The sequence below is a fragment of the Brevibacillus dissolubilis genome (assembly GCF_006170445.1).
In the GTDB taxonomy this organism is placed as follows: domain Bacteria; phylum Bacillota; class Bacilli; order Brevibacillales; family Brevibacillaceae; genus Brevibacillus_B; species Brevibacillus_B dissolubilis.
In genome coordinates, this window is the sequence record NZ_VCNA01000011.1 from 1 (window position 1) to 57,193 (window position 57,193).

The 57,193-nt window shown below is 51.3% G+C and carries 59 protein-coding genes (1 of these 59 cut by a window edge); 10 read left to right on the forward strand and 49 right to left on the reverse strand.

Annotated elements, in window-relative coordinates:
• Positions 1-363 precede the first annotated feature (363 nt).
• Complete coding sequence (groL, locus tag FGI41_RS18940) at positions 364-1,983, reverse strand: chaperonin GroEL (RefSeq protein ID WP_139491898.1); 1,620 nt, start codon at positions 1,981-1,983, stop codon at positions 364-366.
• Positions 1,984-2,045: 62 nt separating this feature from the next.
• On the reverse strand, positions 2,046-2,330 hold the full coding sequence (gene groES / locus FGI41_RS18945; protein WP_139491899.1) for a co-chaperone GroES: 285 nt from the start codon (positions 2,328-2,330) through the stop codon (positions 2,046-2,048).
• 283 nt (positions 2,331-2,613) lie between these two features.
• Here groES and FGI41_RS18950 point away from each other — a divergent pair, with 283 nt between their 5' ends.
• Entirely contained in the window at positions 2,614-3,999 is a 1,386-nt protein-coding gene (locus tag FGI41_RS18950; RefSeq protein WP_139491900.1) for a CAP-associated domain-containing protein, read from the forward strand.
• A gap of 113 nt (positions 4,000-4,112) precedes the next feature.
• Here the strand turns inward: FGI41_RS18950 and FGI41_RS18955 are convergent, their stop codons facing one another.
• The 6 genes from FGI41_RS18955 to FGI41_RS18980 form a co-directional block, all read right to left on the reverse strand.
• Entirely contained in the window at positions 4,113-4,556 is a 444-nt protein-coding gene (locus FGI41_RS18955) for a hypothetical protein (RefSeq protein ID WP_139491901.1), read from the reverse strand.
• A gap of 124 nt (positions 4,557-4,680) precedes the next feature.
• On the reverse strand, positions 4,681-5,346 hold the full coding sequence (locus FGI41_RS18960; RefSeq protein WP_255298538.1) for a Bax inhibitor-1/YccA family protein: 666 nt from the start codon (positions 5,344-5,346) through the stop codon (positions 4,681-4,683).
• 86 nt (positions 5,347-5,432) lie between these two features.
• The gene (gene tatA / locus FGI41_RS25645; protein WP_139491902.1) at positions 5,433-5,798 is read right to left on the reverse strand and encodes a twin-arginine translocase TatA/TatE family subunit; all 366 of its coding nucleotides are present in this window, start codon (positions 5,796-5,798) and stop codon (positions 5,433-5,435) included.
• A 17-nt stretch (positions 5,799-5,815) separates the two neighbouring features.
• Entirely contained in the window at positions 5,816-6,814 is a 999-nt protein-coding gene (locus FGI41_RS18970) for a molybdopterin-binding protein (protein ID WP_139491903.1), read from the reverse strand.
• Positions 6,808-7,320, reverse strand: coding sequence for a MogA/MoaB family molybdenum cofactor biosynthesis protein (locus FGI41_RS18975; protein ID WP_139491904.1), 513 nt, complete (start codon positions 7,318-7,320; stop codon positions 6,808-6,810). The genes FGI41_RS18970 and FGI41_RS18975 overlap by 7 nt, the downstream gene beginning before the upstream one ends.
• Positions 7,321-7,386: 66 nt before the next feature.
• The gene (locus tag FGI41_RS18980; protein ID WP_139491905.1) at positions 7,387-7,983 is read right to left on the reverse strand and encodes a 5-formyltetrahydrofolate cyclo-ligase; all 597 of its coding nucleotides are present in this window, start codon (positions 7,981-7,983) and stop codon (positions 7,387-7,389) included.
• A 73-nt stretch (positions 7,984-8,056) separates the two neighbouring features.
• Between FGI41_RS18980 and FGI41_RS18985 the strand changes: the two genes are divergently transcribed.
• Positions 8,057-9,994 (forward strand): ABC-F family ATP-binding cassette domain-containing protein, encoded by a 1,938-nt coding sequence (locus FGI41_RS18985; RefSeq protein WP_139491906.1) that lies wholly within the window; start codon positions 8,057-8,059, stop codon positions 9,992-9,994.
• A 169-nt stretch (positions 9,995-10,163) separates the two neighbouring features.
• Here FGI41_RS18985 and FGI41_RS18990 read toward each other — a convergent pair whose 3' ends face one another.
• The 8 genes from FGI41_RS18990 to FGI41_RS19025 all read right to left on the reverse strand — a co-directional run bounded on the left by FGI41_RS18990 (position 10,164) and on the right by FGI41_RS19025 (position 17,851).
• The gene (locus FGI41_RS18990; RefSeq protein ID WP_139491907.1) at positions 10,164-12,554 is read right to left on the reverse strand and encodes a hypothetical protein; all 2,391 of its coding nucleotides are present in this window, start codon (positions 12,552-12,554) and stop codon (positions 10,164-10,166) included.
• Between the two features lie 337 nt (positions 12,555-12,891).
• Positions 12,892-13,977 (reverse strand): tRNA (adenosine(37)-N6)-threonylcarbamoyltransferase complex transferase subunit TsaD, encoded by a 1,086-nt coding sequence (gene tsaD / locus FGI41_RS18995; RefSeq protein WP_139491908.1) that lies wholly within the window; start codon positions 13,975-13,977, stop codon positions 12,892-12,894.
• Positions 13,974-14,432, reverse strand: coding sequence for a ribosomal protein S18-alanine N-acetyltransferase (gene rimI, locus FGI41_RS19000; protein WP_139491909.1), 459 nt, complete (start codon positions 14,430-14,432; stop codon positions 13,974-13,976). Before rimI ends, tsaD begins: the two co-directional genes overlap by 4 nt.
• A 22-nt stretch (positions 14,433-14,454) precedes the next feature.
• The gene (gene tsaB, locus FGI41_RS19005; protein ID WP_139491910.1) at positions 14,455-15,168 is read right to left on the reverse strand and encodes a tRNA (adenosine(37)-N6)-threonylcarbamoyltransferase complex dimerization subunit type 1 TsaB; all 714 of its coding nucleotides are present in this window, start codon (positions 15,166-15,168) and stop codon (positions 14,455-14,457) included.
• Positions 15,149-15,601 carry a tRNA (adenosine(37)-N6)-threonylcarbamoyltransferase complex ATPase subunit type 1 TsaE gene (gene tsaE / locus FGI41_RS19010; RefSeq protein ID WP_139492036.1) on the reverse strand — a complete coding sequence of 151 codons (453 nt, stop codon included), beginning with the start codon at positions 15,599-15,601 and terminating at the stop codon, positions 15,149-15,151. Before tsaE ends, tsaB begins: the two co-directional genes overlap by 20 nt.
• A gap of 43 nt (positions 15,602-15,644) precedes the next feature.
• Positions 15,645-16,667: a thiamine-phosphate kinase gene (gene thiL, locus FGI41_RS19015; protein ID WP_255298539.1), complete on the reverse strand. Its 1,023-nt coding sequence runs from the start codon at positions 16,665-16,667 to the stop codon at positions 15,645-15,647.
• 39 nt (positions 16,668-16,706) lie between these two features.
• The gene (locus tag FGI41_RS19020) at positions 16,707-17,342 is read right to left on the reverse strand and encodes an MOSC domain-containing protein (protein WP_139491912.1); all 636 of its coding nucleotides are present in this window, start codon (positions 17,340-17,342) and stop codon (positions 16,707-16,709) included.
• Between the two features lie 44 nt (positions 17,343-17,386).
• Positions 17,387-17,851 carry a SprT family protein gene (locus FGI41_RS19025; protein WP_139491913.1) on the reverse strand — a complete coding sequence of 155 codons (465 nt, stop codon included), beginning with the start codon at positions 17,849-17,851 and terminating at the stop codon, positions 17,387-17,389.
• Between the two features lie 107 nt (positions 17,852-17,958).
• On the opposite strand from FGI41_RS19025, the gene FGI41_RS19030 reads away from it, so the two are divergent.
• The gene (locus FGI41_RS19030; protein WP_139491914.1) at positions 17,959-18,300 is read left to right on the forward strand and encodes a hydrolase/acyltransferase; all 342 of its coding nucleotides are present in this window, start codon (positions 17,959-17,961) and stop codon (positions 18,298-18,300) included.
• 74 nt (positions 18,301-18,374) lie between these two features.
• On the forward strand, positions 18,375-18,500 hold the full coding sequence (gene cmpA / locus FGI41_RS19035) for a cortex morphogenetic protein CmpA (RefSeq protein ID WP_139491915.1): 126 nt from the start codon (positions 18,375-18,377) through the stop codon (positions 18,498-18,500).
• Between the two features lie 66 nt (positions 18,501-18,566).
• Here the strand turns inward: cmpA and FGI41_RS19040 are convergent, their stop codons facing one another.
• The 14 genes from FGI41_RS19040 to FGI41_RS19105 form a co-directional block, all read right to left on the reverse strand.
• Positions 18,567-20,729, reverse strand: a complete 2,163-nt coding sequence (locus tag FGI41_RS19040; RefSeq protein WP_139491916.1) for a Tex family protein — start codon at positions 20,727-20,729, stop codon at positions 18,567-18,569.
• 91 nt (positions 20,730-20,820) lie between these two features.
• On the reverse strand, positions 20,821-21,609 hold the full coding sequence (sigB, locus tag FGI41_RS19045) for an RNA polymerase sigma factor SigB (RefSeq protein WP_139491917.1): 789 nt from the start codon (positions 21,607-21,609) through the stop codon (positions 20,821-20,823).
• On the reverse strand, positions 21,578-22,057 hold the full coding sequence (gene rsbW / locus FGI41_RS19050; protein WP_139492037.1) for an anti-sigma B factor RsbW: 480 nt from the start codon (positions 22,055-22,057) through the stop codon (positions 21,578-21,580). Before rsbW ends, sigB begins: the two co-directional genes overlap by 32 nt.
• A 5-nt stretch (positions 22,058-22,062) precedes the next feature.
• Positions 22,063-22,395, reverse strand: a complete 333-nt coding sequence (locus FGI41_RS19055) for an anti-sigma factor antagonist (protein ID WP_139491918.1) — start codon at positions 22,393-22,395, stop codon at positions 22,063-22,065.
• Between the two features lie 42 nt (positions 22,396-22,437).
• Entirely contained in the window at positions 22,438-23,436 is a 999-nt protein-coding gene (locus FGI41_RS19060) for a PP2C family protein-serine/threonine phosphatase (RefSeq protein ID WP_139491919.1), read from the reverse strand.
• 26 nt (positions 23,437-23,462) lie between these two features.
• Positions 23,463-23,864 (reverse strand): anti-sigma regulatory factor, encoded by a 402-nt coding sequence (locus FGI41_RS19065; protein ID WP_139491920.1) that lies wholly within the window; start codon positions 23,862-23,864, stop codon positions 23,463-23,465.
• A gap of 240 nt (positions 23,865-24,104) precedes the next feature.
• Positions 24,105-24,455 (reverse strand): type II toxin-antitoxin system PemK/MazF family toxin, encoded by a 351-nt coding sequence (locus FGI41_RS19070; protein WP_139491921.1) that lies wholly within the window; start codon positions 24,453-24,455, stop codon positions 24,105-24,107.
• Between the two features lie 3 nt (positions 24,456-24,458).
• Complete coding sequence (locus tag FGI41_RS19075; protein WP_139491922.1) at positions 24,459-24,758, reverse strand: CopG family ribbon-helix-helix protein; 300 nt, start codon at positions 24,756-24,758, stop codon at positions 24,459-24,461.
• Positions 24,759-24,931: 173 nt separating this feature from the next.
• Positions 24,932-26,119, reverse strand: a complete 1,188-nt coding sequence (gene alr / locus FGI41_RS19080; protein WP_139491923.1) for an alanine racemase — start codon at positions 26,117-26,119, stop codon at positions 24,932-24,934.
• Positions 26,120-26,122: 3 nt separating this feature from the next.
• Positions 26,123-26,563, reverse strand: a complete 441-nt coding sequence (locus FGI41_RS19085) for a hypothetical protein (RefSeq protein ID WP_139491924.1) — start codon at positions 26,561-26,563, stop codon at positions 26,123-26,125.
• Between the two features lie 662 nt (positions 26,564-27,225).
• On the reverse strand, positions 27,226-28,257 hold the full coding sequence (locus FGI41_RS19090) for a DUF4367 domain-containing protein (RefSeq protein ID WP_139491925.1): 1,032 nt from the start codon (positions 28,255-28,257) through the stop codon (positions 27,226-27,228).
• Positions 28,258-28,805: 548 nt separating this feature from the next.
• Complete coding sequence (locus tag FGI41_RS19095; RefSeq protein WP_139491926.1) at positions 28,806-29,000, reverse strand: hypothetical protein; 195 nt, start codon at positions 28,998-29,000, stop codon at positions 28,806-28,808.
• 320 nt (positions 29,001-29,320) lie between these two features.
• Positions 29,321-29,515 (reverse strand): gamma-type small acid-soluble spore protein, encoded by a 195-nt coding sequence (locus tag FGI41_RS25550; protein WP_255298540.1) that lies wholly within the window; start codon positions 29,513-29,515, stop codon positions 29,321-29,323.
• Between the two features lie 81 nt (positions 29,516-29,596).
• Positions 29,597-30,529 carry a DMT family transporter gene (locus tag FGI41_RS19105; RefSeq protein WP_139491927.1) on the reverse strand — a complete coding sequence of 311 codons (933 nt, stop codon included), beginning with the start codon at positions 30,527-30,529 and terminating at the stop codon, positions 29,597-29,599.
• Between the two features lie 149 nt (positions 30,530-30,678).
• On the opposite strand from FGI41_RS19105, the gene FGI41_RS19110 reads away from it, so the two are divergent.
• Positions 30,679-30,930, forward strand: a complete 252-nt coding sequence (locus FGI41_RS19110; RefSeq protein WP_139491928.1) for a glutaredoxin family protein — start codon at positions 30,679-30,681, stop codon at positions 30,928-30,930.
• Between the two features lie 76 nt (positions 30,931-31,006).
• Here FGI41_RS19110 and FGI41_RS19115 read toward each other — a convergent pair whose 3' ends face one another.
• The 5 genes from FGI41_RS19115 to pstB all read right to left on the reverse strand — a co-directional run bounded on the left by FGI41_RS19115 (position 31,007) and on the right by pstB (position 34,944).
• Entirely contained in the window at positions 31,007-31,342 is a 336-nt protein-coding gene (locus FGI41_RS19115) for an ArsR/SmtB family transcription factor (protein ID WP_139491929.1), read from the reverse strand.
• Positions 31,343-31,450: 108 nt separating this feature from the next.
• Positions 31,451-33,088, reverse strand: a complete 1,638-nt coding sequence (locus FGI41_RS19120) for a GMC family oxidoreductase (protein WP_139491930.1) — start codon at positions 33,086-33,088, stop codon at positions 31,451-31,453.
• Positions 33,075-33,677, reverse strand: a complete 603-nt coding sequence (locus tag FGI41_RS19125) for a gluconate 2-dehydrogenase subunit 3 family protein (RefSeq protein ID WP_139491931.1) — start codon at positions 33,675-33,677, stop codon at positions 33,075-33,077. The genes FGI41_RS19120 and FGI41_RS19125 overlap by 14 nt, the downstream gene beginning before the upstream one ends.
• 7 nt (positions 33,678-33,684) lie before the next feature.
• Entirely contained in the window at positions 33,685-34,077 is a 393-nt protein-coding gene (locus FGI41_RS19130) for a hypothetical protein (protein WP_139491932.1), read from the reverse strand.
• Between the two features lie 114 nt (positions 34,078-34,191).
• Positions 34,192-34,944 carry a phosphate ABC transporter ATP-binding protein PstB gene (pstB, locus tag FGI41_RS19135; RefSeq protein WP_139491933.1) on the reverse strand — a complete coding sequence of 251 codons (753 nt, stop codon included), beginning with the start codon at positions 34,942-34,944 and terminating at the stop codon, positions 34,192-34,194.
• Between the two features lie 181 nt (positions 34,945-35,125).
• Between pstB and FGI41_RS19140 the strand changes: the two genes are divergently transcribed.
• Complete coding sequence (locus FGI41_RS19140; RefSeq protein ID WP_139491934.1) at positions 35,126-35,323, forward strand: DUF378 domain-containing protein; 198 nt, start codon at positions 35,126-35,128, stop codon at positions 35,321-35,323.
• A 75-nt stretch (positions 35,324-35,398) separates the two neighbouring features.
• Here the strand turns inward: FGI41_RS19140 and FGI41_RS19145 are convergent, their stop codons facing one another.
• From FGI41_RS19145 to FGI41_RS19205, 13 genes are all read right to left on the reverse strand, one after another.
• Complete coding sequence (locus tag FGI41_RS19145; protein WP_139491935.1) at positions 35,399-35,941, reverse strand: GerMN domain-containing protein; 543 nt, start codon at positions 35,939-35,941, stop codon at positions 35,399-35,401.
• A gap of 28 nt (positions 35,942-35,969) precedes the next feature.
• A complete protein-coding gene (locus FGI41_RS19150; RefSeq protein ID WP_139491936.1) occupies positions 35,970-37,697 on the reverse strand; it encodes an N-acetylmuramoyl-L-alanine amidase in 1,728 nt (575 codons plus the stop codon).
• 171 nt (positions 37,698-37,868) lie between these two features.
• A complete protein-coding gene (locus FGI41_RS19155) occupies positions 37,869-38,339 on the reverse strand; it encodes a hypothetical protein (RefSeq protein WP_139491937.1) in 471 nt (156 codons plus the stop codon).
• A 13-nt stretch (positions 38,340-38,352) separates the two neighbouring features.
• Positions 38,353-38,613, reverse strand: a complete 261-nt coding sequence (locus FGI41_RS19160) for a DUF1002 domain-containing protein (RefSeq protein WP_139491938.1) — start codon at positions 38,611-38,613, stop codon at positions 38,353-38,355.
• A 420-nt stretch (positions 38,614-39,033) separates the two neighbouring features.
• The gene (locus tag FGI41_RS19165; protein WP_139491939.1) at positions 39,034-40,656 is read right to left on the reverse strand and encodes a peptide ABC transporter substrate-binding protein; all 1,623 of its coding nucleotides are present in this window, start codon (positions 40,654-40,656) and stop codon (positions 39,034-39,036) included.
• Between the two features lie 180 nt (positions 40,657-40,836).
• Positions 40,837-42,471, reverse strand: a complete 1,635-nt coding sequence (locus tag FGI41_RS19170) for a peptide ABC transporter substrate-binding protein (RefSeq protein ID WP_139491940.1) — start codon at positions 42,469-42,471, stop codon at positions 40,837-40,839.
• A gap of 195 nt (positions 42,472-42,666) precedes the next feature.
• The gene (locus FGI41_RS19175; protein ID WP_139491941.1) at positions 42,667-43,533 is read right to left on the reverse strand and encodes a MetQ/NlpA family ABC transporter substrate-binding protein; all 867 of its coding nucleotides are present in this window, start codon (positions 43,531-43,533) and stop codon (positions 42,667-42,669) included.
• Positions 43,534-43,576: 43 nt separating this feature from the next.
• Complete coding sequence (locus FGI41_RS19180) at positions 43,577-44,260, reverse strand: methionine ABC transporter permease (protein ID WP_139491942.1); 684 nt, start codon at positions 44,258-44,260, stop codon at positions 43,577-43,579.
• Positions 44,257-45,291 (reverse strand): methionine ABC transporter ATP-binding protein, encoded by a 1,035-nt coding sequence (locus FGI41_RS19185; protein WP_139491943.1) that lies wholly within the window; start codon positions 45,289-45,291, stop codon positions 44,257-44,259. Before FGI41_RS19185 ends, FGI41_RS19180 begins: the two co-directional genes overlap by 4 nt.
• 222 nt (positions 45,292-45,513) lie before the next feature.
• Positions 45,514-47,400 (reverse strand): WG repeat-containing protein, encoded by a 1,887-nt coding sequence (locus tag FGI41_RS19190; protein ID WP_139491944.1) that lies wholly within the window; start codon positions 47,398-47,400, stop codon positions 45,514-45,516.
• A gap of 226 nt (positions 47,401-47,626) precedes the next feature.
• Positions 47,627-48,565 (reverse strand): LCP family protein, encoded by a 939-nt coding sequence (locus FGI41_RS19195; RefSeq protein WP_139492038.1) that lies wholly within the window; start codon positions 48,563-48,565, stop codon positions 47,627-47,629.
• Between the two features lie 149 nt (positions 48,566-48,714).
• Entirely contained in the window at positions 48,715-48,966 is a 252-nt protein-coding gene (locus tag FGI41_RS19200) for a hypothetical protein (RefSeq protein WP_139491945.1), read from the reverse strand.
• A gap of 55 nt (positions 48,967-49,021) precedes the next feature.
• On the reverse strand, positions 49,022-51,802 hold the full coding sequence (locus tag FGI41_RS19205) for a calcium-translocating P-type ATPase, SERCA-type (protein ID WP_139492039.1): 2,781 nt from the start codon (positions 51,800-51,802) through the stop codon (positions 49,022-49,024).
• Positions 51,803-51,977: 175 nt separating this feature from the next.
• On the opposite strand from FGI41_RS19205, the gene FGI41_RS19210 reads away from it, so the two are divergent.
• The 4 genes from FGI41_RS19210 to FGI41_RS19225 all read left to right on the forward strand — a co-directional run bounded on the left by FGI41_RS19210 (position 51,978) and on the right by FGI41_RS19225 (position 57,102).
• A complete protein-coding gene (locus FGI41_RS19210) occupies positions 51,978-53,234 on the forward strand; it encodes an MFS transporter (protein WP_139491946.1) in 1,257 nt (418 codons plus the stop codon).
• A gap of 150 nt (positions 53,235-53,384) precedes the next feature.
• Positions 53,385-54,695: a CitMHS family transporter gene (locus FGI41_RS19215; RefSeq protein WP_139492040.1), complete on the forward strand. Its 1,311-nt coding sequence runs from the start codon at positions 53,385-53,387 to the stop codon at positions 54,693-54,695.
• A gap of 98 nt (positions 54,696-54,793) precedes the next feature.
• The gene (locus FGI41_RS19220) at positions 54,794-56,407 is read left to right on the forward strand and encodes an ATP-binding protein (protein WP_139491947.1); all 1,614 of its coding nucleotides are present in this window, start codon (positions 54,794-54,796) and stop codon (positions 56,405-56,407) included.
• Positions 56,404-57,102, forward strand: coding sequence for a DUF977 family protein (locus FGI41_RS19225; protein ID WP_139491948.1), 699 nt, complete (start codon positions 56,404-56,406; stop codon positions 57,100-57,102). Before FGI41_RS19220 ends, FGI41_RS19225 begins: the two co-directional genes overlap by 4 nt.
• Positions 57,103-57,131: 29 nt before the next feature.
• Here the strand turns inward: FGI41_RS19225 and FGI41_RS19230 are convergent, their stop codons facing one another.
• On the reverse strand, positions 57,132-57,193 hold the 3' end of the coding sequence (locus FGI41_RS19230; protein WP_139491949.1) for a hypothetical protein. 520 nt of this gene lie beyond the right edge of the window; the window shows 62 of its 582 coding nt (coding positions 521-582); its start codon lies off the right edge, out of view; the stop codon is at positions 57,132-57,134.

The following is a 57,193-nucleotide window of genomic DNA, read 5'->3' on the forward strand; positions in this document are numbered from 1 at the left end:
CACGCCGCCAGCGTTCGTCCTGAGCCAGGATCAAACTCTCCAATAAAGTTGAAGTTGATCTAGGTCAAAAACTTGTTGCTTGGCTGAATTATCATTTGCTTTCGCTGTTCAGTTTTCAAAGAACATTTGTTATGCTGTCGACCGTGTTCCCTGTCGACTTTTATTACTCTACCACATGATCCTTGTCGAATCAAGAGGTATTTTGTTGTTTCTTATCAAAATCGATAAAAAAGTTTTTGGCGCTGTTGAAGCGACAGGGATTATCTTATCAGAAAGAGGGATGAAAAAGCAACTCTTTTTGCAGAAAAAATATAAAGAGACAGACCTAGGTCTGTCTCCCGTAACTATCAGCTTGGCTGATGATTACATCATGCCCATGCCGCCCATATCAGGCATTGCTGGAGCTTTGTTTTCTTCTGGTTTGTCAGCGATTACCGCTTCAGTAGTGAGGAACATAGCAGCTACAGAAGCAGCGTTGGAGAGAGCGGTGCGGGTTACTTTCGCAGCGTCTACGATCCCTGCTTGCAGCATGTCAACCCACTCTTCGGTAGCAGCGTTGAAGCCTACACCAGTGGCTTCTTTTTTCAGGCGCTCTACGATTACAGAACCTTCGAGACCTGCGTTCGCTGCGATTTGGCGAACTGGTTCTTCCAGGGAACGGAGAACGATTTGTACACCTACTGCTTCTTCGCCTTCTGCTACTACTTTCTCAACCGCTTTAACAGCATGCACGAGGGTAGTACCACCACCAGGAACGATACCTTCTTCTACCGCTGCACGAGTGGAGTTGAGGGCGTCTTCGATGCGGAGTTTTTTCTCTTTGAGCTCGGTTTCAGTAGCAGCACCAACTTTGATCACAGCTACGCCACCTGCGAGTTTCGCAAGACGCTCTTGGAGTTTTTCACGGTCGAAGTCAGAAGTAGTGTCTTCGATTTGTTGACGGATTTGGGAAACACGGCCTTCGATGGTAGCTTTGTCGCCAGCACCTTCAACGATCGTAGTGTTTTCTTTGGTAACAACAACTTTGCCTGCGCGGCCGAGTTGGGTGATTTTGGTGGATTTCAGGTCAAGACCGAGTTCTTCGGTGATTACTTCGCCACCGGTAAGAGCTGCGATGTCTTGGAGCATTGCTTTACGGCGGTCACCGAAGCCAGGTGCTTTAACAGCAACTGCAGTGAAGGTACCGCGGAGTTTGTTCACTACAAGGGTAGCGAGAGCTTCGCCTTCTACATCTTCAGCGATGATGAGGAGAGGCTTGCCGCTTTGGACAACTTGCTCAAGAACAGGGAGAACTTCTTGAATGTTGCCGATTTTCTTATCAGTGATGAGGATATATGGGTTGTTGAGCACTGCTTCCATTTTGTCAGTGTCAGTGATCATGTATGGGGAAGCGTAGCCACGGTCGAATTGCATACCTTCTACAACTTCGAGTTCGGTTACGAAGCCTTTGGATTCTTCAACGGTGATTACGCCGTCTTTACCCACTTTTTCCATAGCTTCCGCGATGAGTTCGCCTACTTCTGCGTTGTCAGCAGAGATCGCAGCAACTTGCGCGATAGCGGATTTGTTTTCAACTGGTTTCGCGATGGATTTGATCTCTTCAACAGCAGCACGAACTGCTTTTTCCATACCGCGGCGGATTACCATTGGGTTCGCGCCTGCAGTTACGTTTTTGAGACCTTCACGGATCATTGCGTATGCGAGCACAGTCGCAGTAGTAGTACCGTCACCAGCGATGTCGTTGGTTTTGGTTGCTACTTCTTTAACGAGTTGAGCACCCATGTTTTCATATGGATCTTCGAGCTCGATTTCTTTCGCGATGGTTACACCGTCATTGGTGATCAGCGGGGAACCGAATTTTTTCTCAAGAACCACGTTGCGGCCTTTTGGACCGATGGTAACTTTAACAGCGTTAGCAAGAGTCTCCACGCCACGGAGCATAGAACGGCGTGCGTCTTCGGAGAATTTCAATTGTTTCGCCATGAAATTTCAACCTCCATAATAGGTAAAATGTATTTGGATTCGTTCAATATGTGAGATGGTTATTAGCCAATGATCGCAAGGATGTCGGACTCGCGGAGAACGAGGTATTCTTTGTTGTCAATTTTTACTTCAGTACCAGCGTATTTGGAGAAGATTACTTTGTCGCCTTCTTTAACTTCCAAAGAAATACGCTCGCCGTTGTCGGCTGTGCGACCGGAACCAACAGCTACTACACGGCCCTCTTGCGGTTTTTCTTTCGCAGTGTCTGGAAGGACGATTCCAGATGCGGTAGTTTCTTCTTTGGTAATTGGTTCGAGTACTACACGGTCACCTAATGGCTTCAACACAAAAAACAACCTCCTCAAGAAAGTTAGAAATACTTTGGTTTTCGATTAGCACTCGTTTGAGGTGAGTGCTAACACCCAATTCCTATAATAAAGAAACACAAGTTTGTTTGCAAGTATTTTCCCTAATTTTTTTCAGACAAAAGCACATTACCTACTATCGACGGGTTCAGTTGTTCTTATACGAATTTTTGAAAGAAAAGATAGAAAAAGTAGTTCTAGTAGAACAGCCCTCTCATATAAATAGAATCAAAGACTCGATCAGAACAACACAGGGGGTTCCTGAATGCGAAAACGACTGTTGATCGGTATTGTGGGTCTATCATTTTTTGGACTGTCGCATATTTTTGCCGCTGATTGGAAGACGGATATCAAGGTGAATCTCTTTCCTGCCACTCTTTATATCGATGGAAAAGCGGTCAGCTCCAGTGACCGTCCGGGCTATTACTATAATGGGACAAGTTATGTGCCGGCTACGATTGAGTATGATGGAACGATGTATGTGCCGCTTCGGCTGATCGGGAATCAGCTGAACAAGCAGGTGGGCTGGGATGAGCAGACGTACAGTGCTTGGCTCGGACAGACGCCCGATTTGAAAAAGAATACCTCTCCTCTGCCCGATGTCCCAGGTAGTACGGGGGATCAGGCAAATGATGCCGTGGCCGCGAACAGCACTCCAACTGCCGCGTCATCAGCATCCGTCCAGTCTGCCGATTCCGCCAACCCGCTCATGAAGCCACTCATCCCCAAAAGCGAGGCTCCAGCAGTGGCGGGGCCGAATCTGTATCAGGTACGGCTGGGCGACACAGAGGCACAAGTGATCGCAAAGCTGGGGAAGCCAGCAAGACGGGAGCCAAGTGCGCTCGGTTATGACTGGCTGGTCTACAATAAAACCATCGGGACATACGTACAGGTCGGCGTCCGCGCAGGAAAAGTGGTCGACATCTACTCCAACTCCCCTGCGGCCCGGCTGGAGCAGGTGGGAATCGGCTCTACTCTGCAATCACTGGAACGCAAGTATAAGATGGATCGTAAAGTCAGCTTCCGCTACGGGAACAGCCAAATCGAGATGACCAATGAGCTGAAGGAACGTCCTCTCGTCTTCTCGGGTGATACCGCATTGATCTTTTACCTCGATACGCAAAATTTTCAGAAGGTGACGGGGATGCGGGTGGTTGACAAGTTGGTTCTGCTGCAGGGCGGCTTCTATGAGACCAAGTGGACCTACACGGGTACCACACCTAATTTCAATCCCCCTCCCCTCTCACCAGAAGAGCAGGATAAGATCACTCTTGCTCATGAAAAGCAATCGCTTGATCTGGTCAATGTCATCCGCTATCGGTACAAGCTGCCCACCCTGACTTGGAACGAACAGGCATCAGAGGTGGCACGCGGGCACAGCAATGATATGGCGGCGAACCATTTCTTTGATCATGTCTCCCAGACAACGAAGCTTGATCCATTCGGCCGTCTGAAAAAGCACGGAATCCAATATCAGATGGCAGGTGAAAATATCGCCGCCGGGTTCCCGGATTCGATCGAAGCCTTCCACGCACTGATGAACAGCCCTGGCCACCGCAAAAATATTATGGAAAAAGGGTTCACGCAGCTTGGGGTAGGTGTGGTAGCTGATTATTATACGCAGAATTTTGTTACACCACAGAAGCAATAGGCGTATGCGTGGTTCATGTCAGCTCGAACTAACCAACATAAAAAGCCCCTGATTTCACCTGACTGAATTCGTTCAGTCGCCGAAACAGGGGCTTGTCCTTTTTGACTGGAAAACTAACGCCGGTTGTGAAGCAGATTCATCAGGCTGGTGAGCGGACGGTTAAACTCCATCAGGATCGTCTCATTATTTCTGTTATGCAGTAAGAGATATGGTTTGCGCGGATTCCCTGGCTTGGGCATGACGATAAACATACGGATGATCTCGGTGTCCAGATTGGCTTGCGCAAATCTAAGCCTTTGCGGTGGTTTGACCGGGATTTTGAGGATCATCGCTTTGCGCAGGCTGGGATTCAGCTCCTGAACTCGTCCTGTGACAGAATCGAGTATTTTTCGGACTTCCTGCTGGTATTGAGGAGTGCTCTCTAGGCGTTGGACAATTCGTTCTTGGTCAGTGTCAAACAGCTCGATCTGCTCCGGTGCGCCTGGTCTTTGGTTTGGTTGATCGGTAATCGGCGATGTAAAGACCAGCATCAGGCTTACGAACAGACTCATCCACATATTGTACTTTCCTCCCCTTCCATACTGGTTGGCTATAGTATGTGGCAAAACGCAGAAAAAAACCCCGCCAGGTGCGCTGACGGGGTTTTGCTGTTTCCGTATGAAAGTTTGTTCGGCTTGTGGCTTAATCGTCGCTGCTGAGAATACCCAGCAGACGAAGCAGGGAAAGGAAGAGGTTGATGAAGTCGAGGTACAGGTTAACGACCGCGAGTGGAATATCCTCTTCTGCCAAACCGTGTTTGTAGTTGGAGATATCGTACAGGATGTAGCCACTGAAGATCAGGATACCAGCAGAAGCAATCATCAGTTCAACAGAGGTCCCGAGCGGAACGAACATGTTGATCACTTGAAGCAGGATCAGACCAATCAGACCAGCGAACAGGAAGCCACCGAGGAAGCTGAAGTCCCGCTTGGATACATAAGCGTAAGAAGCCAAGCCGGTAAAAATAGCAGCTGTCAGGATAAACGCGGTGTTAACCAGCGCCGCTCCGTTGTGCATCGCATAATATTGAAGCGTTGGCCCAAGCGTAATACCGCTGATGAAGACAAACGCAAATGTAAACCCGTATCCGACACGTGTACCACGGCGACGCACAATAAAGGCACCGACCAACATCAGAAGCTGAACAATGACCAGCGGCAAAATCAATGCCGGCGGCACAAACGCTGTCCCTACCGCGCTGCCGATTGCAGACACCAGCAGAGAGATTGCGAACATGCGTAACAGCTTCTGGAAGTTCGCACGATCATCAATCGGTCTGGAACCTTCCATATAAGTTTGAAAGTCCACAAAAACACCCCCGAAATATAAGTCAATCTTTATCCTTATTATATCGTGTCAGGCTGTTATTGTACATGATGGGAGTTGTTCCAGTTTTATGCCTTTGGAGGATTGTTGTCAGCGGCAGGGGTTGCTGCAGCGAGACGCTCCTTCTCGATCTTCTCACGGATTTCCGCTTCCAGACGCTCGCGCTCCAGACGTTCGCGGATTTCGCGCTCCAGCTTTTCGCGTTCATCGCTGTCGATTTCAGCTACTGCCGGTTTGGTGACAGTTACTTGCTTGGTGGTGTTTTTATCACGGTCATGGTCATCATCGTCATCAGTGAGACCTTTGGTTGCTTTTTTGAATTCTTTGAGTGTGGAACCTACTGCACGTCCGAGTTCAGGCAGTTTTTTAGGCCCAAACAATACGAGTGCGAGGATCAAGATCAGGATTAAACCCGGAATACCGATACCGCTCATGAATTACTCACTCCATTCTAACAGTTGTATAATCCACCGTAGCCCAATCTGGTGATGTCTTCGGCGGTAATTCGTTCTCCCACTAAAATACGGGGTAAAAATACATCAAATGAGGTAAACGGCTCATGCATCACCGCACCCGGCAGACCGAGGATCGGCGTGTCACCATGGTAGGCAACCAACAGCATGGAGCCTGGCAGCATCGGGGTCCCATAACGAACCACCTCGGCTACACCTGCGATGGCGCCGGGGGTTTTGTCATCGGGATCGACGGACATGCCACCTGTACATAGAATCAGGTCAACGCCCATGTCGAGGAAATAGCGAATCTGCTCTTCGATTACTTCTTTTTCGTCAGGCGCAAACCGCTGTTCGACTACAGTAGAGCCAAGGGCCTCCAGCTTATTTTTCAACGCGGGGCCGAATTTATCAGTGATTCGTCCTTTGAATACTTCGCTTCCGGTCGTGACAATCCCGACTTTTTTGGCTGGGATCGGCAGAACTTCAACGATCGGTCCGTCAAATGTGCGGGCCAGCTCCTCCAGCTCGACAATCCGTGATTCTTCGATAATCAGCGGGATGATGCGGCATGCTGCTACCGAATGGTTGGCCTCGACGACACGGTTGGTCAGGATCGTGGATAGGCAGATGGCTTCCAGCGCATTAAGAGCGTGGACGGCTCTAGCATTGATTTTGACCAAGCCTTTGTATTGGGTCTTGAGCGTAACCTTGCCTTCGTATGGCTCGGTGAGGGTCAGGCCTGTACCTGCTACGGCTTTGGCGATGCGCTCTCCTGCTTCATTTTCGTGGATGAAGCCTTCTGGCATGTCCATAACGTAGATGTGCTCCTTCCCGACGGAAAGAAGCGGGTCGATGTCAGCTTCTGTGATGATGTGGCCTTTTTTAAACAGTCTGCCCTTAAATTCACCCGGTAGTATCTGAGTGATATCATGCGGCAGCATCATGCCGACCGCTTCCTGCACAGGAACGACTCGAAACCCTGGTTTGTTTACCATCCTAAGCCGCCCCAATCCTCGCTGGATTCTTCTGTTCCTTGGAGGATGTGCAAAGCGTCTGGGAGCATGTCAGCAATTGCGGTAAAGCAGATCTCTACCCCGCGCGGATTGCCCGGTACGTTGACGATCAGGCTGTTGCCTCGGGTACCTGCTACGGCACGGGTCAGCATCGCACGGCGGGACTGCTGAAGACCGGCACGGCGCATTTCTTCGGCGAGGCCTGGGACTTGGCGGTCAATTACCCACTTGGTCACTTCCGGTGTGACGTCACGCGGGCTAAGACCCGTACCGCCTGTGACGACTAACAGGTCGACTTTTTCACGGTCAACCAGCTCGATCATGTGTTCTTTAAGCTCCTCCATATCGTCTGGGACAGAGCGGTAGATAATATTGTCAGTTTTGAGGTATTCAAAAATCAAACGGCGCAAGATATCGATACGGTCATCCTCGCGCTCACCCTTTGAGATTGAGTCGCTTGCAGTAATAATCCCAATTTTCCAGTTCATGTTAACTTCAACCTCCATTCCAATCCTGTTCATTATACTATATCTCATCGGCATCTATCAGTGAAACTATGACGGAAATGTTGCAGTTCGCCACACATCCTGGTCGGTGACAATCAGGTGCATCCTTCTATCATGCGGCTCTGCCGGCACATTCTCTGTGATCTGCACAGAAAACCCGTAGCCGATGCGGTGTACACGATTCTCTATCTTTTCAAAAAAGCGGTCATAATACCCGCCGCCATACCCCAGACGGCCCCCTGTCTGATCAAAAGCAACACCCGGCACGATCACAGCGTCAAGCAGGGACAGGTCAGCTGGTGCCGCCCGCTCGGGGTCAGGCTCACTAATACCATACGCGCCTGTACGCAGGGTATGCTCGCCATCGTATACGTAAGGGATGATCAGATGCTCGGACGGAATCGTGAGCGGAAGCCAGACTTGGCGGCCTTGGGCTCTCCACTTTTCCAGCAGGCTCCGTGTGTCAATCTCATCGCGGAACGGGTAAAATAGCATGATATGCTTCGCCTCTGCAAGCTCGGGGAGCATAAGCAGTTGCCGGGCGGCTTTTTCCGAGCGTTCGGCATGCTCTTGCGGGGTGAGTAAAGCACGTGCCTGAAGGACTTGCTTGCGGCACTCTTTTTTTCTTGTATCGATATGGGGCATTTCTGCTCCTTCCCTTGTCCCTCTATCGGTTCTGCGCTACACTAATGAAATGGGACGAATTTGAGGTGAAATTATGATTTTATTACAAGCCGAACAGATCAGTAAATCATATGGTGTCGAAACCATTTTACAAGATATTTCTTTGCAAATACAAACAGGGGAGCGTATCGGTCTCGTCGGGATCAACGGAGCGGGTAAATCTACGCTGATGAAGATCATCGTAGGTGAACTTGGCTACGATACCGGCGTGATCCGTACTCCCAAGGAAGTCACGATGGGCTATCTCGCCCAGAACAGCGGATTGGAGTCGGACCGGACGATCTATAATGAGATGCTGTCGGTCTTTACCCACCTGCAGGCGGAGGAGCAGGAGCTTCGCAAGCTGGAAGAAAAGATGGGCGATCCCAACATCCATGCCGACGAGAAGAAATACCAGCAGATTCTCAATGAGTACTCATCTCGCTCGGAAGCTTTTAAGGAAAAAGGCGGCTACAGCTACGAGGCGAGCATCCGCGGGGTTCTGCATGGCCTGCGTTTTGCTGATATGGATCATAATACCCCGATCTATACGCTCTCGGGCGGTCAAAAGACGCGTCTGGCGCTGGCGAAGCTTCTTCTCCAAGCTCCGGATATCCTCTTGCTGGACGAGCCGACCAACTATTTGGACATCGAGACCTTGTCGTGGCTTGAAGTCTATCTGCAAAACTACAAGGGCGCGATCCTTGTGGTCTCCCATGACCGCTATTTCCTCGACAAGCTGGTCAATATTGTCTACGAGATCGAGCGCACGCGTGCAACCCGCTATACAGGCAACTACAGCAAGTTCCTGGAGCTGAAAGCGGCGAAGCTGGAGCAGGAGATGAGACGCTTCGAGAAGCAGGAAGAAGAGATCGCCCGTCTGGAAGACTTCATCGCCCGCAATATTGCCCGTGCCTCCACGACCAAGCGTGCGCAGAGCCGACGCAAGACATTGGACAAGATCGACCGGATGGAGAAGCCGATCGGCGGGAACAAGTCGGCGCATTTTTCTTTTGAAGTGGCGAAAATGAGCGGGAATAACGTGATCAAGGCGTTCAATCTCGCAGTGGGCTACGATGATAACGTGCTGTCCCGCAATCTCAGCTTCGAGCTGGAGCGTGAGGAACGGGTCGCTCTGGTCGGGCCGAACGGGATCGGGAAGTCTACCCTGCTCAAAACGATCGTCGGTAAGCTCAAGGCACAAGCTGGAATGGTTGATTTCGGAAGCAATGTGACGATCGGCTACTACGATCAAGAGCAGCGCGACCTGAACATGACCAAGACCATCCTCAACGAGATCTGGGACGACTACCCGAACATGCAGGAAAAAGACGTCCGTACCCTGCTCGGTAACTTCCTGTTCAGCGGTGATGATGTGCTCAAACGCATCGGCGACCTGTCCGGCGGTGAGCGCGCGCGTGTCTCTCTGGCAAAGCTGATGCTCAAGGAAGCCAACTTCCTGATCTTCGACGAGCCGACCAACCATCTGGACATCATCAGCAAAGAGGTATTGGAAAATGCGTTGTACGACTATCCGGGCACGATCCTGTTCGTCTCGCATGACCGTTACTTCCTCAATAAAATCGCTACACGCGTGCTGGAGCTCTCCCCTGACGGCGTGACGAGCTATCTCGGCAACTACGATTATTACGTGGAAAAGAAGATTGAGCTGGCTGAATTGGCTGCCGAGCGTGCGGAGAAATCCGCTGCTGCTGACGCCAAGCCAACCGGTCCTGTCAAAGAAGCTGCACTCAACTATGAGCAGAACAAAGAAGTAAAACGGGCGGAGCGCCAACGCCAGCGCCGCATCGAGGAAATCGAGGCGCGGATCAGCGAGCTGGAGACGAACGTGGCGAAGTGGGAAGAAGAGCTTTGCCTGCCGGAGATCTACAGTGATCATACGCTGGTGAAGGAGCGCAATGACTTGATCGCGCAGGCTCGGACGGAGCTGGAGAATCTGTTTGAAGAGTGGACGGAGCTGTCTGAGGGATAGTTTCGTTATTGGTGAAAAAAATTCATTTTTGATGAAAAGATAAAAGCGGCTTGGATCACCTTGTGTTGGTGGTCTCACCCGCTTTTTTGTGTGGGTTATTCCTGTTTGGGTTAAGAATTACGTACCGTTTTCCCGGCCGCATTCTACATTCTTGGTCTGCGCCCCACTATCAGGTTGCTTGCGGTTCATCAGGGGTGGGTGTGTGAGCCTCCCCTTTTTCCTCATCCACATCTGACAAGGCCGCATACAGCGCCGGAACGACGAAAAACACAATCGAGGTCGCAGCTGAGACGATCCCCGAGTCATTGAGGATCAGTCCGGCGAGTGAGCCTGCGATGACACCGCTGAAGCCTTTAACCAAAAATGGATACTGTCTGGCAAGATGCCGCAGATAACGGTCCGGGCGCAGGCTGAGCAGGCTGATGATCACCAAAGAGAGGACGAACACCTTGCTCCAGGATGAGACACGGATCAGTCTGACGTTCATCTCCAGCTTGCGCTCGACGATATGGATCACCTCTGCCCAATTGCCGGTGACGATATCATTGGCGACGCGTCCCACGTGAGTGAGCGGTCCTGTGGATGAGAGATTCATCACGATGAGTACGCCGATTCCGGCACAGACTCCCCCTGCCAAGAGCAGGAAACCTTTTGTTCCGACTCGCCAGCCTTGCAGACGGAACAGGGCGATCCCGAAGCCGACAGCGCCTGCGAGGAAACCTCCGGCATTGGTTCCGAGGGTGGGTGCGCACATATAGAAGAGAACGATGACAAAGGCGGTGATGGAGAGCCAGAAGTGGAGCGAGCTGACCTGCTTCTGATTCCTCCCATTTTTCCTGCTCCACCACTCATAAAACGATGCCACAAGCAAAATACTCGCCCCAATCAACACCCCCTCATACTCATTGCCCAATCCATAGAACCTCGCCCCGATCACCGGATCATACCCCATATACGAGCGCCGCATCGCAGTTGCCCCCGTGAAGCCGTCGATGAGGATGCTTACGACCGTAAACGCCGCCACCGTAAACAACAGCTGCGGCAACGGCCAGCGCTCGACGATCAACGCTCCCCCCAGCGCAAAGAGCATCATCACCACAAATACCACAGCAGGCGGCACCGTCCACAGCAATAACGGCTCGATCAAAAACAGCGCCGGGAAAAACAGCATCGCCAACAGTGCCAGACGTACCCCTCGACGCAGCCGGTAGGCGACGGGATAACGCCCAGCCTTTTTCCACACCCAGAAAAACGCGGCGACGATCAACACGGCAATCTGGAGCATGACGTAGGAATACATGATGATGGAGCGGTTGCCATAGATGTAGTCGATCCGTTTGATTTTTGCTAAAAAAGATTCGATTGTACTTACCTTACCCACTTCCATCGCATGTCCGACAATCCCCTCCGGAACGGGAACCCCACACCATGACAAAATGGTCGGGAGTACATCGAGTCCGCTCACAATACCCGGCTGGCGGGTGGTGGCTGAGGCGAGTTCCCGCAAGGAAGCTTCCGCCGCCAGACCCGCTCCCCCACTCCAGATCACTGCGGGAGTGAGCAGCGATTTTTGTTTTTGCGCGACGGGATTCACATCTGGGGATAACAGCATCACCATCTGCTGGGATGTCCTTGTGGATAACAGATTTCCGAGGAATTGGTCAAGATCACGAAGAATCCGGTCATACTGCTTCGCGAACTGATCGGGGTGCATCTGGTTTTGCATGCGGTAGAGCCGGAGTAGGTCGGAAAGCTGGATAACGGTCAGCCCCGGTTTTTGGTTCTGCTGAAGCTGATCCAGTAGAAACGTGTAGTTCGTGCGGAGGCCATGTGGATAGTCTGGATCATGCACGGTCAACTTCCCGCTGGATACCGCTCCTTCCGCAATCGTTCCATTGGCATTGACGGCAAACAGAGCGCCGTTGCGTTCTTTTACCCCCATGCCGTCAGAATTGCCGTAGAATCTGACCTGCATGCCGTGCTGCTCCAGAACAGAACCTAAGAGGCCGATCCTGGCGGTAAAGGGCTGATCCAGATTCTCCGCTTGCAGACGGTAGATGCCGGGGAACAGCAGGGCCGGGTTGGTATCTGCGCGATCTGGATAAGTGTTTGTGGATAGATGGATTTCAGATGTGCCGACAGCGGTACCAGTCGGAGTCGGTACGTGCGCGGCAAAAGACGCTCCACCCAGCTGTCTCATCCGCTCAAGCGCCGTCTCCCCCGTCTCCAATACCTCATCCGCTTCATACACCGTCCCGCTCTGGCGGGTATACAACGCTTGTCCCCCGCTGCCCATCAGCAGGTAGGCATTTTCAGGGGTACGTGCTCCTGCTGTACGGATCGTCATCGCCCCGATGGTTCCTTTTTTGAACAGGTTATCCACATGAGGATAAGCGCTAAATCTTTCCAAATCGGCAAATGACAAACCCTCTACAAAAATGACGACAGCTTGTCGATTTTTGGAGAGAGAAGATGTGGCTTGCGTGTAGGTTCCTGCTGAAACAAACAAAGTTAACAGGATCATGAAGCATATGATTGTCGAAATGAGTCTTTTTACCATGATGCCTCCTGTGTATAAATACGTCGATTTGCGGTCTGCATCCTTTTAGTATGCCCATTTTTTCAACAGCATTATCCACGAATTCCACAACTTATTCCACAGCAAAAACGTATTGGTACAAATACTTTTAGCGAGTTATCAACATTATCCACAGAGTTATAAACAGACCCACCTGCGATGTGGATAGATGCTTGTGGACAATAGCACATTAACGAAAAAAAGAGCGGTTCTTCCTCCATGCTGGCAGGATAGAATCGCTCTTTTTGTGACGAAAAACGTAGATTGTGTATAAGTTACATACGAATTGTGTACGAATCGTGCACAAGTTATGCGCTGATTAAAACGGCTCGGTCAATGACAGCCCCGGCACACCATTGAGGTCCAGCGAGGCGAAGCGTCCCTGTTGATAAGAGATATAGCCTGCGGCAGCGATCATCGCGGCGTTGTCTGTACACAGACTGAGCGGCGGGATGATCAGGGTCAGACCCTCTTGTTCGCAGCGGGCGGTCAAGGCTTCGCGCAAGCCTTTGTTAGCAGCGACACCACCTGCGAGCAGGATTTGACGCGCTTGCTTGGCTTTGGCTGCACGAATGGTCTTCTCCACCAGTACCTCGACGACAGATGCTTGGAAGCTGGCTGCGAGGTTGGCAGGCTCGATGCGCTCTCCACGTTGCTCGGCGTTGTGCAGAGTGTTTAGTACAGCTGATTTGAGTCCACTGAAACTGAAATCATAGGAATCCGGCTCAAGCCAGACGCGCGGGAGCGGCACATTGGGCGTCCCCTCGTGTGCGAGACGGTCGATGTGCGGGCCTCCCGGATATGGCAGACTGAGGGCGCGGGCTACCTTGTCGTAAGCTTCGCCTGCTGCATCGTCACGGGTCTCTCCGAGGATTTCAAAAGAGCCGTGCTGATCCATATAGACCAGCTCGGTATGTCCACCGGAGACGACGAGGGAGATCAGCGGGAATTCCATCTCGGTCACGAGGCGGTTGGCATAGATGTGGCCGGCGATATGGTGGACACCGATCAGCGGAATGCCGCGTGCGTAGGAAATCGCCTTAGCTGCTGCTACGCCGACGAGCAGAGCGCCGACGAGTCCTGGGCCGTAGGTGACAGCGATGGCGGAGATATCATCCAGCGTAACACCTGCCTCTTGCAGAGACTCCTCGATGGTCAGCGTGATGTTTTCCACATGGCGGCGGGAAGCCACCTCTGGTACGACCCCGCCAAAGCGCTTGTGGATATCTGCTTGGGAAGCAATGATATTGGAGAGAATCACACGACCGTCTTTGATCACGGAGGCGGATGTCTCGTCACAGCTGGTCTCGATACCGAGAATCAGCGTCGGCCGGTCAGATTGTTGGTGTTGTTCATAATGTGCAAGGATTCGCTGTTGGTAGCGGGTTGCGTTTTTTTCATTCACGTCAGGTTCACCCACATGATCAGGGCATCTTCGTTGTTGTCGGAGTAGTAGCCTTTGCGGCGTCCTGCGTCCTCGAAGCCCAATTTTTTGTACATATTACGTGCGACCTCATTGGACGGGCGGACTTCCAAGGTCATGCGTTCCGCACCGAAAATGACGGCAAGTCCCATCATCTGGCGCATCAGCTTTTCCCCGATTTTCAGTCCACGGTAGTCAGGATGGATGGCGACGTTGGTGATATGCGCCTCATCGATGATCACCCACATGCCGCAATAGCCGATCACGCGCCCGTTGGCGGTGGCGACCACGTATTTGGCATTTTGGTTCACGGTGAGCTCTGTGATGAACGCCTCCATCGGCCATGGTGTCGTAAACGACAGATGCTCCAGCTCGACCACCGGCCCTACGTCTTCTACGGTCATAAAACGAAAATCAAGTTGTGATTGTTCAACCATTCGTTTCCCTCATTACTATTGCTTACTTTTGCTGATTGGCAAGCCACTTCGCTTCGGCTTCGGAGACTTGCAGGTACTCAGGATTGACGGCGTGGGTATCTGGGGCATCTGCTTGCTCCAGCTTTTGCATCCCAAGCCACGCGATCTGTGCCGCCCGCGGGTGATTCAAGCCTGACGGGGCAAAACGAGCCTGCTCCCCCACCATCTCTTCAATCACTGCGCGGTGGAGTGAGACATCATCCCCAAGGAACAGCACTGGTCGGCCTGCCGCCTGCTCCAATACTTGTGGAAGCCAATCACGAAGCAGGATGATCCGCTCATCGAGAACAGAGCGTAAGCTGGTCATCTCGACAGAATCCCAGCAGCCTGTGTAGACTTGTCCACGACGCGCATCAAATAACGGGACGATCAGACCGCCAAAGCCGATCGCATTCATCGCAATCGTCTCCAGGGTAGATACCCCGATGACCGGGATGCCAAGCGACCACGCCATGCTTTTGGCCGTAGAGACACCGATCCGTACACCTGTGTAAGAGCCTGGGCCTTGTCCGACCGCGATGGCTGTCAGCTGATCCGGGTCTGTCTTGATCTCATCGAGCAGAGCGGAGATGCCGTCCATCAGCGTGACCGAATGATTTTTGTTGAGGTTGGTTGTCCATTCCCCGAGTACGCGCGATTCGTCTGCCACCGCGACAGTCAGGACGGGGCTGGACGTATCAAATGCCAGTACGCGCATGTTGATCGAACTCCTTACATAACTCTTCGTAACGTGTCCCGCGTGGCTCAAGATGCATCTCGCGGGTCTGTTCATCTGTCACCCTAAGCGTGATGGTCAGCCTCTCTGCCGGGAGTACATCCTCGATCAGGGACGCCCACTCGACGACACATACCCCTTCACCGAAAAAGTACTCATCCAAGCCAAGGCTGTCCACATCATCAGCCACCCGGTACACGTCCATATGATAAAGCGGCAGCCTGCCGTTGTATTCTTTAATAATCGTAAAAGTGGGGCTGTTCACCGTCCCACGTACCCCGAGCCCTCTTGCCAGCCCTTGGGTAAAGGTCGTCTTGCCCGCACCCAGATTGCCTTCCAGACAAAGCATGTCACCCGCTGTGAGCAGGGTGGCTAAACGCTCGGCCAAGCTCTGGGTCTCGGCTGTGTCTTGCATCTGATAGGTAAAGTCTTGGGCCAATCAATTCGCCGCCTCTCATCTAGCTTTGGCTGAAATGGTTATAGCCTGCTTTATGCAGAACCTGTGTAGTGCCGTATGTATCCGTCATCAGCAGATTAGGGCCTTCGCCTGCCTCCACACGCCCGATCAGGGTAACAGAAAGCCCGTTCTCCTCAAAAAGCCGTTGCAGTGCCTCTGCATGCTCCTGTGCCACCGTGCCGGTCAGCTGATAATCCTCTCCCCCGAAAAACGCCCATTGATAAGGATCGCGGTCTTCCTGTCGGGCAAAGCCACGTACATCAGGGTGAATCGGAATGCGCTCCTGGTCGATGTGGATTGTCACGCCGCTTGCTTCCGCGACCTCCCACAGCTCAGATGCCAAGCCGTCGCTGACATCATTGCAGGCTCCCATACCGGGATGACTCAGCAAAAGCCGTCCCGCCTGTACCTGCGCAGCTGGCCGCTGGTGAAAGGTGATAAGCTGTTGCCATTTGGCCAAAACTGGCTCTCCCGTGTCCCGCGCTTGGAACAGCGCATGCAATCCAGCCGCTGAGCCGCCTACCGTCCCGGTGACGAACACAGCATCACCCGGTCTGGCTGATCGTCGCAGCAGAGCTTTTCCACTCTCCACTTCCCCCAGCAGGGTAACAGACAGGTGCATCGCATCGGGTGCTGAGACCGTATCTCCGCCGATAATCCGCACACCGTAGTCACGGCAGGCTTCGTACATCCCGTCATAGATCTGCTGGCACTCGTCCGGCGTCCAGTTGGGCGAGACTCCGATGGTGACCAGCGAGAAGCGCGGAATGCCGCCCATCGCCGCGATGTCGCTGATATTGCTGATCATCGCCTTGTAGCCGATATCGGCGGGGTTCATCGTGCTTTTGAGAAAATGGACCGTCTCGATCATGGCATCACAGCACGCCACCACTTCACGGCCCGCTGAGACTGCAAAAACAGCAGCATCGTCGCCAATGCCTACCACCAGACCGTCGCCTTTGTCTTGCAGAGAAGGCTTGGTCCACTGGCGGATGAGGGAAAATTCATCACGTCCCACGTTCATCCTCCCTCACTCTTGATGGATTATGACCCCATTATACTCTTAGACGAGACGCTTTTCCAACCGCTCACGCCAGTTGGGGGAGAGTGCTTTGACCGCAAGCAGCTTCTCCGTCGCTTCCCGGCTCTTCGTCTGGAAGAACATGATGTCGGTCGCTTCATGGACTGTCATGGCTGCCGGATCTTTTTCAAGCAGAATCAATTGTCCACTCGGGTCTACCATCCCTGCTTCCAATACACGCAAATAGTAGCCGGTGTAGTGCGTATCCAGTACCTGCTTGGTCAAGTCCTGCCAATTCTGACGATACGAGATTTTCTGACAAGGCTGGCGGGGCTGGGAGATCTGGACAACCGCCTCACCCAGACGGAAAATATCTCCGACATGCACCTGCTCCTCATTCCAGCCCTCGATGGTGATATTTTCGCCAAAGGCAGGCATAGAAAGCTTGCGGCCGGACAGCTGCTCCCAGTGTGGATAACGGTCATAGGAGTAGACACAGACGGCTTTATGCGGGCCGCCATGGTATTCCAGATTAGCTTGTTCGTCACCGATGAAGCCCAGTTCTTCTAAGCGGAGTGGCTCGGTGACGGCTTGCTTCATAATCGCACTGCGGTAGGTTTCACCGTTTTCCGTGGTCAGGTCTTGGGCTTTGCCGATATTTAATGAAAGGATGTTCATGGGGGAATCGCTCCTTTTCTATGTAGGTTTCAGACTTATAGGCTTTAGGCTTGCTGCAGGGTCTCCAGCCGCAGCTTGCCCCGGCATTTGCCGCAGACATAACGGGTGGGGTCTACTTTGCGTTTGCGCTTGTAGGTCATCCGGCAGTCTGTGCAGACGAGCTGGTATTTGTATGGAAGGCGCTGGCGTCCTCCGCCGACCGATTGACAGTAGCGGGAGCCGCCGACTTGGGCGAGCAGGCTCTTGAAGTCGTTGTCAGCGTGCTGGTAGCCCCTTCCTTCTATATGCAGATGGTAGTGGCAGAGTTCGTGCTTGATGATCCCCATGAGCTCAGCCTCACCGTGCTCTGTGAGATGAAGCGGGTTGAACTCCAGATTGTGGCTTTTGAGCAAGTAACGTCCCCCGGTGGTGCGTAATCTGCTGTTGAAGGTGGCTTTGTGGCGGAACGGCTTGCCGAACGATTGCAGGGATACCTGCTCGACCAGCGCTTGCAGTTGTTGGTCGGTCACTGGTCTTACCTCCTTTGTGGGAAACAGGGAATTGTGCTTGAATTCTTCTTGAAGAATACGTTACACTTGTCCATGAAAGCAAGACAAATCAACTGTTGGAGGAACTTATGCGTTATCTTCTCTTACAAGAAACGAACGGGCTTGCGTTTGTCTCTATGCCTGCGTCTTATATGTACCAACTGGTCGCTCTGATCAAGCGCCTTCATAAAGAAGTGGACAAATTGACCGCAGCTGAGCGTCCGGCATTGCCTGCGGTCATCGCTGAATTCGGTCAGCTCGAAGTCCTCGCAGAAGGTTATGGCATTGAATCTGGTCTTTCTTATGTAAGCAGATTGGAGCAGCAATTCGCCCAGCTTATCGAGACAGAATACCCGCTCATCTCTCTGCTCACCGAAATCCGTGCCCTGCAGGCACAACTGGAATATCTGGCTGAGGAAGAAGCGGAATAAACCCATGGCAGACAGGTACCTCGGCTGTGACTTTGGCATACATTGCCTATAGAACAGCGGCAGGAGGTGCCTTCATGCCACAGTGGATGCGCAGGCAACTGCAACGTGCGTTTAGTGGAAAAGACGTACGTCAAATTCGCTTGTTGAACAGTTGTTGGTTCCTATATCTTGAAAAACACGGCGGCCGACCCTTGGACTAGGGTGGCCGCTTTTTTGTTGGACTGGACTGGCGAAGTACAAAAGTGAACCGTTGAAACCGCTGATGATTAGACGTCAGCGGGAGCGATCATGGTCAGACCGACACGCTGGCGCTGCTCATCGATCTCCGCGACCCAGACATCGACGATCTGGCCGACCGAGACGACATCGAGCGGATGCTTGACGAAGCCTTTTTTCAGGCGGGAGATATGAATCAGCCCGTCGTTTTTGAGTCCGATATCGACGAAGGCACCGAAGTCTACGACATTGCGGATGGTGCCCTGCAGCTTCATCCCTTTGGACAGGTCTGAGAGCTTCAGCACGTCTTGGGAAAGCAGTGGTTTTGGCAGCTCGTCGCGCGGGTCACGGCCAGGACGCAGCAAGCTGTCGATGATGTCTTTGAGCGTCGGCTCGCCGATATCGAGCTGTGCGGCGGTGGCTGTGATATCGAGCTTTTGCAGGCTGGCACGGCATTCCTCACTGCCGATCTGCTCTGGCTTGATGTTGATCAGCTTGAGCAGCTTGTCTGTGGCTTTGTAGGATTCTGGATGGATCGGGGTCTTGTCCAATGGATTGCTTCCATCGATCACACGCAAAAAGCCGATGCACTGCTCATAGGTTTTGGCGCCGAGACGCGGGACTTTTTTCAGTTGGTCACGGCTTATGAACTTGCCGTTTTCCTCACGCATTTTGACGATGTTGTTGGCTACCTGCTTGTTGACACCGGAGACGTACTGGAGCAGGGAGGCAGATGCGGTGTTGACATCGACACCGACATGGTTGACCGCTGAGGAGACGACGAATTCGAGGCTTTCGGCCAGACGGTTCTGGGAGACATCGTGCTGATATTGACCGACACCGACGGATTTGGGGTCGATCTTGACCAGCTCAGCCAGCGGGTCTTGCAGACGGCGTGCGATGGAGATGGCACTGCGCTCGGCGACATCGAGGTCAGGGAATTCTTCCTTGGCAATCTGGGACGCGGAGTAGACAGAGGCCCCTGCCTCATTGACGATGAGATAGGAGAGGTCGCGGTTCATCTCTTTGATCACATCGACGATGAACTGCTCCGTCTCGCGGGAGGCGGTACCGTTGCCGATGGCGATGATCTCGACGCTGTATTTGGTGATGCGCTCTTTTACCTTGGCGGAGGCTTCGGCTACCTTGTTGTGCGGCGCGGTCGGATAGATGACGGTGATATCGAGCACCTTGCCTGTCTCATCGACGACGGCCAGCTTGCAGCCTGTCCGGAACGCCGGGTCGACGCCCAGTACCACTTTGCCTTTGAGCGGTGGCTGCAGGAGCAGATTGCGCAGGTTCTCGGAGAAAATGTGAATGGCCCGCTCCTCCGCTACTTCAGTGAGGCTTGTACGCACTTCCCGCTCGACAGACGGCGCGATCAGTCGCTTGTAGCTGTCCTCGATAGTTGCTTCAAGGATATCTTTGGCCACGGTTGGACGCGTGATGATTTTGCGCTGCAGGAAGCTGTAGATCTCCTCTACCGGCACGTCGATGTTGACCTTGAGGATTTCTTCTTTTTCTCCACGGTTGATTGCAAGCACGCGGTGCGGCACGACCTTTTTCACAGGTTCGTTGTAGTCGTAATACATCTGATAGACGTTTTTATTCTCGGCTTCCTCGTTCTTCTGTTCGGTCACGAGTACGCCTTTATTAAATGTGGTCTCACGAATCCACTTGCGGAAGTCAGGATCATCGGAGATTTGCTCGGCGATGATATCCATCGCCCCCTGCAAGGCATCCTCGGCGCTCTCGACACCTTTTTCGGGGTTGATGTACTTGCCGGCCTCTTGCGCGGGGTCTCCCTCTTTTGGCAGGGTGAGCAGGTAGGTGGCGAGTGGCTCCAAGCCTTTTTCCTTCGCCATGGTGGCACGGGTACGGCGCTTCTGCTTGTATGGGCGGTAGAGGTCTTCTACCTCCTGCAGCTTGGACGCCTGCTGGATCGACTGGGCCAGCTCATCTGTCAGCTTGCCCTGCTCTTCGATGAGGCGGAGCACTTCTTCTTTGCGGACAGCGAGGTTGCGCAGATAGCGGACACGCTCTTCGATATCACGAATCTGGGTCTCATCGAGCTGTCCGGTCATCTCTTTGCGGTAACGCGCGATGAACGGTACGGTGTTGCCTTCGTCGAGGAGCGAGATCGTCTGCTCGACTTGATTATGTTTTACGCCAAGCTCTTTGGCGATAGTAGGAATCATTTGGGTCAAATCCATCAGCGAGTAATCCTCCTCTCAAGTTTCCTTATTGTACCACAAAATAAAAAAAGTCGGCGGTTTGACCCGTCGACATTATCTTCCTATGTTATTATCCTTCTACCAATTCATTCACGTCCATACGCAACGCTTCACGTAACTTTCCAAGGGCGCGTCGTTGCAGGCGGGATACATGCATTTGTGAGATCCCGAGTACATCCCCAGCTTGTTTTTGGCTTAGATTATCGAAAAATGTAAGATGGATGATTTCCTTTTCACGATCATTCAAAACATGAAAAATCTTCGATAACATCATTTCCTGCTCGACACGTCCATAACCTTCGTCCACGTTGCCGATCAGATCAAGCAGGGTGACTGTGCTGCCGTCACTGTCTGCTTCGATTTCACTTTCGACGGAGAGGGTGTGATAGTTGCGCCCCATCTCCATGGTTTCCAATACTTCTTCTTCTGTAATGTTGAGAAACGCTGCGATATCAGAGATCTGCGGAGAACGCTGCAGCTGGATGGTCAACTCATCCACGGCTTTTTTGATCTTCGGGCCAAGCTCCTTGATGCGGCGCGGCACATGTACACTCCACGTCTTGTCCCGGATATAGCGTTTGATCTCTCCTACAATCGTCGGAATTGCAAAGCTCTCAAAATTCCGGCCAAACGAAACATCGTAACGGCGCAGGGCCGCCAAGAGTCCAATCATCCCTACCTGGGTCAAATCCTCCACAGGCTCTTGTCCACGCGCAAATTTGCCCGCCAAGGATTCGACCAAGTGCTTAAACTGCAAAACGAGGATACGCTGGATTTCCGGATCACCCCCGGCTTGATAGACGGCGATCAGTTCGTACACTTCTTCTCTACTTAGAGGGTTGTGAGCATGTCTCGACATGGTTGGTCACCTCATCCCGCCGTACATACTTGGTCATCGCCACAGTGATTCCTTGCTCTCCACTGATTTCTACCTCATCCATCAGCGTGTGGATGAGATACAGGCCCAGACCCCCTTCCGAAAGGTTCTCAATGTCGGTATCTTTGGTGATCGGACCGCGCTCTTGGCGAATCGCATCCAGATTGAAGTCTTCTCCGTTATCGGAGATGGTGATCTCCAGACGGTCCGCAAAAATACCGCACTGAATCCGTACTTTACCCTCTGCCCCCTGATAGGCATGCCGAACCGCATTGGTACATGCTTCTGCTACAGAGAGCTTGATATCTTCTATGTCATCATAAGGAAAACCCAGACGGTTCGCCACACCTGACACCATCAAACGGGCCACCCCGATGTATTCAACACGTGCAGGTAACGTCAATTCAATGAGATCCCCAGCCTGTGTCATATCCATTACGCCTCCTCCCCTTCCATCGGCTCCACCGGGATGATTTCGGAGAGTCCTGTAATGCGGAAAAGTCGTTCGATTCGCGGTGTCACATTGACGATGCGAAGGTCACAGTTGGATCTTTTGGCGGTCTTGAGAGCGCCTACAATCGTGCCGATACCAGTTGAATCCATGTAAGACACGTTGCTCATATCCACAATCACCTGGTTGATGGAAGGCTGTTGAACCAACGGAGTGAGTTGTTCACTCAGCTTAGGTGCGGTAAACGCATCCAGTTCACCCTGAAGATATAATACAGACTGTTCGGACTGGCTTTCCATTCTGATCGTCAAATTCATCCCCTTGCCTCCACTTTTCTCATGATGTCATTGCTTGTGCTATTACTTCGTCCGTCGAATCACAATCATCGTATGATCGTCCGGTAATTCATAATTGGTCATCAACAAAAGCCTGCGGTACAGATTCTCCGCAATCTCTTGGGCCGTATGAGCCAGCTCACCTTGAATCAGATTGGTCAGCTCCTGACGGTTCAAGTAGTGCATGCCTACCTTCCGCTCGCTGACTCCATCGGTCATCAGAACGATCATGTCCCCAACCTCTAGATTCAGCTCGTACTCCGGGTACTGCGCATCCCGCAGCACTCCCAGAACCAGCCCTCTTCCCTCCAGATCATAGAACCGTTGTTCACAGGCCCGATAGAAAAAGCCCGGCTCATGACCCGCTACCGCATACCGGAACGAATGCCGTGCCGTGTCATAATTCCCCAGCAGCATCGTCACAAACATGCTTGGGTCTATATTTTGTTCCACCACGATATTCAAGTGGTGCAGACGTGTTGCAGGTGTCAAACCATATTGGGCGTCCATGCCGTATTTGATCATCGACATACAAAGTGCGGCTGGAATCCCCTTACCTACTATATCGGCAATCGCTACGCTAAACGTAACATCGTTTTCTTGGAGGATGTTGTAATAATCGCCAGACATTTTTTTGGCCGGCACACTGATCAGCCCGAACTCCACTCCCTCGAACTCGGGAAGCACCTGGGGGAGCATCGTCTGCTGCATGACCACAGCCAAATCAATCTCTGACTCCAGCTGTTTCTGCTTGTCACGCAAAACATTGTGCTGACGGTACGTATTGCCGTACTCCATCATCATCTCAAGAAGCAGCTGGAATGACTCGCGGACAGGCTCAGGCATCTGTACAAGCTTCTCCAGCGCTTGGATATGAAAGTCTACGATATCTTCTGGCGCAATGTCTTGCGTCACAAGAGACTTGCTTAACTGCTGAGCCATATACAGCTGTGCTTCACGGTCTCCAGCCAAAAAATTGCTCAGCAGCTTCTCATACTGTTCCTGTAGTTCGCGCCGATGCATCAGACGGTTCTCCCCCCTCTCTTGATCTAGCTTCTCCACTTGGTGACGACGACTTCCGTGCCTTTGCCCGGCATGCTGTCGATGGCGAACTCATCCATCATCCGCTTGACTCCCGGCAATCCCGCACCCAGCCCGCCCGATGTAGAGTAACCATGCTCCATCGCTTTGCGCAGATCTGTGATTCCAGGGCCTTGGTCGTTGGCAGTGATTCTAAGTCCAACTCGCCCCTCTTTTTGAATATGCTCCAGAACGATACTTCCTTCCCCGGCATACAAAAAAATATTTCGGGCTAATTCAGAGATAGCGGTAGCCACACGCGATTGCTCGATGTTGCCATACCCCAGCTCCTTGGCCAGATTGCGTCCTACTTGTCTGGCCAGCACGATATCTTGTTCGTTCTTGATTGGTATGCTACATGGAACAGCCATCGCCTGTGACTCCCCTCCCCAGTATCGATTCTTTTCTCTATATGTCTACCGTGTCTTTTTTTGTCTATTTTTGATGATTAATATTTCGCTCCATCAGAGAATAAATCCTGCTGCTTGACTAAAAACAGCGTCATCCAAATTAAGGGCGTTAAGTGCCTGTAGATATTTTCATACAACAAAAAAACCACTCGAACTGACGTAAAGCTCGGATGGTTTCTGTCTGGTTTCTTTTCCTTCGTATTAAAAGTCAATCAGGCCTAAACTGATTTGTAACGATTCATTGACCCGCTCCATCATCTCATCGTCCAGATGAGTGATTTTATCGGTCAGACGCTGCTTATCAATGGTTCGGATCTGTTCTAATAAAATAACGGAGTCACGGTCAAATCCATATGTCTTTGCATCTATTTCTACATGTGTCGGTAATTTCGCCTTTTGAATCTGTGCCGTGATGGCTGCGACGATGACGGTCGGACTAAACCGGTTCCCAATATCATTTTGGATGACTAATACTGGTCTTACCCCGCCTTGTTCGGAGCCAACAACTGGGGAAAGGTCCGCGAAAAACACATCGCCACGTTTCACAATCACAGGCTACACCCCGCTTACTAAGCGGTCCAATGTATGGTCAGCTTCTTCTTCTGCTTCAAAGGCCTCCGATGCCATATTCAGGTTAATCTTCGCCATTTCCATATAACCCTTTTGCATGGTCTCGCGGATAAAGCGCTTCTTCCGTTCTTTCAAATACAAGCTCATTGCTTGACGAATCAATTCGCTACGGTTGGAATTCTCTTTCTCTACCACACCGTCTACTTCCTGCAACAGATGTTGCGGCAAACTGATCATGATACGCTTTGTATTGTTCTTCGACAAGACAAATACACCTCCAGCCATGACCGTAACGTATGATTGTTAACTCCGTTACTCCATCTCAACAATACCATTATGTCGAACCATATGCAAAAATATACCTGTTTTATACCTTAGTGGTGTAAATCTCCGATGCACGTATATTCCTCACGTATTATTCGATTTAATCTCTGAAATTCCTGCTTTTATTTACAAATTTATTCCCATGATTTGTTGGTGAGCAGGTGACATCCCTCGACACACTGCCCTTTTTTCAGGTAAACGTATGGCAAACGGGTCTTGAGCATACACGTGACCTCATAGTTGATGGTGCCCAGCAGATCGGCAACTTCATCGACGGAAATCTCTTGATCGCCCTGTTTTCCATAGAGAACGACCTCGTCACCTCTCTGCGGGTGCCCATCCTCGATTCGAACCATGATTTGATCCATACAGACTTTTCCGACGACAGGGACCCGCACTCCGTTATAAAGAGCGGCTCCACGGTTCGACAGCATACGGGAATAGCCGTCAGCGTAGCCGATCGGCAGCGTGGCAATCCACTCCCCCGGCTGAGCCGTATAGGTGGCTCCATAGCTGATCGTGGACGGTTGGTCGATCCTCTTCACATTGGCAATCGTGGTCTTGAGGCTGAGTGCAGGCGTCAGATTGATGAGACCCTGTGCTTGGATATAGGCAGATGGATACAGTCCGTATAAACCTATGCCGAAGCGGACCAAATCATAACTCCACTCCGGAAAAGCAATGGCGGCTGCCGTGTTGCAGGCATGTACCTGGGGCAAGGTAAAGCCGTTCTGTCTGAGGTGATCAAGCAATTGTTGAAACCGTTTGTGCTGTGCTTGGACATGCTCTGTATCCGGTTCGTCTGCACAGGCAAAATGGGTGAAAATGCCCGACCATCTGAGTACGGAAGAAGCATTCAGCTTCCCTGCGACCAAAAGCAGGTCATCTGCCTCACACACGCCAAGGCGTCCCATGCCCGTATCCACTTTCACATGGATGCCAAGAGGTTGGGATACGTCTTGCCCGGCCAACAGCTGTTCGGCTTCCTCCAGCCATGCAACATCCCACGCCGTGAGCTCGATATCCAGCTCCACAGCGACTCGGACCGCGCTCACAGGGGTAAAGCCCAAAATGAGAATCGCTGCTGTAATTCCCGCTTTTCGCAATACTTCCGCTTCCTCAAGCGTCGCCACTGCCAGACAATCAGCACCGCTCTCCAGCGCTTCCCGCGCCACCTGTACAGAGCCGTGTCCGTAGGCATTCGCTTTGACGACAGCCATCACGCGAGCCGTGTCAGGGATGTGCCGCTTGATCGCCTGCACATTGGCCGCGATGGCATCCAGATCAATTTCCACCCAGCTTTCCCGCACATATGGTTTCATCTTTTATCGCCTCTTCCCCAATTTTTTGAGTAAGAACAAACGCTCCTCCAGCTTGGCGATGAACTCACGCGAGACCATCAACGATTGGCGTTGGCCGCTGAGTCGGTAAATATGGCGTCCCTCAGAGATTTGTTCCACCTCATGCAACGGATAAGATGTTTCGTTATTTGACATTTTCACGATCAGGTGTGTTTTTGTCAATGTGTACGTCGGACGCAAAATGGCTCTATACAAAAAGGGTGACAATGCCACAACGGCAATCGCAATGGCAACAGCAAACACCTTAAAAACCGTGCTGCCTGTCGGAAAAAAGTTGGATGCAATCATCATCCCGAGTACAAATGTAACTGTCTCAAAAATGCGGAGACGGGTTGTTTTACGCAAAAGTAAATCTTTGTACTTGGATTCCTCTTGATAGAGGATGTCACTGTTCTCTTTTTTCATCTGCTTGTCACTCACCTCTCGACAGTACTATCAGTAAGGTATCTTACCGTTTTTTAACTAGGACTGTCAATCGGTGGGGGTGGGGTGATAGAGAGTAGGTTTCCTGCTTGCACCATCCTCTGTTGAATCCCCGCAAGGGGGTGGGGGAATGTCCGCTTCGGAAAAAACTCGGGTAAAAGTGCGGGGCAAAAGGGTTCGAAGAAGCCTATTCGTGCGAAGGGGTTGCCCCTGGGCGGATTCAGGGATGCTGGGATTACCCGAGCTTTTTCCTTCGCTAAGCAGGGATTCAAAGGAGGTCGGTGCAAGCAGGAAACCTACTCTCTACCGGGATGGGTGGGAATGTTTTTGAAAGCAGATTCAGAGAGGTATTAATAAGCAAAAGAATAAAAAAAATAATCGGGAATGACGATGAAGACTTGGACGTAATACGATTTTTACATCCCTGCACAAGCGTACTTTTATCGTTTATTAGAGAAAGCTTTCGCCCTCCACCAAGAGAGTGAGGATGATCTGTTTGTAAGGCGACCGGCCGAACGAAGTGAGGGAAAGGCAACTGAAAAACAGATCATCCTCACTCTCGCCGCTGGCGAGAAAGCATCCTCTAAAAAACGGAAAAAGCCGCCGACCCGATTGTCGACAGCTTCTCCATCATATCTTTCCTATTACTTACCACCAAGTCCATAAGTGGAGTTCGCAATTTTCACCATTTCCTCTTCTGGCAAGTCACCCGTGAGCGTGAATTCTACGCCATCCAATTCCCATGTGAGCATGCGTTTCATCTCATCAGTCTCTGTGATGACACCGATTGTGAAGCCGAGGTCGATCGGCATGCCTTGTTCATAGCTGACAGTGGTGGCAGTTGGGCGGGATTCGATCAGGTTGTAGTTGTAGGAGCCTTTGTACTCCAGCACCACCACTTTGTTGCCGTCACGGTTCACCGGTTCAATGTTGCCGAGCTGTACACCGTCTGGAACATAGGTAGGCTCGATTACACCGAATTGGCTGTTAGGCTGTTTCGCTGGTTGGCTGCCGCCTGCCATGGTTGGCACAACGAGCATCGCGCTGGTCATGTTGCGGTCTTTGTCAAAGGCATCCTTTTCAAAGTCTGGATTGAACACAAATTCATTAAATTTGATCTCTACCATGGTTTGCATATTGTTGTCCATGATCTCCGCTTGGGTCGGTTTGAAATCTTCCGTCATCCAGATCTTTTGTTTGGTCAGGGAACGGTTGCCACTGTAGTTGGCTTTTACTTCAAAAACATATTGCTTGTTTTCCATCTTCAGTTGACGCTCGGTGTCGTCGATAATGCTTCTGACCAATGTCTCATAAAGATAAAGCGGGCCATTGTTTTCCGGCCAGCCGCTTTGGAAGCGGAAGCTCTTGTTGAGGTGAGGAGTCAGGACGAATACCCCTTCATCATTGCGAAGAATGATTTGCGTGATGTTGCGTTGCTTGGATGTCAGTGCTACGCGGTAGCTGGTAGGCTTGGCATACCAGACTTGTACGTCATACTCTTGCGGGGTGGAACCCGTCTGCAGGGTCAGGACAGCGTTGGTCTTATACCCTGTAATTTTGTCGAGGTTGCTGCCCAATTCTCCTACCACGTCCTCAGGTGTTTTTGTTCCAAAACATCCTGTCATGAAAATAGAAAGAACCAGCATCAGTACTACTGCTAAAGCGCCCCGTTTCATTACCTTCAACTCCCCCTAGGTCTATTTTCGACAAAGAAAGGTTACCAAGTCCGTACCTCAGAAAAGCTGTCATACCTCCGTGCGTATTGGTGCGATGTCATGAGGATCAATGGTATGACAAGGTTTCCCGGCCCGTTTTTCGGGCGATAGACTTGGTCGTCCTCTCTTGAATCTACGCATTATATACCTATGTCCACTCTCGTCCAGATATGCAGACAAGTTAATGGGGTGGGGGGTGGGAGTAGGTTTCCTAGTTTCCTCTCCCTTTTTTTGAATCCCCGCGAGGGGGTGGTGACTGTCCGCTTCGGAAAAAGCCCGGGTAATGTGCGGGGCAAAAGGGTTCGAAGAAGCGTATTCGTACGAAGGGGTTGCCCCTGGGATGTTTCAGGAAGCAAGGCTTACCCAGCCTTTTTCCTACGCTGGGATGGGATTCAAGGAAGGTCGAAGAAACTAGGAAACCTACTCCCAACTGGGTATGGTGAAATCGGGAAAGCTATGTCGAAGAAGTCAAAAAGAAAAACGCCGATCATCATGATCGAGCGTTTTTCCTACCACCCAAAACTATCCAGCGAATAATAGACAAATCCAATCGAAATCACAGCAGACAAAATATTCAGCCCGCCCAGCCAACGGTTACGAAACCCGTGCTGATACATGTAGTGAACGGTAAAGCCCAACGCCAGAATCGTTGCGACGATCATCAGACGGCGCAGCCAAAGCATTCCCGCCATGGATGCCATCATGTCAGTCGAGCCTCCCATTAGAACAAGGATTCCCATATGCAGAATATGATGCGAGGAGGCCAGGAAGGATAGCAGTAACGATAAGACAGGAGCCCATACACGATTCTTTTTAACCATCAAAAATGTTCCCCTCTCCTAAATCTTTACGATTGGTAACAACACAGAATACGGTGGGTATGTATCGTATATTCAAAAAATTACCATTTATCTGATATACCTAATAAAATAACACATCATTCCAAATCTCTACAATGAGAAAGTCACCATAAGAAAAATAAAAACCCCCACAAAAATTTGCGGGGGTACTACCCAATAGAAAATTATTCAGTTGGGTTGTTTTGTTGTTGCGCGTTACGGTTAGCAGAAGTTTGTGTTTGACGACGAACTTCTGTAACGTTGGTTTCAGTAGCGAATTCAGTTGCAGTGTTTTGTTGACCTGCATTCGCGTTGTTCGCTGCGAAACCTTGTTGGTTACGTTGTTGTTGCTGTTGTTGTTGGTTGCGTTGGTTAGTCATTGTTTTTTTCACCTCCTCGACCTTACGAGATTAATTTGCTCCGTAAGCGGGAGGTCTATTCATTTTTTCTTTATGCAAAAATCAATTCGTTGTAGTCGCTGCTTTTTTGGCGGCAGGCGCTTTGAGACGCATCCGACTCTGCATGATGATACCCAGACAGACGATGAGAATACCGTTGAGCGCAAGAGCCGACGGCAGATGGCTATGTAGGATCAACAGCTCACCCAGCAAGGTAAAAATCACCTGTGCCGACTGTGTCGCTTCTACCAAGGCCAGCATGCTCTGATCGCCCGCTGCAAGCTCTGTCGCGTAGAAAAACAGCGTGGTCGCAATCAGACCGGAACAGAGCGCCACCAGCAGCGACTGACCTGTCTGGGACGCGGTAGGCAGCCCTTCCGTGATCGTACCGTATATGACCAAGAGCAGCCACCACGGCAGGCTCGCCAAGATCATTCCTAATATTCTGGCAAATGTATCGAGACTTCCTTGGATGTGAGTCATCATCTTCCGGTTGCCAAGCGGATATGCAATCGCCGCGATGATCAGCGGGCCTACGGTTAACACCACTTCTTTGACCGAAACGGCTTGGGCGTGATCGATCTGCATGATGACAACCCCGATTAGGATGAACAGTGACCAGCGCAGATTGGCCCACGGGATTTTCTCACCGAAGACAGGAGCAAGCAACGGCCCACAGATAATTGTCAGCTGCCAGGTCCCTGCGATCAGCCATCCCGGACCATAATCACCGGCAAAACAGGTCAGTGTATAGAATATTCCGAATCCGACGAATCCCCAGACGAACCAGGTCCGCATATGATGCTTCATATCCGTCAACAAGGCCCGCAGACTTCCCCTCAACCACACAATCAACAACAGTGGTGGAAGCATAAACAAGAATCGTAATGCAGCACTCCACATATACGATCCACCCTCAAGGCTCATCGATCGGTTCAGTAAGAACGTAGTAGAAAAAAAGACCGATGCAATGATGCCCAACAGTACAGCTCTCAACTCCATCTCCCCCTTTTTTTAACCAAGGTTTATGTCTAGTATCGCAAAATGAAAACGGGAAGTCTACAAAAGTGTCATGATAAGCAGGAGAGACTATCCTGTGTCACGAAATGTTACTCGTTCCCATTGTATGGAAAGGAGGCATCACCATGTCCAGGAAAGTGATTGTCTACACACAAGTGACCTGTGGCCCTTGCCAACAGGAAAAGAACTGGCTGAAGGAAAACGGCGTAGCCTTCGAAGAACGCGATGTCCGTGCCAATGATGCATTTTTTAATGAAGCAATCCAGCTTGGAGCAAGCTCCACTCCAGTCACCTTGATCGAAGAAGAGAACGGCGACCGCAGTGTGATTCATGGGTTTGATGTGGATTCGCTCAAGCAAGTGCTGGGATTGTCCTAACCCCATGAAAAAAAGAGGTGAATCCGCGTGTGACGGGGTTCACCTCTTTTTTGTTCTGCTCAGACCTGGCCGATGCTTACAATGCTGGACTCAGCCGTTGTTGTTGTTTCTCCACAATTGGTCGCATATCCGGAAGTTCACGAAGAATTACGTTCATCATTGGGTTGTTGTCTCCATTGATGGAGTAAAACACCCAAGCGCCTTTGCGATGTTCCTTGACTAAGCCGTGCATCTTCAACTTGGCAAGATGTTGTGACACAGATGGCTGCGACGCTTGTAAGATTTCTACGAGGTCACGAACACAGAGAGACTGTACATGCAACAAAGCCATAATGGTCAAACGTGTTTTGTCCCCGAGTAGCTTAAAGATATCTGCCAAATACATCATTTCCATCAACTCTGTGGGTCCCATGGCTCCTCTACCCCGCTTTTTGGTATAGTTCTAAATCACAGTATACTATACGAATGGTGGTCTCGGGAACTAGGTCGCGCACGAAAAATAGTTGTCAGCTTTGTGAAATTATAGGTTATTTTGTTTTAGGGAATCCACAATGTGATCAGCCGTTCGGGCAGCGAGTGCCATGACGGTATTGGTCGGGTTACTGCCGCTGGAGGTAACAAAGATACTCGCGCCTGTTATATAGAGGTTCGGGATATCATGGGTTCTTCCGTATCCATCCACGACAGATGTGGTCGGGTCGCTTCCCATCCGGCATCCACCCATCAGGTGGGCTGTATCCTGGATCACATGTTCGGGAGTCCCGCCCATCGCCGTGATGATGTCCTTCATGCTTTGGACGGCGTGGTCGATCAGCTTCAAGTCGTTCTCTCCATAGCTGAAGGACACCTTGGCCAGCGGGAGACCGTACTCGTCTTTTTCCTGAGCCAATGTCACATCGTTGTCAGGGTTGGGCAGTACTTCACCGACAAGGGTGATCCGCGCGTAGTTGTTGTAATCCAGCATGGTTTCCCTCAGCTGTCTACCCCACAGCATCGTACCGTCAGCACGCTGGGTGGCAAGAGCGGTCGCCATGTGCATCGGACGTGAACCGTGTGCATGCAGCGTGTAGCCTCGGGCAAACCCGCGTGATTGGTCCGATTGATAAAAATCCTGGGTCAGCGCCAGCACCGGCGTTCCTTTATACAGGCGGACCTCCTCCTGCAACAAACCGTACACGTCATGGCTGGAGTGTGGCATAATCGCTTTGCCGACCCAGCCACTGGAGTTGGCGAGGCCGTTGGGGAACTGGGGGGTGGCAGAGTTGAGCAGCAGGCGGGGGATCTCGACGACAAAACCAGCGAGGATAAACACACGTGCTTTTTGCTCGTAGTTCTGCCCGTCGTGGTTAAAGACCACACTGGTCACTTTGTTGCCATCGGTCAAAATCTGCGTCACCATGCAGTCAGAGAGGATTTCGGCGCCAGCTTGGATCGCTTTGGGGATATGGTGGATCAGCCCGCTGTATTTTGCATTGGGCAGGCAGCCTTCATTGCAAAAGCCGCGGTTGATGCACGGCGGTCGCCCGTCAAATGGGGCTGAGAGGATCGCCAGTGGTGCCACCTCGGTCTTGATCCCCAGCTTCTCGCAAGCTTCCCGGAACAACTGAGAATTGGCACTGATCGGCTCCCGCACTGGATAGGGATATGGCCCATTGAACGCTCCCCATGGATAATGCTTGGGGCCGGACACCGCGATATCCCGCTCGATTTTGTCATAGTAAGGAGCTAGATCTTCGTAACGGATCGGCCAGTCTTCACCGACGCCATCTACGGTCTTGATCATGAAATCATCCTCATGAAACCGCAGACAGACCCCTGTCCAGTGCACCGAGCCTCCGCCGACACCGCGTCCAGAGTTGTTATGACCCATCTTCAGCGGATTTTTGCCGTCAACCAGCCGGGTAGCCTGCCAAGCCAAGCTATGCATCGAGATCTCATCAGAAGCAAAATCAGTCTGCGGATTCCAGAACGGCCCCGCCTCGATCACGACGACATCTAGCCCCGCTTTGGCAAGCTCATAAGCAAGCACACCTCCCGCCGCACCCGCCCCGACGATACACACATCTGCGCCGTCCTTATATTTGCGCTGATCAAGCGCCCGGCTGCGGTAGCCTTCGTAATGGTCGCTGTTGTGCGTCACGAAATCATGATGTTCCATCCCGCTTCGCCTCCCACGGATCAACCAATCCTTTTTCCACCCGTACATAGCCGCGCGGGTAAGCAGGCCCGCCATAGCCAATCTCTGACCAGACAGCCGGATGTGAGTAGTACGCCGCGACCACATCATGCAGCAGCTTTTTGAAAAAATCCTTCTGCGGTACCTGCTGCCATGCGGGCGTCATCGGTGCTTGTCCCTGCTCGACGAGACGAAGCAGATCCTCCTGCTGTGGACGCTTAATCTCCACGAACCTCTGCTGATGCTTCTGCTGGGCCAGTTCATCCAGACCTTGCAGCCCCATTCGGTACAAGGTTTTCTTTTCAGGGACACCTACCTTGCGCTGGCTCTCCCCGATCGGACTATCCGTGGAGTTGTCGATGTGCTGGGTGATGTATGTCAGCACATGATCCCCGATCTCATTGGTCAGCACACCAGCCAGCGTATACAGCAGCCTGGCTTCTTCCTGTTGGAAAAAACGGTGCTCCACCTGCGCCATCCGCCGTTTGCCGACGATTTTGCGTGTATGCTCGTCCCACTCCTGATGCTGTTCCCATACATCATAAGCGGGATAATGACTTGATTTATACATCCTTTCCTCACCCCCAGAACAGCGCCAGCAGCCCCAAGGCACTGATCGCAGTAATCAACAGCGGCAGAATCACAGGCGGTCCAACGAGGAAGTTCTGGGTCTGCGAATACCCGCCGACCCGCTGCCCGACCCCGACGGTATGCAGATAGGCCCCGTACAGACCTGCCGCCGCTCCGGCTATCATCAGCACAACGAGCACATAAAATAACCACGTGGCAGCGTAAAAGGCATAGGTAATCGTCGCTACGGTAAACACAGGCGTCGCAATCACTGGAATCCACATGGCCCAATGGCGAAAATTTTGCCTGGAATGAAACATGTATACCTGAACAAAAATCAAAAGAAATGCAAGACCTGCAAAAATCAAAAGTACCCGTTCAAGCGGCCATCCATCCCACATGAGGGACTCCTCCTTTCTTCCCTCCTATATTTTCCAAGCGTTGTGTGTGGTATACAAAAAGAAGAGGCAGGGAATCTCCATGGATTCCCTGCCTCTTCTCTCATCGCGGACATATCAGCCGAAACGGCCTGTGATATAGTCCTCGGTGCGTTTATCAGTTGGGTTTTGAAAAATATTCGGTGTGGCATCGTATTCCACCAGCTCTCCGTTGAGGAAGAACGCGGTTTTATCCGAAATACGGGCCGCCTGCTGCATGTTGTGGGTGACGATGACGATGGAGTACGTGGTCTTCAGCTCATCAAGCAGCTCCTCGATCTTCGCGGTAGAGATCGGGTCGAGCGCAGAGGTAGGTTCGTCCATCAGCAATACCTCTGGATTGACTGCCAGTGCACGAGCGATGCACAGACGCTGTTGCTGACCGCCGGAGAGACCGAATGCCGGCTTTTTCAGTACATCCTTGACCTCTTCCCAGAGTGCCGCTTGCTTCAGGCTGGTCTCAACGATCTCATCCAGCTTGCTGCGTTCCGTGACACCGTGAAGCCTTGGGCCGTAGGTGATGTTATCGTAGATGCTTTTTGGGAATGGATTCGGCTTTTGGAAGACCATCCCAACGTTTTTACGCAAAAATTCGACGTCCATATTCGATTTATAGATATCCTGACCGGAGACCTTGATACTGCCTGTGATGCGGACGTTGGGAATCACATCATTCATACGGTTCAAGGTGCGCAGGAAGGTCGATTTCCCACAACCGGATGGGCCGATCAGAGCGGTAATGGTTTTTTCTTGCATCTCTATTTGAATGTTATGGAGTGCGTGGTGCTGACCATAATATAGGTTCAGATCTTGTACGTCAATGATACTCACAGGTTATCGCTCCCTCGTGGTTAAGCTAAACACTCCTCCTATCTTATCACGGTTTGTCGATTGCTGTAGGTGGGCGAATGTAAACAGAATGTAAAGGTTTCTTAAAGATTCCTACCTGCATAAAAGCAACTTGCGCAGGAGATTCTATGCCTAACCTGATTGAACAAGGAGGAAACATCTCATGGATAAACTGGCATTAATCCTCGTCATCATCGGAGCACTCAACTGGGGTCTGATCGGCCTGTTCAACTTTGACTTGGTCGCAACCCTTTTTGGCGATATGTCTTTGGTCAGCCGCATTGTTTACGCATTGGTCGGTCTTGCCGGTATCTACTCCCTCAAATTCCTGGTAACCGGTGATCGGGAACGAAGCTCCTAGCCTCCATCTTGCTTCACATAAAAAAGTGGCATGTCAAAGGAACAAGATGCTCCTGATGACATGCCACTTTTGGTATTAACGGGTAAATGGTTTGCTGGTATCGACGTGACCCATCAGGGAGTCTACCGGTTTGCCATCCACTTGAATCACGATTTGTTGGACTTCAGAGAATTGGAACAAAGTCTTTTTCAGAGCCTCGATCGCCATCTCTTCACCTGATGCACCGAGGTTGAAGGTTTGGCCACTCTTGGCATCAATGGTCAAGGTGCCATTGTCAAAGGTGACTTGATTGTATTGGAAATCTTTCCAGAGCGGCTCATTGCCGGACTGGCTTGGTTTGCCCAAGAGTTCGATTGCCTTTTCATAGGTTTTGATGTCACCTGGTTTGTCGCTCTCAAGCTCAACCGTCTGTTCTTCTTCTTTGATCTCCATCAGGTTGGCATCGGTGTAGTAGAGTTTTACGTTTTTGCTTACCTTGGCTTCTGCTGGTGCCGGAGTCTGGGTTGGTTCTTGGTAGCCGGTTTTGGCTTCACCGCCAGTGGTTTGATCAGCCGGAGCCGTGCCGCAGGCTGTCAAAAATGCAAGAGATAACACAACAGGGATCGCAAAACGTTTCATAAATAAACCCTCCAATTTTTCAAGTGTATTAGTGATTCGCTTGGTAATACTCGACAATCGCCGCTGCCAGCGCTTGCGCTACCTTTTCCTGAAAAGCGGGGGACATTAGTTGTTGATTCTCAGTTGGATTGGACAGGAAGCCCGCCTCAATCAGTACCGCAGGCATCGTCGTGTTACGCAATACATACAGATTGCCGACTTTGGTCTTGCGGTCAGGGAAGCTTGTGGCCGAAAGCAGATGACGGTGAACCACCTGTGCCAGTGATTTGCTGTTGGCATGGTAGTAGAACGTCTCCGTACCTCTGGTTGACGCTTGGAATGAGTTGGCGTGAATCGAGAGGAACAGGTCAGCTTCCATCTTGTTAGCCAGGTCAGCACGCTCCTGCAGAGTCGGGAAAACATCCGTTGTGCGGGTAGCTGCTACCTGAAACTCTGGATGCTGCTTCAGCAGCTCGATCAGACGGTTACCGACAGCAAGATTAAATGCTTTTTCCTGATTGCCCGCTGTTCCGATGGCGCCAGAGTCCTTGCCACCGTGACCAGGGTCGATCACGATCAGATAGCCTGTTTTCTGTGTGCCGGGGATCAGCTTGAGTCCGAAGCCGTCAGTCAGATTCTCCATCTGATAGGTGGCTTTGCGGTTCAATTCAAGCACGATCCGGACGGTGTATGGGTCCGTGCTGTATTGGCTAAAACGAATCGCTCTGACAAGCGGCTCTTGCTCAGGCTCGCCGTTACTGATATCAGCCGGTCTGTCACCTGCTTGATCACCGTTCATACTATCAGACGGTGGAAATGTTGAATTTGTTTCTAATTGGTTGTTATTTTTATTCTCTGGGTTTTCTGCAATATCCTGCTTGTTCCTATCCGTTGATTCTTCAACCGATTCAGATGCTTCCGAAGATGGGATACGAATCTCTTTGTCCCCATGTGCCAGCTCATCTGATAAGACGGTGTGCTTCAGGTCGATAACGATCCGCTCTGGGGATTGCATCGTGGTGATCTCCGGTGTGATGGGCTTGTCCGTATCAATGAGGAGACGCTCCCCCTCTAACTGGATCGAGTCCAGCTCATAATAACGCTCGACGGTGATCTGTCCCCGCTCACTGTTCCACTCAATCTTTCCATCTAACACTTCCTCCACGTCAGCGAGGGGTGCGACGAGGGTGGAATCGATGATTTTGGTGGACGACAGCTTTTTGCCAAGACCTGCCGGCAATCCAAGCGATTGACCGATGCTGTCAACAGGGACGAGCAGCTTCTCTTCCCACTTATATGCTTTGTACGAGCCACCAAAATCTTTACCGTTCAACTTCAGCGAGATAGGCTTATTTGCCACTACCGTATGCGCTTGACTGTCCCAGCCAATCGTCATGCCCAGGGCCTCCCCGACAAAACGAAGCGGGAGCAGCATCCGGCCATCCTGCAAGAGCGGGTTGCTGTCGAGCTTGACAGCTTGTCCATTCACCCATGCCTGCTTTTTGCCAAGTGTAAGTACGACCTCCTGCTTCTCGCGGACGATCTTGGCGGTCTGGGTCTCTGGCTCCCATCCCACTTCAGCTCCCAGTCCCTCTGCAATCACCCGAACCGGTACGAGCGTGCGGCCATTCTGGATGAGCGGTGGCACATCTGACTCCACCCGTTTTCCTTCAATCATCATATGTACGGTTTCCGTGTTGGTTTCAGCATGGCTCATCTGCGGGTAGAACCAAGTGGCCCAGACCAAGACTGCCATCAGCATGAAAAAACGTTTCACTTCTTCTCCTCCTCCGAATCAATTTTCTACAATATTCTCCATTCTATTAGACTATCCCTGTCGATAAAAGTTTCCTAGTAGTTTGGGACCAAAATCCAACAAACCGCCCGGATCTCCCAAGCGGTCTGCTGAAAATTTTTTTCTCACCAGTCAAGGCTTTTGATGCATCTTTTACCTTCTGACGTTCCCTTTGACCGGTAAAAGATTGGCTCCCTTCAGCCCACCTTTGTTGATAAACTGCTGGATCATCCCGATTACTGCCGGATTGGATAAGATCTTCACTGTATCCTGCATTTTGGGTGTATTTAGTTGCGGGATAAAGCTTCCCAGCTGTGGTAATAACGGCAGCAGCTCCTCGAGAGGAATGCTGTTCTTCCCTTTTGGCCCGCTGGTTTCGACCTCAATCGGAACTGGCATAGGACGGCGTCCAAACAGCCCCCGGCGCCTTGGTGGGCGTTTCGGGGAAGGAGGCTTCAAGCGGCTGAGCATGGATTTAATCTCATTCATTTCACCCTGCAGGGATGCGATGTTTCTGCTGAGTTGATCGCTCATGCTGATGTTGCTGTCTGTTAGCTGGGCTAATAGCTCCAACATCTTTTTATTGTCAACGGAGCGTTTGCCGGCCGTGACCTTCTTGCCCATTTCCGCTCCCTCCTTATTTTTTAAACCGTTTTTTGAGATTGTTGAGATCACTTTGGCTGACACCCTTTTTCGTTAGTTGTTCCATCAAGCTTCCGGCGTTTTCGGTTTTGGCCAGCTTTTTAAACTGGGAAACGTAGTTGTTAAGCTCAGCGTCACTTAGATTTTTGCCGCCTTTTTTACTTAGCTCGCGAATGACCTCCTTGAGTCCTTCATCTGTTTTGAGTTTGTCCAAAGGGATTCCTTTCGCGATGTTGAGCAGCTTGCTGATATCCACGTTGACTCCTCCTTTTGTCTAGTCGTCTCTATCTACTGTATGTGTGTATGGAGGGGATTGATTGGTCAAGTGTCATGGGGGTGGGGTGCCCAAATTGGGTGCGGGGGTGAGCGGCGGTGTCCGGGGGCCTTCCTTTTTGACACCCTGCATGGGGGGATTGAACTGTCCGCTACGGAACAAGAACGGGTTAAGAGCGGGGCAAAAGGTTCGGAGAAGCGGAATCAAGCGAAGGGGTTGCCCCTGGTTGATTCGAAGAAGCCGGACACCCGTTCTTGTTCCGTAGCTGGATCGGGGAGTCAAAGAGGTCGGCCCCCGGACACCGCCGCTCACCCCAAGCCAGCTTTGGGCCATGGAAAAAAGAAAAAAACGACCCGCTCTGCCGGAGCAGGTCGAGTCGTTTATCGTCAAACGAATTGCTTATTATTGAATGGAAGCCCATTTGAAGTCGATGAAGCCGAGGCTGTCTACTTGCACGCCTTTTACTTTTTCGTTGGATGCCCATACGTCTGCGGAGTAGAAGATTGGAGCGACTGGCATTTCATCCATGAAGACCGCTTCTGCTTCAGCCAGATACTTTTTGCGCTCATCTGGATTTTTCTCTGTCATGGATTTTTCCAGAGCTTCTTTGAACTTCGGATTTTCCCAACGGGTGTCGTTGTTACCGCCGTTTTTATCCTTGAATGCTTCGAGGAAGTTGATTGGATCGTTGAAGTCAGCGTTCCAACCCATGCGGCCCAATTGATAGTTACCAGTGTGAAGATCTTCGAGGTATACTTTCCACTCTTTGTTATCGAGCTTCACGTCGATATTGAATGCTTTTTTCCATTGGTCTTGGATCGCTTCGGCAATCTTTTTGTGACGCTCAGATGTGTTGTAAGAGATGGTGATTGGCGGGAGCGTGGTGTAGCCTGCTTCCTTCATACCTTCTTCCAGCAGCTTTTTCGCGGAATCGATGTCATTATCCTTGAAGTAGCCGTCTGGTTTGAATGCCATGGTTGGCGGCAGGGCGCCCATCGCCGGCAGTTCGCCCGCTTGCGTGATGTTGTCTACGATCGCTTGGCGGTTGATTGCATATGTGAAAGCTTTACGAATTTTTGCGTTGTTGAACGGTGGTTGCTCGGTGTTGAATTTGTACCAGTAAACAGCCGCTTTCGGGTGAACGGTGAGTTTGCCAGCATCCTTGAGCGGTGGGATCGCGTCAGTCGGGATTACACCGAGTGGATGACCCGCCCAATCCAGATCGCCTGCTTCAAACATAGAAAGCTCGGTATTCTCGTCCTCGATCATGGAGAACTCGATACGCTCCAGCTTCACTACGTCTTTTTCCCAATAGTTATCGTTTTTCACGAGAACCATTTTGGATTTATGTTCCCAAGAATCCATTTTGAATGGACCGTTACCTACGTGGGTTGCCGCTTCTGCCGCCCATTGTGCGTTGCCTTCCACCACTTTTTGGTTCACTGGGTAGTAGGTGTAGAATGCGGTCAGCTCCAGGAAAAATGGAGTTGGGTTCTCAAGAGTAACCTGAAGTGTCTTGTCGTCAAGCGCTTTAACACCAACCTCATCGGCTTTCGCTTTGTTTTCGTTGTAGGCGCGGCCGTTTTTGAGGTAGAACATTTGATATGCATAGTTAGAAGCGAATTTTGGATCAAGTACACGCTTCCAAGCGAATTCAAAATCTTTTGCTGTTACTGGATCACCATTTGCCCATTTGGATTCACGAAGGGTAAAGGTGTATTGTTTGCCATCCTCAGAAATTTTTACATCGGTAGCAACGGAGTTAAGTGGCTTGCCGTCTTTATCGAGACGGGTCAAACCATCAAAGGTAGCGCGAACCACTGCGCCAGAGGAAGAATCTTCGGCGAGGCCTGGATCTGCTGTCGGTGGTTCAGAGTGCAGGTTCATACGAAGTACTTGCGGTTGTCCGCTGTTCTCAGACGCTTGGGAACCTTCCGTAGAAGCGTTGTCAGCGCCGCCGCAGCCTGCAAGAGCTGCACCAAGTACGAGCACAGAACTCATCAATACAAAAATATTCTTTTTCATTTTATATGCCCCCCTTTTTCCAACTCCCCCAATGATAGCGCTTTTCAAAATTGCGTGAAATATATTTTGTGAACATTTAATTATATTTTATATGCTGGTTAAACATAATATAAAATAATAAAAAAGGAAATAAAAAAAAGAGACGCCCGAGAGCGTCTCTTTTCGTTATGCGAATGTTGACTATTCGATGGTTGCCCATTTGAAGTCGATGAAGCCAAGTGCGTCGATGAGTACGCCTTTAACTTTATCGGATTTGGTGTAAACGTCAGTGGAGTAGTAGATTGGAGCAACTGGCATTTCATCCATGAAGATTGCTTCTGCTTCAGCAAAGAGTGCTTTACGCTTCTCTTGATCTTGCTCTTGAGTAGACTTGATGAGCAACTCTTTGTATTTCGCATTTTCCCAGTTGGTATCGTTGTTGCCGCCTTTTTTGTCGCGGAACATTTCAAGGAAGTTGATTGGATCGTTGAAGTCAGCGGACCAACCCATACGACCGATTTGGTAGTTACCTTCATGCAGCTTGTCGAGGTAAACTTTCCACTCAGTGTTTTCGAGTTTCACGTCAATGTTGAACGCTTTTTTCCATTGGTCTTGGATGGATTCAGCAATTTTCTTGTGGTTCTCGGAAGTGTTGTAAGAAATAGTGATTGGAGGCAGGGAAGTGATGCCTGCTTCTTTCATACCTTCTTCGAGAAGTTTCTTAGCACCTTCAATATCGTTGTCTTTGAAGTAGCCGTCTGGTTTAACAGCCATGGTTGGAGGCAGCATGGAGAATGCTGGTTGTTGGCCACCTTGGGTTACGTTGTCAACGATCGCTTGACGGTTGATCGCGTATGCAAACGCTTTACGGATTTTCGCGTTGTTGAATGGAGCTTTTTCGGTGTTAAATTTGTACCAGTAGATGGAAGCTGTTGGGTGGATTGTCAGCTTGCCAGCATCTTTGAGCGCTGGGATTGCGTCGGAAGGAAGTACCCCGAGTGGATGACCCGCCCAGTCAAGATCGCCTGCTTCATACATGGAAAGCTCAGTGTTCTCGTCTTCGATCATGGAGAACTCGATCTTGTCAAGTTTTACAGTGTCTTTATCCCAGTAGTTGTCGTTTTTCACGAGGTTCAGCTTGGATTTGTGCTCCCAAGTGTCCATTTTGAAAGGACCGTTACCAACGTGGGTTGCTGCTTCTTTCGCCCAATCTTTGTTGGATTCATCAACTTTTTTGTTGATTGGGTAGTATGTGTAGAACGCAGTCAGTTCGAGGAAGAACGGAGTTGGGTTCTCAAGAGTTACTTTCAGAGTTTTATCGTCAACAGCTTTTACGCCGACGTCTTCAACTTTACCTTTGCCTTCGTTAAACGCTTGACCGCCCTTGATGTAGTAGAGCTGGTATGCGTAGTTGGAAGCAGTTTTTGGATCGAGAGCGCGCTTCCAAGCATATTCAAAGTCGTGAGCAGTTACAGCGTCGCCATTGGACCATTTTGCTTCACGGATTGTGAACGTATATTCTTTACCGTCAGGAGAAACTTCGATTTTTTCTGCAGCGGATTCTTTTGGTACGCCATCTTCGCCAAGACGAGTCAGACCGTCAAAAGTTGCGCGAACGACTGCACCAGAAGTGGAGTCCTCAGCGATACTTGGGTCTGCTGTAGGTGGCTCAGAGTGAAGGTTCATACGAAGTACTTTAGGACCAGTGCTTGCAGGTGCTTCTGTAGTAGCGCCGTCTTTGTTTTCACCGGTAGTTGCAGTGTTACCGCCGCAACCAGCAAGTGCTGCACCGAGAACGAGTACGGAGCTCATAAGAACGAAAATATTCTTTTTCATGACGTTACCCCCTATTTTTCATCTACAGATATATTATACTACTTTTCTGAATTTGATGAAATAATTTTCTTTCACCATTCATTATTTTTTATCACTTCTCTATCGTATCTTAAGTTTAATAAAAACACAATATAAAAACATAAAAACCCGCCTAGCAAATGCTGGCGGGTTTTTTGATGAATCAAGTATTTTGTTTTACTTCACTTCGCCTACGAAGAGTACGGAACCTTTGTAGTTCTTGTCGATGAAGTCTTTTACTTCTGGGGAAGTGATTGCTTTTGCAAGCTTTTTGATTGCGTCATTATCTTTGTTGTCTGGACGAACTGCAAGTACGTTCACGTATGGGTTGCCTTCACCGGATTCGAGGTAGATAGAATCTTGTGCTGGGTTGAGACCTGCTTCCATCGCGAAGTTGGAGTTGATTACAGCAGCATCTACAGAAGCATCATCAAGGGAACGTGGCAGCATAGCTGGTTCGAGTTCAACGAGTTCTACTTTCTTTTCAACGATGTCGGCTACAGAACCGTTCACACCTACGCCGTCTTTCAATTTGATCAGACCAGCAGATTGGAGCAGAGCGAGTACGCGGCCATGTTCGTTTTGACCGTTGGTGATTGCTACTTTTGCACCAGCTGGAAGAGATGCGAGGTCTTTGAATGCTTTTGCTTTGTTGGAGTATACGCCGAGTGGCTCGATGTGTACGCCTGCGATGTAGGTCAGATCAAGACCTTTTTCTTTATTGGTGTTCTCCAGCCAAGGAATGTGCTGGAAGTAGTTTGCGTCGAGTTCTTTTTCAGCAAGTTGGGTGTTAGGGAGTACGTAGTCTTGGAAGAGAACAACGTCGAGCGTGATGTTTTCTTTTTCAAGCAATGGTTTTACTACTTGGTTGAGGATTTCAGCGTGTGGAACAGCGGTTGCACCTACTTTGAGCGTAACGGCTTCGCCGGATGCTGCTGGTTGGTTGGCAGCGCCTGCGTTGTCAGCTGGTGCTTCGCCTTGACCGCATGCAGCCAGGCTGATTGCGAGAAGACCTGTAAGGATAGCAGAAACAAACTTTTTCATGAATGAATTCCCTCCTGTAATCTGATTTTTTATTTTTTATAAATTAACGATGATCGAGCTTGCGGGCAATTGCATCGCCAATCATCTGTACGACCTGAACGAGAACGATCAAAAGCACGGTGGTGAAGAACATAATGTCAGGTTTAAAACCATTGAAACCGTAGTTGTACGCCATCGCACCAAGACCGCCTGCACCGACGACACCCGCCATCGCGGAGAAACCGATGAGCGCCACGGCATTCACCGTTACAGCAGAGATGATCGCTGGCAGTGCCTCAGGAATGAGGATTTTGAAGATGATCTGAGAGTTGCTCGCTCCCATCGACTGTGCTGCTTCGATTACCCCGCGGTTGACTTCACGGATCGCGGTCTCTACCAGACGGGCGACGAACGGTGCGGAGCCGACAACAAGCGAGATGATCGCAGCGTCAGGTCCAATCGCGGTGCCGATCAACTGCCGGGAGAATGGAATCAAGATGATGATCAGTACGATATATGGGATCGAACGGAATATATTAATGAAGAAACTCAGGATTTGATTAAAGGCAGGCATCGGTAACAGATGGTTGCGCCCGGTGATGACCAGCAGGATGCCAAGCGGAATGCCGAGCACTGCTGACAGGACGAGTGAGACGGATACCATGTAGCTGGTCTCACCGATTGCTTTGACGATGTAATCCCAGAACTTCACCACGTTAGGCAAGTAGGTCAAAATGAATTCGTTCATGCTTGTCCCCCTCCTTCAGCCCCGCGCAGGATATCTACTTTGACGCCATTCTTTTTGAGATAGGCGATCGCTTGCGCTTCGATGTCGACGTTGCCTGGAATGTGAACGTAGAGTGTACCGAAGGCGATATCCTTGAGACGCTTAATCTGACCTTGCAGGATATTAACCTCCACTCCCACTTCACGGACAAGGCTGGTAACCATCGTCTGGCTGGCAGAGCCACCGACGAAGGTACAACGCAGGATTGCCCCTTGGCCTAGGTTTTGCAGGAATTCGGCATCGATATGCTCATCGCCGGCTACCTGACTGATGAACTCGCGGGTCGTGGTTGTCTTCGGATTGGAGAAGATATCGACGACACTGCCCATCTCGATGACGCGGCCGCTCTCCATGACAGCGACACGGTCACAGATTTTTTCGATGACGTGCATCTCGTGGGTGATCAGGATGACCGTCAGGCTGAGCTTGCGGTTGATCTCCTTGAGCAGTTCAAGGATGGAATCCGTGGTCTTCGGGTCAAGCGCTGATGTCGCCTCGTCACACAGGAGCACGTCTGGGTCGTTGGCCAGCGCACGGGCAATCCCGACACGCTGCTTTTGTCCGCCGGAGAGCTGTGCTGGATACAGGTCTGCCTTGTCGGAGAGACCGACGAGTGAGAGCAGCTCGTTGACTTTGGCAGCATGCTCAGATTTCGGTACACCTGCGATCTCCAATGGGAGTGCTACGTTATCATAGACGGTTCGTGACCAGAGCAGGTTAAAGTGCTGGAAAACCATCCCAATCTTACGTCGCGCACGGCGCAGGTCTTTGGAAGAAAGTGAGTTGAGGTTGGTGTCCCCTACGGTCACATCGCCGGATGTCGGGGTCTCCAGCAGGTTCATCATGCGGACGAGCGTGGATTTACCAGCACCGCTATAACCGATGATGCCGAAGATTTCACCTTTTTGGATGGACAGATCAATGCCATCGAGTGCGGTAAATGAACCGAAACGGTTTTTAAATACCTTAACCACATTGGATAGTGTGATCATTAGGCTGGATTCCCCCCTTAAATTCGTCTGTTATTATGAAAGCGCGACTATTATGTGACTTTTCCTAATAGTGATAAGCTTCCGAATTTTACCTTACAATTCCAATAAACTTACTTGGGATAATGATAAAATAAGTATTACAATACGAAAAATCATGGGTCGTGTCAATGGTTTATGAAGGAAAAAAGTCAGCTGATTTTTTCTGATCAGCTGACCTTTTTTTCAATTCTGAAAGGACGCCCATAGCTCGCCTTTTTGATCAATGAGATCGGTAAGCTCTTGGTACGGGATTTCGAAGGTGATGAATCCGGCGGCATACGGGCCGACCGCGTATGGGGCGAAGTAGATACACAAGCTTTTGTCTGTCAGATAGAAGCCAGTCTCTTCTGTGAAGGACGACTTCACTTCATCAGGCGTGACCATGATCCCCTTTTCTTCGCCTTTGGTCTCGGCTTGCTGGCGCAGGAGTTCGGCGAGCTTCTGATGGTAGTTGCTGTCGGGCTTGAACAGTTCTTTCAGCTTGTAGATATGTCCGTTCTTCAGGTTGATATGTTCGTAAGTGAGTCCGGGCATACCATGGGCTGCGCCAAGCGGGTAGATATAGGAATTCGTTTCGATGACAAGCAGGTCCTTCTGATATAGGGTGACGGAGAAGCTGGATTCGGTAGACGTGGCGTCTGTGCCTTCTTCACCGAAGCCGAAGTTGTCTGTTGAGAGTTTCTTCTTGAAGTGTTGGTTCAGCTGGTTCTGTACGACAGGGTCTTCCAGTCCGTGGAGCTCAGGATAGTAGACGAGCAGATTTTTGTGTGGTCGATGCTTGCCCTCTATGATCGTGACGCCTGGTTTGAGCTCTTTTTTATATTCGGCCTTCCAGATAAGCGTGCCGTCTAGCTTCAGGTATTGTAGGCGGTTGTCTATCGTCGCTTCGATGATGTCGCCTGTCAGCTTGGCAGTACCAGTGCCTTCGAAGGTGGGGAGCTGGTCCGCTTTTTTACCGGTGCGGTCGAGAAAAAAGCTGGTGATGTCTGTCTGCACAAACGTGTAGTCCCCCTCGAATGGGGCGATCTGGTCATAGATAAAGTCGGTGAGGAACGTCCCCTTTTTGTCTACGATAGCGTACCGCTGTGAGAAATGCGGAGGAAGTCCTGTCTGCTTAGGGTCTGCTTGGCCCACTGCCCAGAGACCGTCAGCGATCCGATAGGCTGAGGTATAGATTGGCTCGACGATAAACTCACCTTTTGGATTGATCAGCCCGACCGAGTTATCGGTATCCTTGGTCTTGACGATAGACAGCCCATGATCAAAGGCCTCCGCTTCGTAATAACGGGGTGGGATGATGAGGCTGCCCTTGTCGTCAATAAAGCCGATCAGAGACGACTGTTTATCTGCGTACCGGGCGGCACCTTCCCGCAGTTCATGCAGAGTGGCTTCTTTATCGCTGAAGGGGAGTGATTTGACTACCTCTCCCTTTTTGTTGATCAGGGCGTACTTGCCTGTCTGAAGCTGTACCACGGCTTGGTCTCCGTAGAAGCTCTGGGCGTCTTTGAATTGTGCTGGAATGACTGGTTTGCCTGTTTCATCGAGATAACCATAGAGTTCGTGATCCCGGAAAAGGGCACGGCCTGACGAGAGCTTGTTGATCATCCCTCTGTCACCCTCCGCTTGGAACAAGGTCTGCCCTTGGTCAGTGAGGAGCTTCTTGCCGTTGACGATAAAGATATCCTGATGAAAAGGCTCGATCATATCATACACAGGTTGAATGAGATAGCGTCCTGAGCGGTCAATCAGCCCGACGAGTTGCTGTTGGTCTGGCTGGTCGCTGGACAGGTAGACGACGGCTCTGCCTTTATCATCGAAGCCTTGGGCTAGGGAGTAGGCCGGTTGGATGACGGTCTTCCCTGCCTGGTTGATGTATCCCCACTTCTGCGTACCATCGTCTTGGATGTGGTAAAACGGGTAGAGGGCGGCAGTCGCCTTTTCAGAAGGGGCTTGGGTGCTGGATGGGTTCGCCTGTGGTATGCCTGTTACAGGCTGGGCCTGTGGAGTGATGTTGGTACATGCTGTGAGGAGGATTGTGGATAGGAGGATGATACCGATACGTTTGTGCATGGATGGTCTCCCTTTTGAGGTTATGGTGCTATATAGTATGACTTTAACTTGGAATCAGGTGTGGACACAACTGCTTATTCCTGTAAACCTCACTGAAGTATGGATGGAGTATGTTATTAGACAAAAAAGACCTGCAAATGGAGCACCTTTTTCAAGTGTCCATATAGCAGGTCTTCTAGTAGGAACAAACAGCTCGATAGATCGGACTGTTCCTTTATTCATACGATTAAGGCGTGGCAGGTGCGGGATCAGGTGTGGTCTGATTCAGCTTCTCCTGCACAAACTGCTGGACACTCTCCACGTCCGGGATCAGCACTGAGCCGCCACGACTGGACTCTTGGAACAGCCCCATCGGCGGGAGCTGCTGACCACCTGCTGCAGATGGCTTGAGGCCGAATCCGAGCGCGGCCAGCTTGACCATGTCTACGGTTGACAGGTTGGTCTGGATGTACGGCTGGACGCTTTCGAGGATGCTTGGCAGCTGGATTAAGGTCATACCGCTCTTCATCTGATCGGAGAGAGCAAGCAGTAGCTTACGCTGGCGCTCTGTGCGGGTATAGTCGGACATCGCGTCATGACGGAAGCGGACGTATTGGAGTGACTGATTGCCGTCGAGATGCTGGAGTCCTTTTTTCAAATCGATGTCATACATCCCCTTGTCGGTCGGGTCTCTGTATTCCATGTCTTTCTCTACATCGATCTCGACACCACCGACGGCGTCGATCAGGCTTTTGAAGCCCTCAAAATCAGTCACAACATAGTTGCTGACCGTAAGTCCGGTGAAGTTGCTGACGGTCTGCATGGCAAGCTCTGGGCCACCCTGTGACAGTGCTGTGTTGATCCGGGCGCGGCCATGATCCGGGATACGGACATAGGTGTCACGCAGGATGGAGAACAGGTTGTAGGTCTTGGTCGTGGGATCGATGCTGACCAGCATCATGCTGTCAGAACGGGGCAGCTCGTCTGGTCTCAGCTCGCGCGAGTCTACGCCCATCAACAGGATGTTGACCCGCTCCGTCCCGCCCCAGATCGGGATGTCGGCTTTGGGCGCTGCAGCCACCTCGCTGGATGCTTCCCGTGTCTTGATGACCTTTGATTGGCCGATGGTTTGGGTAAAGCTGTACACTTCATATGCATAGTAGCCTACTGCGACGACCAAACACATCACAAGCAGGGTAAATAGCCGTTTGATTTTACGAATCAAGAAACAGTCCACCTCACAACTCTTCCATAATGATTCTACTAGTATACGATATCTGGCGAGAGAGTGGGCATTTTTCTATATAGAAAAAGGAGCCAGCCAGGTTGGCAGGCTCAACGGGTTATGTCTACTTTAGCAGCTTCACGGACGTGGATTTTGATTTTGTACTTTCGTTTCAGATTATCGTTCTCAAGTGTGATGGTTTTCTTGACGTGGTAGGCAACACCGATCTCATCGAGGCGCTGTCGCCACTCTTTGTAAGCTGCTTTGTCTGTCGTGCTGACGATGGTCATCCACATACTTTTCTCGATGAAGTACGCGATGAAGGAACAGGCAACAGCCAGGATCGCGCTTAGGAATTCCATCGGCCATCCTCCTTTGCGCAAAGGTTGGGGCTATTATTCTATGCAGTCTGACTCCTTAGCGCACCATCTGTCTGCCGGATACCTGTGCCCGATTTTGTCCACGGAAGACTCCGCCCATCCCAGCGACGAAGGTCGGGATCCCTGCTGCCACAAAAGCAAGGGCCCAGTCGCGGAACGACATATCGGTGGTCTTGAAGATCGGTTGCAGGGCATCCAGATAGATGACACCGATGACCAGCACCAGGGAAGAGAGAACCGCCCAGACAAGCCACATGTTCTCAAACGGATTGCGGTGAAAGACGGAGTGCTCACTGCGGCAGTCGAATACGTGAATCAACTGCGCCAAGACCAGAGTGGCAAAAGCAACGGTCTGTGCGTGTACGAGATCGGACGGATTCTCTTGGTACGTGAGATAAAACGCGCCCAAGGTGGTAAGCCCGATGAGGAAACCACGGCTGATAATCTTCCAGCCGAGCCCGCGGCCAAAGATGTTCTCATGCTTGTTGCGCGGTTTTTGGTACATCGTGTCTGCCTCGGCCGGATCGACGCCCAAGGCCATAGCAGGCAGACCATCAGTGACGAGGTTGACCCAGAGGATTTGGATCGGGACGAGCGGGAGCGGCAAGCCCATCAGCATGGCGAAGAACATCACGAGGATTTCCCCGACGTTGCTGGCGAGCAGGTAACGGATGAATTTGCGGACGTTGTCGTAGATGTTGCGACCTTCCTCCACGGCGGAGACGATGGTGGCGAAGTTGTCGTCGCGCAGTACGAGGGATGCGGCTTCTTTGGTAACATCGGTGCCGGTAATCCCCATGGCAATCCCGATATCGGCTGACTTGATCGCGGGTGCGTCATTGACACCATCACCTGTCATGGCGACGACGTGGCCATTGTTTTGCAGCGCTTTGACGATCCGTAGCTTGTGCTCAGGAGAGACACGGGCAAAAACGGCTGCGCGGTCGACCACGCGGGAGAGGTCTTCCTCATTCATCTCGTTGAGCTCGGAGCCTTCCAGCACGATACTGTTGCCGTACATCAAGCCGATCCGACGGGCAATCGCTTCGGCGGTGATGCGGTGGTCACCTGTGATCATGACCGTTCTGATGCCAGCTTGACGGCAGAGCTTGATCGCATGGGTCACTTCTTCACGCGGCGGGTCGATCATCCCGGCCATGCCGACGAAGATCAGCTGTTTTTCGACTTGTCCCGGAGCCTGACCCTCGACATAGCCTTGCAATGGCTTATAAGCAAAACCGAGGACGCGGAGCGCTTGCGTCGCCATCGTTTCGGTCTGATCCAGCACGTCTTTGCGAATCTGCGGGGTGAGTGGGACGATCTCCCCACTCCAGAGAATATGGGAGCAACGCCCGAGGGTAGCTTCCACCGCCCCTTTGGTCATCAGGTGGAGGTTGCCGTCTGCCGTGCGTTCGACGACAGACATCATCTTCCGGTCAGAGTCAAAAGGAAGCTCGTCAATCCGCTCACCGCGTAAGCTGGCTGCTTTGGGATCATTCAAGCCTTTTCCGGCGAGAGCGAGCAGAGCACCCTCTGTCGGGTCACCGAGTACCTTCCAGGTCTGGACACTCGTGGTCAACACCAGCATCTTGCGCTCGGTATGCTCGTCACTGACCAGCTTGGCGTTGTTGCATCGTTCGGCGATCCGGCAGATCTGGCGCAGACCAGGGTCTTCCAGTGGCTTGATGGCGCGGCCTTGGTGCTTGATCACACCGCTTGGCTCATAGCCGTTACCGGATACCTCGTACGTGCGGCCACTGTGCCAGACATGGGTGACAGTCATTTTGTTCTGTGTGAGTGTACCTGTTTTATCAGAGCAGATAACGGAGGCGCAGCCCAAGGTCTCGACGGAAGGGAGCTTACGTACGATTGCATTGCGCTTGATCATCCGCTGTACGCCGAGAGCCAGTGCGACAGTGACGATAGCTGGCAGCCCCTCTGGGATGGCGGCTACGGCAAGACTTACCCCTGCAAGGAACATCGTGAACAGCTCTTGGCCATGCCAGACCCCTGCGGCAATGACCACGACCGTCAGCAAGAGAGCGATTCCGACGAGCGTTTTGCCCATCTGTTCGAGACGGACCTGCAACGGTGTCTCCGTGCCTTCCGCCTGATTCATCAGATGCGCGATTTTACCGATTTCTGTCCCCATTCCGGTGGTCGTGATGATCCCGCGTCCTGTACCACCCGTCACCATCGTCCCCATGAAAGCGAGGTTTTTCTGGTCACCGAGCGGGATTCGATCCATCGGGTTCTTGGGGGTGATTACTTTTTCCGTCTTGCTGACCGGAACGGATTCACCCGTGAGCGCTGATTCCTCCACCTCCAGACGGCTGGCAGAGAGAATCCGCAGGTCAGCAGGCACACGGTCACCTGCTTCGAGCAGGACGATATCGCCGGGTACCAGCGCGGAGGCGGGCACGACCTCCTGCTCACCGTCACGGATGACACGCGCCATCGGGGAGGCCAGCTCTTTGAGTGCCGCAAGTGAGCGTTCGGCCCGCGCTTCCTGGATGAAGCCCAATACACCGTTGATGATGATGATCGCAATGATCGTGATCGCATCCAGATACTCTCCGAGGACAAAAGAAAGCACGGTGGCCGCCATGAGGATCCCCACCATGAAATCCTTGAACTGATTCAAAAACACGCTAAGCATCGAAGCCTTTTCTGCTTCGGCCAGCTGGTTGGCGCCGAATTCCTGCTGTCGTCGCTCTACTTCCCGCTTCGACAATCCGTGTGCGGGGTCACTTTTCAGGACGGCTGGGGTGTCTTGTGGCGAGACTAGATACCACGGTTTTTTCGGTTTCACGTACATCTCCTCCATCGTCAATCTCTCATAACCATTTGTATGCAGACAAGCATACGGGTATGAAAGGCTTGACCGATGAAGTACATAAGACAACTTTTTAAATATAATTGTTTACAAAGTTTAAATAGTGCAGTATATTGTTCTCAGGAAGATAAATCCAAGAGAAATCAGGTGCATAGCCATGACACAATGGGTTCAACGATATCCGAAAGAAGCAATCGCCTTCATCCTCGCCAGCTTCGTCAATGCAATGGGCAATGCCTTCATGTGGCCGCTGACGACATTATTCGTCCACAATGTTCTGCATCGCTCCTACGGTGATGCTGGATTGGTCATCCTCTTGCAGGCTTTGGCTGGAATCGTCGGTCAGTTCCTCGGCGGGACACTGTATCACCGTCTGGGGGTCAAAGTACTGATCGTGGGGTCTCTCTTGCTGAGCGGTATCTTGCAGATATCACTCATGTATATCCCTGACTGGAGTGTTTATGTCATCATAATGATGGTGCTCGGACTGCTCAACTCCATCTCTTTTCCGGCGGTTCAGGCTTTCATCGGCTTTCGCTGGCCCGAACGCCGCCGCGAGCTCTTCAATGTCGTCTATGTCGGCAACAATATCGGAATGGCGATCGGCAGCTCCTTGGGTGGCTTGCTCGCAGCCTTTTCCTTTACCTTCACCTTCCTGTTCAACGGAGTGACTACGCTCGGATTCGCTGCCTTCTTCTTTTTCTATATGACACGCACTACTTCTAATGAAGAAACACATGTAACCGCTTCCCCTTCCAGCAAGCCTGCATATGAAAAAACCACTCTCCAGCTGCTCCGCGACTACCGCGTCTATCTCTTCGTGGCGATTGGGGCGATGCTGATCTTCTTCGCCAACTCCATCTGGGGTACAGGGATTGCTCCCTTCCTTAATGAACAAGGCATGAGTGCCGCCTCCTACAGCATCCTCTGGACGGTCAACGGTATCGTGATTTTCGCCGGGCAGCCTGTCACGACATGGATCAAAAACCGCTTGGCCCAGACTCTCCAGGCTCAGCTGATCGGATCCGCTGTCTGCTATGCGGCAGGCTTCGCGCTGATCTTCATCTCCAGTGACTACTACAGCATCGTCGCCGCGATGATCATCACCACCCTTGGCGAGATGCTGAAAGCACCGACCATCCCCGCCTTTATCACCGAACACACCGGGAACCATGCACCGTTTTACCTCGGGCTGGTCGGCGGGCTAGGCAGTGTAGGCCGACTGTTCGGGCCATATGTACAGGGGAACCTCTACGATATCGGCGGACTTACCCCGCTGGTCACACTGGCTACGGTTGCGGCAGTTCTCTCGGTTGGGGCGTTTGTGATTCACGCCTTCTTTTTCCGAAGCCGTATGGCAATGGATCAGCCCTCCCCGAACGACAGCTATGCCAAAAGCTCCATCGGCGCATAACCGGTGGAGTTTTTTTGTGAACTTTATGAACAAAATGCTCCTTATGCTCCTAGTATCCTTTATCGTCGTTTTATTCTCTTGCTTCTGGAACGTTGTTATAATGAAAACACTTTATGAAAGCGCATTCTTTTTGAGGGGGGAACAATGATTATGCTATCATGGCTTGGCTTCTTAATGGTTGCCGTCTTTATGTATTTGATTATGACAAAACGTCTGTCTGCGATCGTCGCGCTGGTGATCGTGCCAATCGTGTTCGCTTTGATCGGTGGATTCGGCTTTGCAGAACTCGGCGAGATGGCGTTGGATGGAATTAAAAAAATAGCGCCAACAGGTGTCATGCTGTTGTTTGCCATCCTGTACTTCGGCATCATGATCGATGCTGGTTTATTTGAACCCTTAATTAACAAAATATTACGACTTGTCAAAGGCGATCCAGTCAAAATCGTCATCGGTACGGCTGTCCTCTCTATGCTGGTTGCGCTTGACGGCGACGGTACGACGACTTACATCATCACCGTCTCTGCCATGCTCCCGCTCTATCGTCGTGTCGGTATTAATCTGATGATTCTCACGGTCATCCCGATGCTCTCCATGGGGGTTATGAACATGACGCCGTGGGGCGGCCCGACTGCCCGTGCGATCAGTGCCCTGCATCTGGATACCTCCCAAGTATTCACCCCGTTGATTCCTGCAATGCTGTTCGGTTTGGCTTGGGTCATTTTTGTTGCGTATCTGTTCGGGAAAAAAGAGCGCAAACGTCTCGGAATCGCCGATATAACCTTTACGGATGAAGATCAAAAAGCATTCGAAGAACAACTCGCGATCGCGGAACACCTCGGCTACCGCCGTCCGAAGCTGCTCTGGTTCAACGCGCTTCTCACCATCGGACTCATGGTCGGTCTGGTGATGAACGTACTGCCGCTGACCATCCTGTTCATCCTTGCCTTCTGTCTGGCTGTCGCGGTCAACTATCCGAATCTCGATGATCAGAAAAAACGCATGGCTTCCCATGCAGCCAACGCTCAAGCGGTTGTAGCTATGGTGTTTGCCGCAGGGATTTTCACCGGGATTATTACCGGAACCAAGATGGTAGATGCGATGGCGACCTCACTCGTCGCGCTGATTCCAGAATCGATGGGAGCACATCTCCCGGTCATCGTCGCGATTACCAGCATGCCATTCACCTATTTCATGTCCAATGACGCGTACTACTTCGGGGTTCTGCCGATTCTGGCTCAGACTGCTGCTACTTATGGCATTGATCCGGCTCAGATCGCCCGCGCTTCTATCTTGGGACAGCCTGTCCACGTATTGAGCCCTCTCTATGCGGCTGCTTACCTCCTCTGTGGGATGGTCGGTGTCGACTTCGGGGAGAATCAGAAGTTCATCCTCAAATGGGCTGTGGGAACCTCTCTTGCCTTGATCTTCGGGGCCTTGGTTACAGGGGCGCTCATCCTATAAGTTCAATAAGAATTTCGATGCAAAGTGTGAGAGGTCAGATAACTGGCCTCTCTTTTTTGGTACACTAGAATGTAAAAGAAAAAGGAGCGGGTGATACCATGCGCTTCCAGAGCAGACTGATGCTGATCATCTGTTCCATGCTGTTGTTTGTGATTCTGTTCATCGGCGCTACCTTCGAATATATGGTGTCGCATACCCTCCACGACGAGATCGGCAATCGGGCCTTGCAGGTAGCCAAGACGGTTGCTGTGATGCCGGACATCATACAGGCTTTTGACGATCCAGAGCCATGGAGGATAATCGAGCCCATCGCGGAAAAAGTCCGCATGGAGACACAGGCCGAATTCGTCGTAGTAGGAAATCGTGACGGCATCCGTTACTCCCACCCCAACCCGGATCGAATCGGTGAAAAGATGCAGGGCGGAGATATCAAGCCAGTCCTTGAAGGTCACTCGATCATCTATGAAGCGGTCGGCACACTCGGTCCTTCACTACGCGGGAGAACTCCTATCTATGATGAGTCAGGACAGGTGATCGGGGTTGTCTCGGTCGGCTTTCTCAGCCAAGATATACAGTCTGTGATCGCTTCCTACCGCTACCGCATCATCGCAGTGGGCTGCCTCACCCTGCTGCTCGGCGTATTAGGTACCTTATTCATCACCCGCAAGGTAAAAAAGGCCATCCTCGGACTGGAGCCAGAACAGATCGGTCAGTTGTACGAGGAGAAACAGACGATCCTGGAATCCGTGCGGGAGGGAATCCTTGCGATCAACAAAGAGGGTCGGATCACCATGGCTAATCAGACCGTGATTGAGATGCTCGGACTGCCGACGGATCAGAATGTGACGGGGCTGCATGTCTCTGACTTTCTCGGTTCTGTCCGCCTGCTCGACGTCCTCAAGACGGGCCAAGCCGAGTTTGACCAAGAGGTGATCTATTCCGGTAATCACCTGATCGTCAACCGTGTGCCGATCTTTGACCGCAACCGGCACATCATCGGGGCGGTATCGAGTCTGCGCTATAAATCAGAGCTGTATCGGGTACTCGAAGAGCTCTCCCATGTCAAGGAATACGCCGAAGCCCTGCGCGCCCAGACCCATGAATACTCCAACAAGCTCTATCTGATCTCCGGCCTGATCCAGCTCGAATCATATCAGGAAGCGATTGAATTCATCACCCGCGAATCGGATGTTCACCTCAACCATACCCGTTTTATCATGAGAGAAATTCCTGACCCCCTGATCGGCGGTCTGTTCATCGGCAAGCTGAACCGGGCCAATGAGCTAAAAGTAGAGCTTACCCTCGATCAAGAAAGCAGCTTCCGCGATATCCCCGCTTCGATTGACCGCGACGCCCTGATCACCATCATCGGCAATCTGATTGACAATGCGATGGAAGCCGTCCTCGCACCTGGGGCTGTTGCCAAGCATGTGCATGTCTTTGTGACCGACATCGGGGAGGACTTGATCATCGAAGTAGAGGACAGCGGCTGCGGGATTCCAGACGAATATGCCGACAAGCTGTTCGAGGTAGGCTTCTCTACCAAAACAGCACCCAATCATGGCTTCGGCCTCTCCCTGATCCGCCACGCGGTCGAACAGCTGCAGGGATACATCACCTACGGCCCAAATCCAGGGGGCGGGACGATTTTTACCGTGGCCATTCCGAAAAATCCAGACAAAACAAATCGATTGGCAGGTGACCCAACATGATCAGCGTCCTTATCATTGAGGATGATCCCCGTATTGCCGAAGTGAACAGACGCTTTGTCGAAAAAGTAGACGACTATCACGTCATCGGTATCGCCACCAATGAACAGGAGGCGCGTGACCAGCTTGAACTGCTCGCACCTGATCTGGTCTTGCTGGATATTTATTTTCCCGATATGAACGGGTTAGCGTTCCTCAGTGTGATGAAGGATCACTTTCCCCAGACCGATGTGATCATGCTGACTGCAGCCAAGGAAGTGGACGCCGTGGTGGAGGCTAAGCGCCTCGGGGTGTTTGACTTTATCACCAAGCCACTGATCTTCGAGCGCTTCCAGCAGACCTTGCAGAACTACCAAGAGTTCCGCAGACAGCTGCAGAGTCTGCAGGCTGATCGGGAGCATATCACCCAGGAGCAGATCGACCAGCTGATGAAGGCTGGCGGCAACCGCGACCTCAAGGAATCCTCCTTCACCAAGGGCATCGACAAGATCACCTTAGAAAAAGTGACCGCCTATCTCAATCAGACAGGCGAAGTAACGACCGAGCAGGTCCGCAAAGAAATCGGCACCAGCCGCTCCACCGCCCGGCGCTATCTGGAATACCTCGTCTCCAAAGGCGAATGCATGGCCGATCTCTCCTACGGTGTGGTGGGACGGCCCGAGCGTGTCTATCGAAGCATGAAAAAGCCTCTTTCCTAGAAGATGTGGGAAAGAGGCTGGACAAGCACTTATTTATATTTTTCTTCGGTGATCAGGTATGCATACTCCACTTTGCCGCCATTGTTGAATA

Excerpts from the sequence above, each read along its gene's own strand:
- groL (WP_139491898.1), bottom strand. The coding sequence starts at position 1,983 with ATGGCGAAACAATTGAAATTCTCCGAAGACGCACGCCGTTCTATGCTC.
- FGI41_RS18950 (WP_139491900.1), top strand. The coding sequence starts at position 2,614 with ATGCGAAAACGACTGTTGATCGGTATTGTGGGTCTATCATTTTTTGGA.
- FGI41_RS18955 (WP_139491901.1), bottom strand. The coding sequence starts at position 4,556 with ATGTGGATGAGTCTGTTCGTAAGCCTGATGCTGGTCTTTACATCGCCG.
- tatA (WP_139491902.1), bottom strand. The coding sequence starts at position 5,798 with ATGAGCGGTATCGGTATTCCGGGTTTAATCCTGATCTTGATCCTCGCA.
- FGI41_RS18970 (WP_139491903.1), bottom strand. The coding sequence starts at position 6,814 with ATGGTAAACAAACCAGGGTTTCGAGTCGTTCCTGTGCAGGAAGCGGTC.
- FGI41_RS18975 (WP_139491904.1), bottom strand. The coding sequence starts at position 7,320 with ATGAACTGGAAAATTGGGATTATTACTGCAAGCGACTCAATCTCAAAG.
- FGI41_RS18980 (WP_139491905.1), bottom strand. The coding sequence starts at position 7,983 with ATGCCCCATATCGATACAAGAAAAAAAGAGTGCCGCAAGCAAGTCCTT.
- FGI41_RS18985 (WP_139491906.1), top strand. The coding sequence starts at position 8,057 with ATGATTTTATTACAAGCCGAACAGATCAGTAAATCATATGGTGTCGAA.
- FGI41_RS18990 (WP_139491907.1), bottom strand. The coding sequence starts at position 12,554 with ATGGTAAAAAGACTCATTTCGACAATCATATGCTTCATGATCCTGTTA.
- rimI (WP_139491909.1), bottom strand. The coding sequence starts at position 14,432 with ATGGTTGAACAATCACAACTTGATTTTCGTTTTATGACCGTAGAAGAC.
- tsaB (WP_139491910.1), bottom strand. The coding sequence starts at position 15,168 with ATGCGCGTACTGGCATTTGATACGTCCAGCCCCGTCCTGACTGTCGCG.
- tsaE (WP_139492036.1), bottom strand. The coding sequence starts at position 15,601 with ATGCAAGACACAGCCGAGACCCAGAGCTTGGCCGAGCGTTTAGCCACC.
- thiL (WP_255298539.1), bottom strand. The coding sequence starts at position 16,667 with ATGAACGTGGGACGTGATGAATTTTCCCTCATCCGCCAGTGGACCAAG.
- FGI41_RS19020 (WP_139491912.1), bottom strand. The coding sequence starts at position 17,342 with ATGAACATCCTTTCATTAAATATCGGCAAAGCCCAAGACCTGACCACG.
- FGI41_RS19030 (WP_139491914.1), top strand. The coding sequence starts at position 17,959 with ATGCGTTATCTTCTCTTACAAGAAACGAACGGGCTTGCGTTTGTCTCT.
- cmpA (WP_139491915.1), top strand. The coding sequence starts at position 18,375 with ATGCCACAGTGGATGCGCAGGCAACTGCAACGTGCGTTTAGTGGAAAA.
- FGI41_RS19040 (WP_139491916.1), bottom strand. The coding sequence starts at position 20,729 with ATGGATTTGACCCAAATGATTCCTACTATCGCCAAAGAGCTTGGCGTA.
- sigB (WP_139491917.1), bottom strand. The coding sequence starts at position 21,609 with ATGTCGAGACATGCTCACAACCCTCTAAGTAGAGAAGAAGTGTACGAA.
- rsbW (WP_139492037.1), bottom strand. The coding sequence starts at position 22,057 with ATGACACAGGCTGGGGATCTCATTGAATTGACGTTACCTGCACGTGTT.
- FGI41_RS19055 (WP_139491918.1), bottom strand. The coding sequence starts at position 22,395 with ATGAATTTGACGATCAGAATGGAAAGCCAGTCCGAACAGTCTGTATTA.
- FGI41_RS19060 (WP_139491919.1), bottom strand. The coding sequence starts at position 23,436 with ATGCATCGGCGCGAACTACAGGAACAGTATGAGAAGCTGCTGAGCAAT.
- FGI41_RS19065 (WP_139491920.1), bottom strand. The coding sequence starts at position 23,864 with ATGGCTGTTCCATGTAGCATACCAATCAAGAACGAACAAGATATCGTG.
- FGI41_RS19075 (WP_139491922.1), bottom strand. The coding sequence starts at position 24,758 with ATGGCTGGAGGTGTATTTGTCTTGTCGAAGAACAATACAAAGCGTATC.
- alr (WP_139491923.1), bottom strand. The coding sequence starts at position 26,119 with ATGAAACCATATGTGCGGGAAAGCTGGGTGGAAATTGATCTGGATGCC.
- FGI41_RS19085 (WP_139491924.1), bottom strand. The coding sequence starts at position 26,563 with ATGAAAAAAGAGAACAGTGACATCCTCTATCAAGAGGAATCCAAGTAC.
- FGI41_RS19090 (WP_139491925.1), bottom strand. The coding sequence starts at position 28,257 with ATGAAACGGGGCGCTTTAGCAGTAGTACTGATGCTGGTTCTTTCTATT.
- FGI41_RS19095 (WP_139491926.1), bottom strand. The coding sequence starts at position 29,000 with ATGATGGCATCCATGGCGGGAATGCTTTGGCTGCGCCGTCTGATGATC.
- FGI41_RS25550 (WP_255298540.1), bottom strand. The coding sequence starts at position 29,515 with ATGACTAACCAACGCAACCAACAACAACAGCAACAACAACGTAACCAA.
- FGI41_RS19110 (WP_139491928.1), top strand. The coding sequence starts at position 30,679 with ATGTCCAGGAAAGTGATTGTCTACACACAAGTGACCTGTGGCCCTTGC.
- FGI41_RS19115 (WP_139491929.1), bottom strand. The coding sequence starts at position 31,342 with ATGGGACCCACAGAGTTGATGGAAATGATGTATTTGGCAGATATCTTT.
- FGI41_RS19120 (WP_139491930.1), bottom strand. The coding sequence starts at position 33,088 with ATGGAACATCATGATTTCGTGACGCACAACAGCGACCATTACGAAGGC.
- FGI41_RS19125 (WP_139491931.1), bottom strand. The coding sequence starts at position 33,677 with ATGTATAAATCAAGTCATTATCCCGCTTATGATGTATGGGAACAGCAT.
- FGI41_RS19130 (WP_139491932.1), bottom strand. The coding sequence starts at position 34,077 with ATGTGGGATGGATGGCCGCTTGAACGGGTACTTTTGATTTTTGCAGGT.
- FGI41_RS19140 (WP_139491934.1), top strand. The coding sequence starts at position 35,126 with ATGGATAAACTGGCATTAATCCTCGTCATCATCGGAGCACTCAACTGG.
- FGI41_RS19145 (WP_139491935.1), bottom strand. The coding sequence starts at position 35,941 with ATGAAACGTTTTGCGATCCCTGTTGTGTTATCTCTTGCATTTTTGACA.
- FGI41_RS19155 (WP_139491937.1), bottom strand. The coding sequence starts at position 38,339 with ATGGGCAAGAAGGTCACGGCCGGCAAACGCTCCGTTGACAATAAAAAG.
- FGI41_RS19165 (WP_139491939.1), bottom strand. The coding sequence starts at position 40,656 with ATGAAAAAGAATATTTTTGTATTGATGAGTTCTGTGCTCGTACTTGGT.
- FGI41_RS19170 (WP_139491940.1), bottom strand. The coding sequence starts at position 42,471 with ATGAAAAAGAATATTTTCGTTCTTATGAGCTCCGTACTCGTTCTCGGT.
- FGI41_RS19175 (WP_139491941.1), bottom strand. The coding sequence starts at position 43,533 with ATGAAAAAGTTTGTTTCTGCTATCCTTACAGGTCTTCTCGCAATCAGC.
- FGI41_RS19180 (WP_139491942.1), bottom strand. The coding sequence starts at position 44,260 with ATGAACGAATTCATTTTGACCTACTTGCCTAACGTGGTGAAGTTCTGG.
- FGI41_RS19185 (WP_139491943.1), bottom strand. The coding sequence starts at position 45,291 with ATGATCACACTATCCAATGTGGTTAAGGTATTTAAAAACCGTTTCGGT.
- FGI41_RS19190 (WP_139491944.1), bottom strand. The coding sequence starts at position 47,400 with ATGCACAAACGTATCGGTATCATCCTCCTATCCACAATCCTCCTCACA.
- FGI41_RS19195 (WP_139492038.1), bottom strand. The coding sequence starts at position 48,565 with ATGTGTTTGGTCGTCGCAGTAGGCTACTATGCATATGAAGTGTACAGC.
- FGI41_RS19200 (WP_139491945.1), bottom strand. The coding sequence starts at position 48,966 with ATGGAATTCCTAAGCGCGATCCTGGCTGTTGCCTGTTCCTTCATCGCG.
- FGI41_RS19205 (WP_139492039.1), bottom strand. The coding sequence starts at position 51,802 with ATGTACGTGAAACCGAAAAAACCGTGGTATCTAGTCTCGCCACAAGAC.
- FGI41_RS19210 (WP_139491946.1), top strand. The coding sequence starts at position 51,978 with ATGACACAATGGGTTCAACGATATCCGAAAGAAGCAATCGCCTTCATC.
- FGI41_RS19215 (WP_139492040.1), top strand. The coding sequence starts at position 53,385 with ATGCTATCATGGCTTGGCTTCTTAATGGTTGCCGTCTTTATGTATTTG.
- FGI41_RS19220 (WP_139491947.1), top strand. The coding sequence starts at position 54,794 with ATGCGCTTCCAGAGCAGACTGATGCTGATCATCTGTTCCATGCTGTTG.
- FGI41_RS19225 (WP_139491948.1), top strand. The coding sequence starts at position 56,404 with ATGATCAGCGTCCTTATCATTGAGGATGATCCCCGTATTGCCGAAGTG.